A 45,388-nucleotide genomic window follows, 5' to 3' on the forward strand; every position below is an offset into this window, starting at 1 on the left:
GAACGTGAGCGAGGTCATAGAGTGTTGCCCGTCGGCAGGGCCCGTTGTGCGGGCTCAACACATCGATCGCGGAAGCAGGTCACATTTCCATGCGGGTAGTTCGTTCCATTGTCGCCGGTGCATTGATCGCCGGAGCCGCCGCGGTGCTCACCTCGATGGGTGCCGGTTCGGCGGGTGCGGTCGCGGTGACCCCGCTGCCCGGCGGGGTCCAGGTCGACCTGAGCCCGGCCGATACCGCCTGGGTGCACCAGAACAAGTTCGGCCGGACCGTCGCCGGTCTGCCGCATCCGTCGGCGGCCTCGTTCGGTCAGGCGCTCGACGCGGCGGCCGCCGTGTCGTCGTCGGTGCCGGGTGGCCGGGTCACCTTCACCGTGTACGGCCCGTTCGATCAGCTCAACGGCACCATGCTGGCACTGCAGTAGAACTCGCTACGCTGCCAGGATGGAACTCCATCAACGGATCGTCTCGGCGCCGGTCGATTTCGGCGCCGTCCGTTCCGAATTCGGACTGGCCTCGGACTATCCGGCCGAGGCTGTCTCCGAGGCCCGCGACGCGGTCGACGCGTTCGCGGGCACCCGGGTGGATCGCACCGACCTCGAGCTGGTGACCATCGACCCTCCCAGCGCCATGGATCTGGACCAGGCGCTGCACCTCGAACGCACCGCGACCGGTTTCACCCTGCACTACGCCATCGCCGATCTCGGCGCGGTGATCGTGCCCGGCGGTGCCCTTGCCCGCGAATCCGAATCACGCGGCCAGACCTTCTATCTTCCCGACAGCACCGTGCCGCTGCATCCGCCCGTGCTGTCGGAGGGGACCGCGAGCCTGCTGCCCGGTGTCGACCGGCCCGTCGCGCTGTGGACCATCGAACTCGACAACGACGCCGCGCCCCTTCGCTTTTCGGTCGAGCGCGCCCTGGTGCGCTCCCGTGAACGCTTCGACTATCAGCAGGTCCAGGCCGCCGCCGACGCCGGGACGTTGCACCCCTCGCTGGCCGCGCTGCCCGAATTCGGGCGGCTGCGGATCGAGGCAGGTCTCGAGCGTGGCGCGATCTCGCTGCGCCTGCCTGCCCAGGACGTGGTGCGCCACGGCGACAACTGGCGACTCGACCTGGAACCGCGTACCGCCGCCGACGACTGGAACGAGCAGGTCTCCCTGCTCACCGGCATGTGCGCGGCACGAATCCTGCTCGACCACAGGGGAAGCCGGGTCGGTTTGCTGCGCACGATGCCGCCGCCGCCCGACACCGCCGTCGCCTCGCTGCGTCGCACCGCCGCCGCCCTCGACATCGCCTGGCCCGGCGACCTGCCGGTCGGCCGCATGCTGGCAGCACTCGACCCCAACACTCCGGCCGGGCTGGTCCTGATGTCGGAGGCGACCACCTTGCTGCGCGGCGCCGGCTACACCCTGCTCGCCGACCTCGACGACCCCACTCCCGACCAGCTGACGCACAGCGCCATCGGCGCCCCCTACGCCCACGTCACCGCCCCGCTGCGCCGCCTGGCCGACCGCTTCACCACCGAGATCTGCCTGGCGCACTGCGCGGGCACCGAGGTACCGCAGTGGGTGCTCGACGGCCTGGCGCCCGCCGCGGAAACCCTGCGCCGCACCGATTCGCTCGCCAACAAGGTCGACCGCGCGTGCGTCGACCTCACCGAGGCCACCATCCTCGGCCCCCGCGTGGGCACCGACTTCGCCGCCCTGGTCCTGCGCGAGGCCAACGGTTCCCGCGACGCGGAGATCTTCGTCGCCGAACCCCCGATCCTGGCGCGCTGCGCGGGCAAGCCACCGGAAGGCGAACGGGTCTCCGTGCGCCTGCGCACCGCCGATCCCGCGACGAGAACCATCGAATTCGCCTATTCCGCCGATGGGAACGGCGAACCCGCCGGCATCGAGTGAGCCCCAGCGCGCGTCGAGGTCGACGCGCTGCCGGCGTTTTCGAACCCGCTGCGACCGACGGGGCATCGATCCTACACGGCGGCAAAGCCTTTCGGTCGACACTCAGTTCGGCATGCCGTGGCCGGTGTCGTGAGTGACAGCCGGGTTCGCCAGTGGTCAGTCGGTCGAGATGAACGCCGCGGCAGCGGGATAACCCGCGATGGCCCGGCCCGCCGCGGCTTCCTCGGTGTCGGCGAGTAGTTCGTAGACGGTGGCGTCGGTGGAATCGCCTGCGGCGGCGAGGATGGCCTCGCGGGATTCCACGGCGTCGCGGTGGTCGCCCAGGGCCGATTGCAGGCGTTTGGCGCGAGCGCCCAGGTCGGTGGCGTCGGCGCCGAGAACCTCGCCCGCCGCCTCGCAGGAATAGCGTAAACGCTTGGCGCCCTTGCGGATGTCGTGCAGCAGTTCCACCCGGTCGGCGGGGGTGGCGGTCGGCTCGGCGAAGACCAGTTTGCGCAGGCGTTTGCGGTCGCGGCCGAGCACGCGCGCGAACACGTCGTCCGCGTCGTCGCCGGCGAGGGAATCGTCGAGCGGGGGATCGGTGCGCCAGGTGGTGAGCACCTCGCGCAGGGCCGCGTACCGCTTACCGTCGAGAGCGGTGAGGATCTCCTCATGGGCCTGGGCGTAGGCGTCGTCGGCGGCGCCGACGAGGCGGCGGGTGATCTCTGCGGGCACCTCGCCGAACCCGTCGAGCAGCTTCGCGAACCGCTCACCCCGAACCTCCGCGTCGCGGGCGACCCCGAGCAGTTCCGCGAGCCACTTCAGCTCCGTCACCGTCTCGGCGGCGGCGTCGCTGTCGAAAAGCTTGCGGTAGGAACGCAATACGCTGCGCAACCGGCGGGTGGCCACCCGCATCTGGTGCACGGAGTCCTCGGCGTCGGCGCGGACATCGGGTTCGGCGGCGAGCAGCCGGTCGATGTCCTCGCGCAGTGCCGCGACGACGGCGGGTCCGGCTTCGATCGCCATGGGTCAGTCTCGCTTCCCGAACAGGTCGGTCGCCTCGACCAGGTGGTGGGTGATGCCGGGCTCGTGCGCGGTGTGCGCGGCGTCCTCGACGATGTGCAGGGTGGAGCCCGGCCAGGCGTTGTGCAGTTCCCAGGCACTCACCGCGGGGCACACCACGTCGTGGCGGCCCTGCACGATCACTCCGGGGATGTCGGCGATCCGATGGATGTCACGCAGCAACTGTCCCTCGTCGAGGAATCCGCCGTGCCGGAAATAGTGGTTTTCGATGCGGGCGAAGGCGAGAGCGAAGCGTGGCTCACCGGTCTCGGCTACCCGATCCGGGTGCGGCAGTAGCGAACTCGTGGCGCCTTCCCACGTCGACCAGGCGACGGCGGCGCCGAGCGCGATCTCCGGATCCGGCGAATGCAGCAGCCGGTGATACACCTCGACGAGGTCGTCCCCGCGCTCCTCGGGCGGCACCGGTGCCAGGAACTTCGCCCATTCGGCGGGGTAGATGTTGCCCGCCGCGCCGTTGTAGTACCAGTCGATCTCCTTGCGCCGCAACAGGAAGATGCCGCGCAACACCAGCTCGGTGACTCGCTCCGGATGCGCCTGGGCATAGGCGAGACCGAGGGTCGAACCCCACGACCCGCCGAACACCTGCCAGCGTTCGACACCGAGGTGCTCGCGCAGTGCCTCCATGTCGGCGATCAGGTGCGGTGTGGTGTTGAACTCGAGTCTCGCCCCATCGGCGATGTGCGGCAACGACTTTCCGCACCCGCGCTGATCGAACAACACGATCCGGTACACCGCCGGATCGAAGAACCGGCGTTGCAGCGGACCGGTGCCGCCGCCGGGTCCGCCGTGCACGAACACCACCGGCTTGCCGTCGGGGTTGCCGCTGACCTCCCAGTACACCGACTGGCCGTCGCCGACATCGAGAAGACCTTTGTCGAACGGTTCGATCTCGGGGTACAGGGTGCGCATCAGAACGCCAATCCCGCGGCGAGGTTCGGCAGGTCGAGCGCGGTGAGCGTCTCGGTGCGCACATCGGGGCAGGCCTCGGTCGTCACCCGGTCGATCATCGCTTTGTCGGCCAGCACGTGCCCGTTGATGCCGCCGTTGCGCAGCGCCCACTCGTGCACCATCGTGTTCAGTGCGAGCCGGCCGAGCGTCGGGCCCTGCACCCGGAAGTTCGACAGCTCCGGGCGGATCATGTCGCACAACTGGTTCGCCGAGGAGTCGCTGATCTCCAGCGTGGTGCTCGGCGTCGCCGTCTCGGTGGTGGTGGCACCGGCGGTCGTGGTCGTGGCGGACCCACTGGGCGTGACTTCCGCACCGCCACAGGCTGCCAGGGTCACGGCGGCGAGGACACCGGTGACAACGAGCCTGGGACTGGTCTTCCATCGGCGATGCATGCGTAAGGTACCTCTTCGAGTCGGCTGTTTCGACTCCGAGTCTGCCATCTCGCCGTCCGCCGCGCCGCTGCCCGACCCCGTCGGGTGACGGGGCCGATGCGTGCGGATCAGAAGCTGTGTTCGGGTCCCGGGAAGGTGCCCTGACGGACCTCGTCGGCGTAGGCCGCTGCGGCGGAACGCAATTCGTCGCCCACATTGCCGAACCGCTTCACGAACCTGGCGGTCTTGCCGCTGGTGTAGCCCGCCATGTCCTGCCACACCAGTACCTGGGCATCACAATCGGCGCCCGCGCCGATTCCGACGGTCGGGATGGTCAGCTTGCGGGTGACCTGCCCGGCCAGCTCGGCGGGCACCATCTCCATCACCACGGAGAAGGCACCCGCCTCCTGCACGGCGATGGCGTCGGCGACGAGCTGTTCGGCACCGTCGCCGCGGCCCTGCACCCGGAAACCGCCGAGCGTGTTCACGCTCTGCGGGGTGAAACCGATGTGGGCCATCACGGGAATGCCCGCGGCGGTGATGAGCGCGATCTGCTCGGCGACCCGCTCACCGCCCTCCAGCTTCACCGCGTGCGCGCCGCCCTCCTTCATGAAGCGGGTGGCGGTGGCCAGCGCCTGCTGGGGCGAGGACTCGTAGGTGCCGAACGGCAGGTCGGCGACCACCAAGGCGTTCGGCGCACCGCGCACCACGCCACGGACCAGCGGGATCAGCTCGTCCACGGTGATCGGCACGGTGGTGTCGTAGCCGTACACGACGTTGGCGGCGGAATCGCCGACCAGCAGGACAGGGATGCCCGCCTCTTCGAACAGGCGGGCCGAGGAGTAGTCGTAGGCGGTCAGCATCGACCAGCGCTCACCCTCGGCCTTCATCTGCTGCAGATGCTGGACGCGGGTCTTGCGGCGAGGCTTGGGGGTGGTAGCGGGAGCGGCACCGTAGGCAGGGCTCTGCTCATCGGATACGGACATCATCGTCCCTACTTTCGTCTGGTTCCTCGAGGCCCGTAGCGGGTCCCCGGGTTTTTCTGACGCATCCAGTGTGCCACCTCGCCGCGAACCGTTTTAAGGGCGTGGCCGGTGGGATCGGTCACACCCGCGCTTCGGTTACCGTGATGACGAGCCCGTTCGGGTGCGTCGTGTTGCGCCGCCCGGCGCGGAAAGGTTGGCCAACTGTGCAGCGAAGCAGGCTCGTCGTTGTTCTCGGCGCGATCTGCGCGCTGGTCGCCACCGGATGCGGAACCGGCAGCGACAGCGCCACCCCGCCCACTCCGCTGCCGCCGTCGCCCCCCGGGCTGAACAATTTCTACGAACAGCGCATCGATTGGGGTTCCTGTGAGGAGTTCGGCAGCCCGGAGGAACGGTTGCCGCCGAGCACCCAGTGCGCGCGCGTCACCGTGCCGATCGATTACGCCCGGCCCGACGGTCCGACCGCCCAGATCGCGTTGTCGCGAATCCCGGCCAGGGGAGACAAGATCGGGTCGCTGCTGATGAACCCGGGCGGGCCAGGCGTCTCCGGGCTGTCGATGGTCACCGTCGGGCACCGCACCGAGCTGGCCGAACGATTCGATCGGATCGGTTTCGATCCGCGCGGCGTCGGCTCCTCGCTGCCCGCGATCGTCTGCCTGACCCCGCCCGAAGCCGATGCCGAACGCGCCGAACCGCCCACCGACAACACCCCGTCCGGCATCGCCGAGGCCGAGGCCGAGAACCGCGAATACGCGGGCCGTTGCGCCGAGCGGTCGGGCCTCGACCTGCTCGGCCATGTCGGCACCCGTGAGGTCGTCCAGGACATGGACGTGCTGCGCTCCGCCCTCGGTGACGCGAAACTGACCTACCTCGGCTACTCCTACGGCACCCGTCTCGGTGCCGCCTACGCCGAGAAGTACCCGCAGAACGTGCGCGCGATGGTCCTCGACGGCGCCGTCGACTCCTCCCAGGAGCCGGTGCAGGAATCGCTGCGCCAGGCGGCGGGCTTCCAAGGCGTGTTCGACGCCTACGCCGCCGACTGCGCGAACAGCGCCGACTGCCCGCTCGGCACCGACCGGGCAGGCGCCGTCGCCCGCTTCCGGCAACTCGTCGACCCGCTGCAAGCCGCCCCGGCCCGCACCGAGGATCCGCGCGGCCTGAGTTACAACGACGCCATCACCGGCGTCCAGCAGGCCCTCTACAGCGACGAGATGTGGCCCCTGCTCACCCGCGGCCTCACCGAGCTGCAGGGCGGCACGGGGGACACCCTGCTGCAACTGGCCGACCTCTACGACGGCCGCCGGGCCGACGGCACCTACGCCAACACCCAGGATGCGTTCAACGCCATCCGCTGCGTCGACGACCCACGCATCACCGACCCAGCCGTCGTGGCCCGTCAGGACGCCGAATACCGCAGGGCGGCACCATTTCTCGACGACGGCAAGGGTACCGGCGCCGCACCGCTGGAACTGTGCGCGTCCTGGCCGGTGCCGAACACGAGCGAACCGCACCGGATATCGGCGCCCGGCGTAGCCAAGATCGTCGTCGTCTCCACCACCGAGGACCCGGCCACCCCGTATCAGGCCGGTGTCGACCTGGCCGAGCAGCTCGGCGCCGCGCTCGTCACCTTCCGGGGCAACCGGCACACCGCCGCCCTCGTCGCCGGTGACCAATGCCTCGACGACGCCGTCACTGCCTACCTCACCGAACTCGCCACGCCCGCGCCCGGACTCACCTGCGGCGGGTGAGACCGCGCACACCGCCCGGTCACGCCAGGTGAGAAGTGCGGACGATGTGACGTGATAGCAAACGAGTCGGCGTATGTAACACGGATTTAACGCCGGGTGCCTACGCTCGCCGTATGGATCGCCAGAAGGAATTCGTGCTGCGGACGCTCGAAGAGCGGGACATCCGCTTCGTACGTCTCTGGTTCACCGATGTGCTGGGCTACCTCAAGTCCGTCGCCATCGCCCCCGCCGAGCTCGAAGGCGCCTTCGAGGAGGGCATCGGCTTCGACGGCTCGGCCATCGAAGGCTTCGCGCGCGTGTCCGAGGCGGACATGGTCGCCCGGCCCGATCCGTCGACCTTCCAGGTGCTGCCCTGGGCCAGCTCCAAGGGCCACCAGCATTCGGCGCGCATGTTCTGCGACATCACCATGCCCGACGGTTCGCCGTCGTGGGCCGACCCGCGCCACGTGCTGCGCCGTCAGCTGAACAAGGCCGCCGATGTGGGCTTCAGCTGCTACGTGCACCCCGAGATCGAGTTCTTCCTATTGGAGAACCAGCTCAAGGACGGCTACCAGCCGATGCCCGCCGACAACGGCGGCTTCTTCGACCAGGCCGTGCACGACTCGGCCCCCAACTTCCGCCGCCACGCCATCGACGCGCTCGAGTCGATGGGCATCTCGGTGGAGTTCAGCCACCACGAGGGCGCGCCCGGCCAGCAGGAAATCGACCTACGCTACGCCGACGCGCTATCGATGGCCGACAACGTGATGACCTTCCGCTACCTCATCAAGGAGGTGGCGATCGACGAGGGTGTGCGCGCGACGTTCATGCCCAAGCCGTTCTCCCAGTACCCCGGTTCGGCCATGCACACCCACATGAGCCTGTTCGAGGGCGAGTCCAACGCCTTCGCCGACCCGGACGACCCGAACAACCTGTCGAGCACCGCTCGCTCGTTCATCGCGGGCATCCTCGAGCACGCCCCGGAGATCAGTGCGATCACCAACCAGTGGGTCAACTCCTACAAGCGCCTCATCCACGGCGGCGAGGCCCCCACGGCCGCGTCGTGGGGCCGGTCCAACCGCTCGGCGCTGGTCCGCGTGCCGATGTACACACCGAACAAGTCCTCGTCGCGGCGCGTCGAGATCCGCAGCCCAGATTCGGCCTGCAACCCCTATCTCACCTTCGCGGTGCTGCTCGCGGCCGGTCTGCGCGGCATCGAGAAGGGCTACAACCTGCCGCCCGAGGCCGAGGACGACGTGTGGTCGCTGACCGACGCCGAGCGCCGCGCGATGGGCTTCCGCTCGCTGCCGGGCACCCTCGACGAGGCACTGCAGGCGATGGAGCGCTCGGAGTTGGTCGCCGAGACCCTCGGCGAGCACGTCTTCGACTTCTTCCTGCGCAACAAGCGCCGCGAATGGGCCGACTACCGCAGCCAGGTCACCCCCTGGGAGCTCAAGGAATACCTCAGCCTGTGACATGGCGGCTGGCGCCGCGGGTTCTCGGCGATCCGGCGTGACGTCGTTGTAGCCCGGACCATGTAAGTTTTGACGCATGGTTCGGCCACCGACTGCCCGCTCCGCTGTACCCGGCGTAGGTCGGCTCGGGTTACTTGAACCCACCGCGGCGGACTCCCTGCACCAGCTCGGCTGGGACAATGTCGACGGCGTGCCCGTGCTCTGGGCGCTGTCACGTTCGCCCGATGCCGATCTGGCCCTGTCCACGCTGGTGCGGTTGCGTGAGGCGCTCGGAAACGAGTGGGGCGAACTGGATTCGGCGATTCGCTCCGAAACCACGCTGCGCGGCAGGCTGTTCGCGTTGCTCGGTTCCTCGACGGCTTTCGGCGACCACCTCGTCGCCGTACCGCAGCGCTGGAAAGTGCTGCGCGCCGGTCGGCTTCCGGATCGCGACGAACTGATCGCCGACCTGCTCGACGCCGTCGACGCGAAACCCGAGACCGGCCCCAACGCGGGACCCATGCTGTTCCGGGCCGGTATCTCCGGTCCCGAGTCGATCGCGTTGCTGCGTGACCGCTATCGCGATCAGCTCATGCTCCTCGCCGCGATCGATCTGGCCTCCACCGTCGAGAACGAACCGGTGCCGCCGTATCAGGTGGTCGGCAGGCACCTGTCGGACCTGGCCGACGCCGCGCTCACCGCCGCCCTGTCGGTGTCGGTGGCGCGGGTGTGCAAGAACGGCGAGGTTCCCGTGCGGCTCGCGGTCATCGCGATGGGCAAATGCGGTGCGCGCGAACTGAATTACGTCAGCGATGTGGACGTGGTCTTCGTCGCCGAGCCCGCCGACGCCACCGCCACGCGCTTGGCCGCCGAGATGATGAGTGTCGCGAGTTCGGCCTTCTTCGAGGTCGACGCCGCGCTTCGCCCCGAGGGCAAGGCCGGTGCGCTGGTGCGCACCCTCGATTCGCACCTGGCCTACTACAAGCGTTGGGCCCGCACCTGGGAGTTCCAGGCCCTGCTGAAGAACCGCCCGATGACCGGCGATCTGGAACTCGGACAGCAGTACCGCGACGCGCTCATGCCGATGGTGTGGGCCGCCTCCGAACGCCCCGACTTCGTCGCCGACGTGCAGGCCATGCGCCGCCGGGTGGAAGACCTGGTGCCCGCCGACCTGCGCGAACGCGAACTCAAACTCGGCGCGGGCAGCTTGCGAGATGTCGAATTCGCCGTACAGCTACTGCAATTGGTGCACGGGCGGGTCGACGACTCGCTGCACGTCACCAATACCGTCGAGGCGCTCACCGCGCTCGCGGCGGGCGGCTACATCGGCCGCGACGACGCCGCCAACCTCACGGCCTCCTACGAGTTCCTGCGCCTGCTCGAGCACCGCCTGCAGCTGCAGCGGCTGAAACGAACACACACCCTGCCCGCCGCCGACGACGAGGAAGGCATGCGCTGGCTGGCGCGCGCCGCCCACATCCGGCCCGACGGACGCCAGGACGCGGTCGGCGTGCTCGACACCGAGATCCGCCGCAACGCGGTGCGGGTGCGCCGCCTGCACGCCAAGCTGTTCTACCGGCCGCTGCTCGACGCGGTGGCCCGGATGGATTCCGACGCGCTTCGCCTGAGCCCCGACGCCGCCGTGCGCCAGCTCGCCGCCCTCGGCTACGCCGCACCGGAGAACGCGCTCGGTCACCTCAAGGCGCTCACCGGTGGAGTGTCGCGCAAGGGCCGCATCCAGGCGCTGCTGCTGCCGACACTGCTCGAATGGCTCGGTGACACACCGAATCCCGATGCGGGCCTGCTCGCGTACCGCCGGGTGTCGGAGGGGCTCGACGACCAGATCTGGTTCCTGCGCGAACTGCGCGACGAGGGCGCCATCGCCCAGCGGTTGATGATCGTGCTCGGCTCCTCGGAGTACCTGCCCGATCTGCTCATCAACGCCCCCGAGACCATCCGCATGTACGCCGACGGTCCCGGCGGACCCCAGCTGCTCGGACCGCAACCCGAGGACGTGGCGCGCGGAATCCAGACCGCCGCCGCCCGCTACGACGACCCGAAACGCGCTGTGGCGGCGGCTCGTTCGCTGCGCAGACACGAACTGGCCAGGGTCTCCTCGGCCGACCTGCTCGGCATGCTCGACGTGCCGCAGGTGTGCGCGGCGCTGTCGTCGGTGTGGGTCGCGGTGCTCGAGGCGGCGCTCAGCGCGGTCATCCGGGCTTCGGAAGCCGAGCGTGGCGCCCCGGCGCCCGCCGATATCGCGGTGATCGGCATGGGCAGGCTCGGCGGCAAGGAACTCGGCTACGGTTCCGACGCCGATGTCCTGTTCGTGTGCGATCCGCGGCCCGGTGAAGACGAGACGACCGCGGTGAAATGGGCGACCAATGTCGCCGAGAACGTGCAGCGGCTGCTAGGTGCCCCGAGTGTCGACCCGCCGCTGCAGGTCGATGCGGGCCTGCGCCCCGAGGGTCGTCAAGGCGCCCTGGTTCGCACGCTCGCGGCCTATCAGGCCTACTACGCCCAGTGGGCCCAGTCGTGGGAGGTGCAGGCGCTGCTGCGCGCACACCAGGTGGCGGGGGATCAGGACCTGGGCGTGCGGTTCCTGCACGTCATCGACCCGGTGCGCTACCCGGCAGGCGGGGTGTCGCCCGAGGCGGTGCGCGAGATCCGCCGGATCAAGGCGCGCGTGGATTCCGAGCGTCTGCCGCGCGGCGCCAACCCCGCCACCCACACCAAACTCGGTCGCGGTGGCCTGGCCGACATCGAGTGGACGGTGCAACTGCTGCAGTTGCGGCACGCCCACGAGGTGCCCGCCCTGCACAACACCTCGACACTGCAGTCGCTCGACGTGATCGAGGCCGAGGGCATCCTCGAGCCGGAAGACGTTGCGCTGCTGCGGGAATCGTGGCTCACGGCGACGGCGGCCCGCAACGCGCTCGTGCTGGTGAAGGGCAAGCCGACCGATCAGCTGCCCGGTCCCGGTCGGCTGCTGTCGGCGGTGGCCCGCGTGGCCGGCTGGCCCAACGACGACGGCAGCGAATTCCTCGACAACTACCTGCGCATCACGCGCCGGGCCAGGGCCGTCGTCGAGCGGGTCTTCGGGGTGTGAGGACATGAGAAAGGCCCCGCACCAGTGGTGCGGGGCCTTCCTACAGCATCACGCCGAAATCAGATGGCGCGGACGTCCTGAGCCTGGGGGCCCTTCTGGCCCTGACCGACCTCGAACTCCACGCGCTGGCCCTCTTCGAGCGACTTGAAGCCCGAGCCGCCGATGGCCGAGTAATGCACGAAGACGTCGGGGCCGCCTCCGTCTTGGGCGATGAAGCCGAAGCCCTTTTCGCCGTTGAACCACTTAACAGTGCCTTGAGTCATGTTTTTAAAAGTCTTTTCCGTAGGTGAGCCACGGCGATCACTTGCGATCAGCCCAGTCTCAGCGTCCAAGTATGCCACACTCGTCAGCAAACCGCGCATTCGGCTGCATCACACCACCGTGTGGGCGGAGTCTGCGGAAATTCCCGGGCGTGTCGCACGCGGTTTCGGTCATCCTTCGGCCTCGCTCACCCGCCGCCGCGAAGTGTGCCAATCTGGGCACCATGGACATCGACCTCGCCATGCGGGTACTCGACGCACACGTGGCCTTCGAGAAGCGGCGGCTGCGCGATCCCGCGGGTTTTCTCGAACTGATCACCGAGGAGGTGGACGGCGCGCTCGCCGAGGCCGACGTGCTCACCCTGGCCGAGGCCGTCACCCGCGAGCAGATCAAGGCCGTCGCGCACAAGTACGCGGTGCAGTTCCCCGTCGAGGGCGCCATCCCCGAACTCGTCGGTGAGGTGGCCGCGCGGTTGTACAACCATCGCGTCAACGACGAGATGGAAGTCGGCGAGGTGGTCGACACCCGCCACTTCGACGACCTCGTCGACGCGATCGCGGGCATGGAGGTGACGCACCGGCTGCTGCGCATAGTGCTGAACAGTCCTGTCACCGTCGACGCCTGCGTGGAGGCCGTGCAGCGCGCGGTGGTGACCGCGGTCGACGACGGGCGCCACGTGGAAGGCGGCGGGCTGGCCGCCTCGCTGCGCGGCGCGCTGTCGCGACTGGCCGAACCGGCGATGCCCGTGATCGAGACCGGCGTCGGCCGCATCACCCGCACCGGTGCGCGATTCGTGTTGCGCGGCAACAGCAACGACGCCGACGAGGTGCTCATCGACACCGCCCGCGAGACCTGGCGCAAGCACGTCGGCGATTCGGTCGGCACGTTCCGTGAGGTGGTCTCGGCCGACGACGTCGAGGACATCGTCGTGCTCGCCTTCGAGTTCTGGCGCTCCTTCCGCGACACCGACTACTTCCACGCGCTGCTCGACGAGGGCATCGACCACGTCTTCGACAAGTACGGCGACACCGCGCTCACCGAACTCCTGGCCGAGCTCGGCGTGAGCCGCGCCGACATCATGGAGGAGGCACTGCGTTTCGGCCCGTCGGTGCTCGAAAAGCTCGACGAACGCGGCTATCTCGACGCACTGTTGCGACGCAGGCTCGCACCGTTCTACGCCTCGGCGGAGTTCCGTGCCGCGGTGGCCGGGACCGGGTAGCGCGGCACTCGACCCGCCAGTCCTGTTCGGGCGCTGGGATGTCGGAGCCTGTCGGTACGATCCGTGCGACGATGGGGCGGTTCGCCGCTAGGAGGAACGCGATCGAAAGGCTGTCGTGACACGTCTGTCCACCCTGCTCGACCAGATCGATTCCGGGGCCGTGCTGCTGCCGGAGTTCCAGCGCGGGTACGTGTGGAACCGCGATCAGGTGCGTGGGCTCATGCGGTCGCTGTACCTGGGGTACCCGGTCGGTGGCTTGCTGGTGTGGGAGACGGGATCCGACGACATCGCGGTGCGCGGCACGGCCGCCGGCTCGGGCCTGCGGCAGCTGCTGCTCGACGGCCAGCAGCGCATCACCACCCTCTACGGCATCGTGCGCGGGAAGGCGCCGTCGTTCTTCGAGGGCGACGCCGTCGCGTTCACCGGCCTCCATTTCGATGTCGAGCGTGAGCTTTTCGAGTTCCAGGTGCCCGGCCGCGACATCAGTCCGGCGTGGATCGATGTCACCGAACTGTTCGCGCTCGGCCCGATGCACTACATGTCCAGGTTCCCCGACGAGTCTCCGGAAACGCTGGCGCTGTACCTGGACCGGTTGAACAAGCTGCGCGAGATCACCCACCGCGAGTTCAATGTCGAGACCATCACCGGCTCGGACCGCACGGTCGACGAGGTGGTCGACATCTTCAACCGGGTGAACTCCGGCGGCACCAAACTCTCCAAGGGCGACCTGGCGCTGGCCACCCTGTGCGCCCAGTGGCCGCAGGCGCGCGGCAACCTGCGCGATCACCTGATCCGCTGGGACAAGGACGGCTACACCTTCACCCTCGACTGGCTGCTGCGCAACGTTATCGCGGTCGGCAACGGGCGCTCGCATTTCGACGCGCTCGGCGACCTCGAGCCCGCCGAATTCGAGCTGGCGCTGAGCGAGTCGGCGCGCCAGGTCGACACCTTCCTCGACACCGTCGCGGGCAGGCTCGGCCTCGACCACGACCGAGTTCTGATGGGCCGCTACGCGATTCCGGTCATCACCCGGCTGCTGTTCCTCAACGGCGGGCAGTTCGACAACGACCTGCACCGCGACCGGGTGCTGTACTGGTACATCCATTCGGCGCTGTGGGGCCGCTTCAGCGGGTCGACCGAGACTTTCCTGCAGCAGGACTACGACACCCTCGAACGCGGCGGTATCGACGCGCTGATCGCCTCCCTGGAACGCCTGCGCGGCGGCTCGCTCGACCTGTGCGCCGACGACTTCGCCGGCGCCACCCGAGGTTCGCGTTTCTACCCGCTGCTGTACCTGCTCACCCGGGTGGACGGTTCGCGCGATCTCGGCACCGGAACCGAACTCGGCATCGAACAGTTCGGCGACCGCACCCCGGTGCAGGTGCACTACCTGTTCCCCAAAACCCTGCTGCGCGAATACGGCTACGAACGCAACGAGATCAATGCGATCGCCAACTTCTGCTTCCTGAGTCCCGGCTCGGAAGCCGAAGTGGGCGAGCGTGAACCGGCCGACTACTTCGCGGAGATGGAGCGGCGCAACCCGGGCGTCCTCGCCTCACAGTGGATCCCCACCGACCCCAACCTCTGGCGCGTGGAGAACTATCGCGAATTCCTGCGGGCGCGGCGCATGCAGCTCTCGCGGGCGGCCGATACGTTCCTGGAGAAGCTGCGCACGGGCAACCTGCACCGGCCGACGCTGCTGACGGTCGGCGTCGCCGGTGTCACGGTCGGCGACCCGGCCGTCGACCAGGTGAACGCCCTCGTCGAGGACCTCGTCGCCGACGGTTTCGGTTTCCCTTTGCTCGACAGCGAGGTCTCCGACCCCATCACCGGCCGCGAACTCGCGGTGGCGGAGGCGTTCTGGCCCGAGGGCCTGCAGCCCGGTGTCGGGATGCCCGTGGTGCTGCTGCTCGAACCGGCCGATGCCGACCTCACCCGCTTCTCCCAGCTGGGCTACGCGGTGTTCACCTCCGTCGACGCCCTGCGCGGCTACGTGGAGAACCTGCGCGCCGAGGCGTCCGGCGCTCCCGGCTTCGACGGCCCCGCCGCCGATGTGGCCGCGCTGGCCGAACGGCTGCCCGCCACCTGGGTCGGCAATTCCGAACTGGTCTGGTTCACCTACTCGTGGGCGCTGCTCGAGCAGGACCGGGCGAGCGGTCCCGAAGTGGTGGAACTGAGCCCCGAACAGGTCGCGTTGCGCTACATCGCGCTGTGGGCGCTCACGCGCACCTTCTACATCCACGCCTTCGACCAGGGCAATCCCGGTGAATGGCGCTACTACCTCGGCGACGCCATCGGCCCCAACCCGCTGATCCCGCGTGAGTGGCTCGCCGCGCGGGCGGTCGAGTCCGGTGCACTGGCGCCCGGTGCGGTCCCCGGTGACGAGGACATCGCGATCGCCCTGGTGCACGGCGTCATCGATACCGTCGACGAGGTGGCCAACGCGCTCACCCACATCCTGGGCGGGCCGGGCCTGTTCGCTTCGCTCTGGGCCTCGGCGGGCGCGGCCGAACACTACGGGTATCCGCTGTCGACCGATCAGATCAACGACCTCATCAACCAGGTCGTCAACGATCCGGCCTCGCGAAAGATCCAGGCCTACAACTGGATCGAAGCGGGCATGCCGCTCTAGTCCGGTGCGCCGGTCACGCGCTGGAAGGTCGTGACGAACTCGCGCAGGGCATCGGGGTCGGCCGTTTCCACGGTGATCGGAGTGCCCGCGCGGACGTCGAGTTCCGGCCAGCAGACGGGCAGGACCGGCAGCTGAACGGTCCGGGTACCGACGGTCACCGTGATCGCGGGGGTGCGACTCGTCGCGACGGTCATCAGGTCCTCCACCGCCTGCTCGGTGAGCTGTCCGGCGGCACTGAATTGTTCGATGTACACGGCCACCTCCTTCTCGGCGGCCAGTGTAGGCCCCTCAGAGAATCCTCAGAGGCACCACATCCAGGCCTGATGCGTGCCCGCTTAGGCTGCTCGCATGATGCGTGAATGGATGGATCGAGCGCTGCTCGTCCTGGGGTGGGGCGCAGTGATCGCGGCGGTGGCCGGGATCGTGTTGCACGTCGGGAACTGGCAGCAGAGAACGTTGGTCTTGCTTGCTTCGGGGGCGATGTGGTTGATGCTCGGTGCCGTGGTGGGGGTGGTGTTGCTGCTGCTCGCGCGCGGGTGGCGCAGCGCCGCCGTGGGGGCCGCGGTGCTGGTGGGGGCCGGTGCGCTGGTCGTGCCTTCCTATGTGCCTGAGGCGCGTGCCGCCGACGGACCGGAAGTGATTGTGCTGCAGTCGAACATGCTCTTCGGCAAGGCCGACCCGAAGGCGGTGGTGTCGACGGTGCGCGACAACGACGTCGATCTACTCACCGTCGAGGAACTGACCTTCGACGCGATTACGGCGCTGCGCGCGGCCGGACTGGAGGAGCAGCTTCCGCACGTCTACCTCGAAGCGGCCCACGCGGGCGGGGGAGGCACCGGGATCTACAGCCGCTATCCCTTGGGCGACACCAAGAAGTTCGACGGATTCGTGATGAGCAACCTCGGCGCGACCATGGAACACCCGCAGCGCGGCCCGATCTCGGTGTTCGCCTTCCATCCGATGCCGCCGAACCTGGACTTCGTGGCGTGGTCGAACGAGATGCGCCGGGTCGACGAGATCCTCGCCGCCACCAGCGCGCCCGCGATCGTCGGCGCGGATTTCAACGCGACCCAGAATCATTCGGCCTATCGGGCACTGCTCGACGGCCCGTTCGCCTCGGCCGCCGACCAGACCGGCGACGGCATCCTGCTCACCTACCCCGCCGACCGCCGTTGGGGTCCGTTGCTCGGTATCGACTACGTGCTCGTCGCCGGTGGCGTGGCCGAAGACGTTCGCACACTGACCCTTCCGGGCACCGACCATCGCGCTGTGCTCGCCACGCTCCGAATGGACCGCTGACACTTCTGGATTACCATGTGAGCGCTCGACAGCGGAGGCTTCGTGTCCGCGTCATTTCCGGGGAGGACAGCGTATGAGAAGACATCGGTTCGGCGTGGCCGTGGCCGCGGCACTGATGAGTGTGGGGGTGCTGGTCACCGGTTGCTCGACGGCGAACACCGTCACCGGAGACCAGGCGGTACCTACGCAGGACAACCCGTGGGAGGTGGCGGGCGCGACCTCGAGCGAGGGGCCGAGCGGCCCGCGCCCGGGTGTGCCCGACACCGACAAGAAGGCCGAGAACACGGACAACGGTGCCATCGACAAGCTCGCGATGAACGCGATCGCCGACATCGAAGAGTACTGGCAGGGGGAGTATTCCAAGACGTTCCGCGGCGACTTCAAGCCGGCTTCGAAGTACATCTCCTGGTCGGCGCGTGCCTCGGAGGCCGAGTCGGTGGAGTTCTGCTTCGGCAGCACCTACAAGCTGGTCAATGCCGCGTACTGCCCGCTCAACCACACCATCGGTTGGGACCGTGAGGTGCTGTTGCCGCTGCTGGTCGACAAGTACGAAGAGATGTCGGTGGTGATGGTGCTGGCCCACGAGTACGGGCACGCCATCCAGGCGCAGGCCGACCTGCTGCGCGGCTTCCTGATGGACGGCCTGGTGAAGGAGCAGCAGGCCGACTGCCTGGCCGGTGTGTTCCTTCGCCATGTGGCCGAAGGCAATTCGAAGCACTTCACCCTCAACACCACCGACGGCCTCAACGGTGTCCTCGGCGCGACCGTCGCCGTGCGCGACCGTGACCCCAACGACCCCGACGCCATCCACGGTTCGGCGTTCGAGCGGGTCACCGCGGTGCAGATGGGTTACACCGACGGCGCCAAGGCGTGCAAGGCCATCGACAAGGACGAGATCGCCAAGCGCCGCGAGGGGCTGCCGGTCACCTTCGAGGAGGACGAGCGCGACAAGCAGTTGCCGGTGGACCAGGAAACGCTCAGCACGCTCGCCACCCAGCTCGGCAAGTCGATGCCGGTGCAGAACATGCCGAAGTTCGATTACAGCGGCGTCACCCGCAACTGCGCGAAAACGACCACGACCGAACCGGTTTCGTACTGCCCGTCGTCCAACACGATCGGCACCGACGTGCCCGCCATGGCCGAGCGGGCCGGAGAAGGCGCGAGCGGTGAGGAGGAACCGCTGTCGGCGGTCGTCACCGGCGACTACAACGCCGCCGTGGTGTTCGTCTCCCGCTACGCCCTTGCGCTGCAACAGGATCGGAAGGTCTCGCTGACCGGCGCGGCCACCGCCGGCCTTCGCACGGCCTGCCTGTCGGGTGCGCTCACCACGAAACTCAGCGAGCCGGGCAGTGATCCGCGCCTGTCGGCGGGCGACCTCGACGAAGCGGTCTCCGGCCTGCTCGCCGACGGCCTGGCCGCCAGCGATGTCGACGGCAAGGTGGTGCCGAGCGGATACCAGCGCCTCGAGGCTTTCCGCACCGGCGTCCTGCAAGGCGAGCAGGTCTGCTGGACTCAGTTCGAGTAATCAGGAAACCGGCAGCGATCGAAGGGAGCTGAGGGTGTTCGCCACCGCGCGGGCAGCCTCGGCTCCCTTCGTCACGAAGTGGTTGGTGTAGTAGTCCACGTGCTCGCTGTGCTCGTGGAAGTGATGCGGGGTGAGCACCACCGAGAACACCGGCACATCGGTGTCGAGTTGCACGCGCATCAGCCCGTCGATCACCGCCGAGGCGACGAAGTCGTGGCGGTAGATCCCGCCGTCGACGACCAATGCGGCGGCGACGATCGCCTCGTAGCGGCCGGTGGCGGCCAGGCGCTTGGCGTGCAGCGGGATCTCGAAGGCACCCGGCACGTCGAACACCTCGACCACCGCCTGGTCGAAGCCCAGGTCGGCGTACTCGGCGAGGAAGCCCTCGTGTGCTTTGTTGACGATGGAACTGTGCCAGCTGGCGCGAATGAAGGCGACGGCGCCGGAAGTGGTGTTTCCCATGGTCGGAGTCTACTAGGCGGCAAGTTACTTGCCGGTAATATGGTTCGTGAGCCAGTCGACGACGTCGCCGATCACCTCGTCGCGCTCGGGTTCGTTGAAGACCTCGTGGTAGTAGCCCGCATAGCGGTGCACGGTCTTGTCGGCCGAGCCCGCGTCGCGTTCCAGCACGTCGGCGCTCGACGGCGCGGCGATCGCGTCGCCGGTGCCGTGCAGCACGAGCAGCGGTGCGGTGAGCGAACCGAGGCGCTGCTTCACCAGTTCGGTGTGGCGCAGGATTTCCACGGCCGTGCGCGCGGGCAGCTTGCCTCGGAACACCAGCGGATCGTTGTCGTAGGCGCGGACCACCTCGGGATCGCGGCTGATCTCCGACGAATCCAGTTTCAGCACACCGAGATTCGGGGCCAACCGGGTGAGCAGTGGCGCCGCCGCACGCTGCACCGGATTGCCGAGCGGGATGTCGAGCGGCGGTGCCGACACCACGACACCCGTCACGTCGACGGGCGCGCGGGTGGCCAGATGCAGGACGACGAGACTGCCCATCGAATGCCCGAGCAGAAACCGCGGCAGGCCGGGGTTGGCGGCACTGGCGATGTCGAGCAGGGCCGCCACATTGTCGGCGGCGGCATCCATCGAACCGATATTGGCCCGGTGACCTTCCGAGCGCCCGTGCCCGACATGGTCGAGGGCGTACACCGCGAACCCGGCTTCGGCCAGCGCGGCACCGACGTATTCGTACCGGCCGGAATGTTCGGCCACGCCGTGGACCAGTATCACAACGGCACGTGCAGAGTCGGGTTGCCATGCGCGCCAGGCGATCCGCCCGCCGTTGCCCGCGAATTCACCGGTCTCGGTGGTCATTGCTGCGTTCCTGTCGGCTCGGGCGCTGTCCGGCCCGTGGACGCGGCCTGCTCGGGCCGGTCGCTCGGTGCGGCGAGCCGCTGGATCAGGCGCCGGTTGAATTCGATCAGCCGAGCGTAGTTGAGCCGCGAGATCCGTTCGTCGGTTCCGTGTATGCGCTCCAGGTCTTCGGCGTCGAGCACAATCGGCGCGAAATTACAGCGCGTTTCGACCAAATCGCCGTAGTGGCGCGAATCGGTGGCACCCGGCACCAGACCGGTGGTGGTGACGATGCCGGGCACCAGGCCGGTGGCGAGTTCGGCGATCAGTTCGTAGGCGGGCCCGGGGCCGTCGACCCGTGACGGCTCGGAGGTGGGGCCGCATAGTTCGACCGTCACGCCGTCGTCGCCGATCACCCGGCGGCAGTGCGCGAGGACGGCCGCGACCGAATCACCGGGCAGGATACGGAAGTTGACCAGTGCCTCCGCGCTCTGCGGCAGCACATTGGCCTTCACCCCACCCGCGATCACCGTGGGTGCCGTCGTCGTGCGCACCAGCGCTTCGGTGCTGGGAGCCAGTGCCATGATCCGGGTGAGCAGCGGTGCCGCGAGCCGCGACAGCACCTCGGAATCGGTGAGCCCGAGCAGCTTGCGGCGTGGCCCGGGCAGGGCCACGCGCATCCGGGCCAGCATGTCGGCGATCACCGGCGTCAGCCGCAACGGCATCGGCCGGTCCTGCACCCGGGCCACCGCGCGAGCCAGCCTGCCGACGGCGGTCTGCCGCCCGGGCATCGAGGAGTGCCCGCCGGTCTCGGTCACCGAAAGCCGCACCGTCGCGTAGCCCTTCTCGCCGAGCATGATGCTGGCGACCGGCCGGTCGACGCCGTCGGCGACCCCGTCGGTGATGACACCGCCCTCGTCGAGCAGCAGATCGGCCCGTACGCCGAGGTCGCGCAGGTGCCCGGCCATGCGCACCGCGCCGCCGTCGCCGAACACCTCCTCGTCGTGACCGAAGGCCAGATAGACCGTGCGGCTCGGCCGGATTCCGTTCCGCAATGCCCACTCGACGGCCTCGAGGACGGCGAGCACGCGGCTCTTGTCGTCGATCGCGCCCCGGCCCCAGATGAACTCGTCGTCGACCACACCGGCGAACGGCGGATGGGTCCAGCGTTGCGGGTCGTCGGCCGGGACCACGTCCTGATGGGCCAGCAGAATCGCCGACACACCCTCCTCGACGCCCGGCCAGCGGTAGAGCCTGCTGCGGCCGAACACGGTGAGCTCGAGCTCGGCGTGGGTCAGCGGGAACGCGGCCTCGAGGTGCTCGGCGAGGCGGGCGAACTCGGCGTCGGCGCTGCGGGCGGGATCGTCGGCCGAGACCGTCGCGCAGCGCAGGGCCGCGGCCAGCCGTTCGGCCACCTCGTCGTCGGCACCGTCGGTGACGGGGGAGTGGGCACTGGTGTCGGTGATCGGGCGCACCTGCGCCATTCTCGCCGGACACGCGGCGGAAAGTGCGGCGAATCGTCGCGAGTGTCATGCGGTCCGACCGGCGCGCGGCGGTGCATCTAAGCTGAACACCATGGCAGGAGGCAAGGGCGGCAAGCCGTCGAAGGAAGCCAAGGCCGCGGCTAAAGCGGCCCGTAAGCAGGCATCACGCGAACGTCGTCAGCAGTTGTGGCAGGCGTTCAACATGCAGCGCAAGGAAGACAAGGCGCTGCTGCCGCTGATGATCGGCGCACTCGTGGCCACGACGGTGGTGTTCTTCGTCATCGGCCTGATCTTCGACATGCAGTGGTTCCTGCTGCCGCTCGGTCTGCTGCTCGGTGTGCTGTTCGCCTTCATCATCTTCGGGCGGCGCGTGCAGAAGAACGTCTACCGCAAGGCCGAAGGTCAGGCGGGCGCGGCGGCGTGGGTGCTGGAGAACCTGCAGGGCAAGTGGCGGGTCGCCAACGGCGTGGCCGCGACCACCCAGCTCGACGCGGTGCACCGCGTGATCGGTCTGCCGGGCGTCATCTTCGTCGCCGAGGGTTCACCGCAGCGGGTCAAGTCGCTCATCGCGCAGGAGAAGAAGCGCACCGGGCGCCTCATCGGTGACACCCCCATCTACGAGGTGATCGTCGGCAACGAGGAAGGGCAGACCCCGCTCAAGGACCTGCAGAAGTTCCTCACCAAGCTGCCGCGCAATATCGACGTGAAGCGGATCGACCAGATCGAGGGCAGGCTCTCGGCCCTCAGCTCCCGCAGCGGCGGTCCCGCGATGCCGAAGGGCCCGATGCCCCCCGGCGCGAAGATGAAGGGCATGCAGCGCGCCATCCGTCGCCGCTGACCCACAACGTCGCGAGCCCGTCACCGTGCAAGGTGACGGGCTCGCCGCTTTTTCAGGCCTGGGACGTGCGTCCGGTCAGCAGCCACAGCACACGGTCGTAGGCCAGCAGGTGATAGCCGACGAGGACAGCCGCCGAGATCAGCGCCAACCGGGGCAGCGCCGCTGCCCACAGGGCCGCGGCCCCGCCGAACAGCACAGCGAGCTCGACCCCGAGCCGCACCGGACCGGGGACCGGCACCGGCGCGTCACCGCTGCGGCTCGGGTCGTCGGGGACCGCGAGCGTGCCCCACAGCACAGCGGCCGCGACCGGCAGCACCACGACGAGCAGATATCGCCACGGGGAATCGAAGGCACGCCAGCCGAACACCCCGAACGAGGTGATGGCGATCAGTTCGAGCAGAAAACGTACGGCCAACAGGGCCGGATTCAGTGACACGGCCTGATCGTATGGCCGCGTCGCACGCCGCGCGCTCGATCAGCGGGCGTTGACCAGGGCGGTGCCGGTGGCCTGGTCGTGCATGCCGCGGCCGTCGGCATCGGTGAACAGGGCGGGCACCACGAAGAACACCAGCACCTGCCGGGCCAGCGCGCGCACGAACCCGACCGGCACGGGCGCGTCGATCCGCGCCACCCGCATCCGCAGGAAGTACTGGCCGGGGGTGAACCCGAACAGCGTCACCGCGAGGACACCGATCACGAACCACACCAGCAGCGGCACCGACGACGACGCGAAACTGCCGGTGATGACGGCCGCGATGCCCACCGCGATGAACCAGTCGACGAACAGCGCCACCACCCGCCGCCACGTCGGGGCCAGCGAGCCAGCGCCCTCGCGAGGCAACCCGTAGAGCTCGCCGGGGTAACCCGCTGTCTCGTCGTCGCCTTCGGTGGGATTGCCCGAGAGCCATGTGCCGGTGATGCGCGCCATGAGTTCCAGGATAGAGCCGGGTCAGGGGCGGCTACCGACCGCATTGACGGAGGTCACGTGAGCGCGCGCTGGTGAAGATGGCAGGATTGGGCCTGCAGGTCGCGCCCGGATGGCAGACATCACCGTCGCCCGGCATGCGCGTAACACTGGCGAAACACAGCCTTGACTGTAGGGAAACACCGCGTCCATAACGTCAGGTCGCGACGAACCCACGCATCGTGACGGGCTGGGAACCGATCCGTAAGGAGAACAAGTGACGTTCAGCACGGCCGAAGAGGTCATCCAGTACATCAAGGAACAGGACATCGAGTACGTCGATATCCGTTTCTCGGACCTTCCCGGCGTCCAGCAGCACTTCTCGATCCCGGCCAAGGCGTTCACCGCCGACCTGGCCGAAGAGGGTCTCGCGTTCGACGGTTCCTCGGTGCGTGGCTTCCAGTCGATCGACGAGTCGGACATGCTCCTGCTCCCCGACTTCAGCACCGCCCGGATCGACCCGTTCCGTGCCGCGAAGACGCTCAACCTGAACTTCTTCGTGCACGACCCGTTCACCCGTGAGGCCTACTCCCGCGACCCGCGCAACATCGCGCGCAAAGCGGAGGAGTACCTGCGTTCGACCGGTATCGCCGACACCGCGTACTTCGGTGCCGAGGCCGAGTTCTACATCTTCGACGGCATCCGCTACGGCTCGGGCATGAACGGCTCGTTCTACGAGATCGAGTCGATCTCGGGCTCGTGGAACACCGGCAAGGAGTTCAACCCGGACGGCAGCCGCAACCTCGGCTACAAGGTCCGCAACAAGGGCGGTTACTTCCCCGTCGCCCCGTACGACCACTACGTCGACCTGCGCGACAAGATCTCGACCAACCTGCAGAACGCGGGCTTCGAGCTCGAGCGCGGCCACCACGAGGTCGGCACCGCCGGTCAGGCCGAGATCAACTACAAGTTCGGCACCCTGCTGGGCGCTGCGGACGACCTGCAGCTGTTCAAGTACATCGTGAAGAACACCGCGTGGCAGGAAGGCAAGTCTGTCACCTTCATGCCGAAGCCCCTCTTCGGTGACAACGGCTCGGGCATGCACGTGCACCAGTCGCTGTGGAAGGACGGCAAGCCGCTGTTCCACGACGAGGCCGGCTACGGCGGCCTGTCGGATCTGGCGCGTCACTACATCGGCGGCATCCTGCACCACGCCCCGTCGCTGCTGGCGTTCACCAACCCGACCGTCAACTCCTACCACCGTCTGGTGCCGGGCTACGAGGCCCCCATCAACCTGGTGTACTCGCAGCGCAACCGCTCGGCTGCCGTGCGTATCCCGGTGACGGGCAACAACCCGAAGGCCAAGCGCATCGAGTTCCGCGCGCCCGACTCCTCGGGTAACCCGTACCTGGCCTTCGCCGCCATGATGATGGCCGGCCTGGACGGCATCAAGAACAAGATCGAGCCGCTGGCTCCGGTCGACAAGGACCTCTACGAGCTGCCGCCCGAGGAGGCCAAGAACATCCCGCAGGCCCCCACCAGCCTCGCGACGGTCATCGACCGCCTCGAGCAGGATCACGACTACCTCACCGAAGGCAACGTCTTCACCGAGGACCTGATCGAGACCTGGATCCAGCTCAAGCGCGACAACGAAATCGCGCCGGTGAACCTGCGTCCGCACCCGTACGAGTTCGAGCTGTACTACGACGTGTAAATCTCACCTGTGCGAACGGGCCTGATCGGCCCGTTCGGTTCGCAGCTGGTACGCAGTTCGAAAGTCCCCTCCGGCACCGTCGGAGGGGACTTTCGTCTGTGGTGGTCCGCCGCCGGTGACCGGTCGATTGTGCGCCCCCGGATGTCGGGGCTGGACGGGGTGGGCGGTAGCGGTCATAGTGCTCGGGTGCGATGGGGTGTTGTGGTGGCTCGGGCCGTGGTCGGCGTGGCATTGGTGTTCGGTGTCGCGGCGGCGCCGGTGTCGGCGGATGAGCCACCGATCGAGGTCGAGTTCAGCTGGACCCAGGAGTATTTGACCGCTGCCGATGGCACTCGGTTGCATGCGGATGTGTTGCGGCCCGCCGGGTTGGCGGCCGACGCCCGCACCCCTGTTCTGCTGACGGCGAGTCCGTACCGTGCGCACCTGGCGTACCTGAGCGTGCCGCGTCCGGGTGGTGGCCCGTCGACGGAGAATCTGCCGGTCGAGTGGGCGCTGCGCGCGGGGTACACCTACGTGATCGTGGACTTGCGCGGGTTCGGCGGGTCCAACGGCTGTCCGGATTACGGCGGGCCGGGGGAGCGCTCGGATGTGGTCGCGGCGGTCGAGTGGGCGGCGAGCAGGCCGTGGTCGACCGGCCGGGTCGGCATGGTCGGCACCTCCTATGAGGGCTGGACCGGGATGATGGCGCTGGCCGAGAAGCCGAAGGGGCTCGCGGCGGTCGCGGCGTTCGCGCCGGTCGTCGACCCGTATTCATACCTGTACATGCAGGGCACCTCGTGGAAGTTCGGCGGCAAACCGCTGACCGAGGACGGTGTGCGCCCCGCCGACATGGCAGGCGGTGAGCACCTGGCCATCGCGTCGACCCCCGGACACTGGGCCGACAGCGACGAGTACAAAGCCAACGCCGTCCAGATGACCCAGGCCTGCGCAGACAGCTATCTCGGGCTCACCATGAACCACAACGGCTCCGACCCCGGCTGGCGGGAGCGCGACATGGTCGAGGACCTGCGCGGCAACACCACCCCGCTGTTCCTCGGCCAGGGCTTCCTCGACGCCAATACCCGCGCCGACCGGGTCATCGAGGCCTGGGAAGCGCGGGGCCCGGGCGAGCATCGTGCCTGGTTCGGACAGTGGGGTCACTCCGATTGCCGGGAGAAGTGCGGCACACCGCATTTCGCCGCCGAACTGTACGCATTCCTGGACCGGCACGTGGCCGGCGCCGACGTCGAGGTGCCCGGTCCGCCGGTCACCGTCGGCCAGTTCGACGGCGGGTGGCGCAGCGAAGACGTGTGGCCGCCGGTCGACACGCGCCGCACGACGGTCCAGTTGCGCACCGGAACCTATGTCGATCGTGGTCTGCTGCCCGGCGCCGACCGGGAGATCTGGTCCATCTCGGATCCGGTCACCGAGCCGGTGCACCTGGCGGGACGCCCCACCGCGTCCCTGACGCTGTCCGGCCCGCCCGAGGCGACGGTCGCGCTCGAGCTGTACGACATCGCCCCCGACGGCCGCGCCACGGTGATGAGCCGGGGGATCGCCCCGGTTCGCACCGAAACCCAGGTCCGGCTGCTGTGGCAGGACGCGCGGTTGGCTGTCGGGCATCGGTTGGGCGTGCGCATCACCGATGTGGTCGACGACGTGTGGTCGCATACCCCGACCAATGCGCGGGTCACCGTCGAGGCGGCCCGGGTGGAACTGCCGTTGCTCACCGCCGCCCGCGAGCTGAACCTGTCCGGTGGTGTGCCGACCTGGCATGCGCGGTGGCGGGGTGCCGAAACCGTCGAACTCGGGCAGGCGCTGCTGGACGATCCGGCCGTGCGGGTCGAACTGCCTGCCTAAAGGCGCTGGGAGACAGCCTTTTTCGCGCCCTCGAGCACGCGGATGACCTGGTCGGGATGGGTCAGTTGCGGGTAGTGTCCGGCACCGGCGATGGTGGTGACCCGGTGGGCAGTCGGCTGCGTCAGCGGGTCGTCGGCACCGACGAGGATGTCGACCGGAACCCGGACCTCGGCGAGTTTCGCGGCCAGGTCGGCACGGTATCGGTCCTTGCGTACCGACCGCATGATCGCGAACGTACGCTGAGCCACCCCGTTGCGCCGCAGGCCCGCGACCGCCGATTCGATCGCCGTGTCGTTCGCAATGCCCAGGCGCGCGGCCAGTTTCGCGGCCGGAAGTCGCTTCGCGACAGCGGCAGCCAGCGGTGAAGCGGTCATCCACGGCAGCTGAGACTGGAGGAACCACGGTGCGATCAGCACCAGTCGCGAAACCCGATCCGGGTGGCGCAGCGCGTATTCGACGGCGGCGCCGGTCCCGAGGGAGTGCCCGACGAGCACGGGCGTGCTGCGTACCGGCGCGAGCAGGTCATCGATCCACTCGGCTGTCGACATACCCGACGCGGCCGAGCGGCCGAGTCCGGGCATGTCCGCGGCGAGGACCGAACCTTCCAACCCATCGGCGAGATCGGCCCACGAATCGCTGTCGAGCGGAATGCCGTGCAGCAGAACATAATCTGGGTCGGCATGATCGCCACTCAGCCAGGTTCCCGTGCGGAAACCGGCCGCCCGCGTCGTCTCCACGGCACCGTTACGAGTCGCGACGATCCGGTCGGCATAGGACCGCAGGAGATCGCCGACCGGTGGCTGCGTGATACCCAGCCGTGCGGCGACTTCGTCGCTGGCCGAGGTGTCGTATCGGTCGCTGCTGATGAACGACAGCGTCTCGGGATCGGTCTGGGTGAGTGCCCGTGGCAGCCCCCGCAAGATTTCGGCAGGGACGGTGAAGCGCGGCGCGCGGACATGCAAGTGATCGGCGACGAGGCGGATCAGCTCGGGAAGATTCGGGGTTGTGGCGTCGAGGACGGGGTAGGAACGTCCCTCTGTGTCGGGCAGGGTGGGCAGGCCGACGATGAACCGGGTGAGGTAGTCCAGGTCGACGACCGGGATGAACGTGTCGGCCGACCCCGGCAGCACGGGCAACTTTCCGCGCCACAGCAAGTCGATCAGGTCTGCGAGCCCGAAGAACTGACCGGGGCCGACCACACCGGACGGGTTGGCGAAGGTCAGCGGAATCTTCCTGTCGGCAGCCACTTTTCGCAGCAGCGCGTCGGCCTCGACCTTCGAAGCCTCGTAGGCACCGGAACGGTAGTCGGTGTGCCCGGCCTCGGCGCGATATCCGGTGATGTGCACGATTCTGCGTAGATCGGGTTGCCGCGCCGCCCATTCCAGTACGTGCAGAGCGCCGTCGAGATTGACCCGACGCGCCACGTCGGCATCGAGTCCGAACTTCATCAACGCGGCCGCGTTGTACACATCGCGTACCCCTTCGATCGAGTCACCCAGTGCCAGATCTGGTTCGGCGATATCGGTGGTGGTGATCGTGAGACCGGCGGTGTCCACGCCTTGCTCGACCAGCCAGGTGGACAGGCGCTGCTCACTGCCGGCGCGCAAGGCAGCCGTGACGGTGTGCCCCGTGCGCAGCAATTCCGCGACCAGTGAGCGGCCGATGAATCCGGCCGCCCCGAAAACGATCGAATCGGTATGAACCATGGTGTCCTACTTTCAGTAGACCGATTGGCATATTTTGTGGTGATAAAAGAGTCCCGCTGCGGGCGCTGCGGGGTCAGACGAGGAGGTCGATGGTGTCGGCCAGCTGATCGAGAGGTCGACGATCGCGGTGTGCTCTGGCCAGCACCAATCCGCCCTCGATCAGGGCGAGTGCCGCCGTGGCGAGGCGTTCGGGCTCGGGGTGGCCGAACGCGGTCAGTCGCTCCCGGATGGCGTCTTCCCAGAGGCGGTAGGTGGCCGAACAAGTCTGTTGCACAGCATCATTGGTCGACGCGGTATCCAATGCCACTGCCGCCACCGGGCAGCCGATGGTCCAGTCGGAGGCTTCGAGTTGATCGCCGAGCAGCCGCAGCATGGTGTGTGCGAATTCCCGTGCGTCGTTCGCTTCGATGGTGCGGATCAACTGCGCCATCTCGGCGCCGCTGTCGGTGAGTGCCGCCGAGATCAGCTCGTCCTTGCCGCCGGGGAAGTGAAAATACAGCGACCCGCGCGGCGCTCCACTGTCCTCGACGATCTGCTTGAGTCCGGTGCCGAAGTAGCCGCGCGATTCGATCAGCGACCGGGTGGTCCTGATCAGCTTGCACCGGGTTTCGGCTCCTTTTGCACCCACGAGACAAAACTAGACCGGTCAACATATTTTCGCAAGGTCAGCTTGCCGTGAGCAGCTCGGCGGCTTCGGCGCAGAGGCGCGCGATGGTTTCGGCGACCGGTTCCACATGCGTGACCAGCCCGACGCCCTGACCCGCGTCGACCGGCGCGATCCGTGGATCGTCGGCGGCGATGGCCGCGCGCAGGTCATCGACACCGGGCGGGTTCTCGTCACCCTCGGCCCTGGTCCACGGATCGGTGAATTCGTTGCGCAGCACCCGCGCCGGATAGATCGGCGGCCACGGCAGGTCGAGTGCCTCGTCGAATTCGGTGGTCACCACGGTGCTGGTGGAGTCGGCGGCGAGCATGGCCCGCCGCGCGTTCTCACCCAGCAGCGACTCCTCCGCGGCGGCCAGGCAGGTACCGAGCCACGCGCCCGACGCCCCGGCGGCCAGGACCGCGGCCAGTGTCCGTCCGGAACCGATGCCGCCCGCGGCGAGCACCGGCACGCTCGCGATGTCGAGCACCGCGTCGAGCAGCGGCATGAGCGCCAGCCGGTCGGCGCCGTGCCCGCCGCCTTCGCTGCCGCGCGCGACGATCACGTCGATGCCCGCCTCCTGTGCTCGATGCGCGCCGGGTACGTCGTAGACCTGCGTGATCGCGAGAATGCCCGCCGCTCGGACCTCGGGCACCCACGAGAAATCGGTACCGAAACTGATCGACAACGCCCGTGGCCGGGCGGCGAGAGCGGTGTCGAGCAGGTCGGCTTCGCGTGTGCGTACCCAATCGACCAGCCCGATCCCCACCGGGGCGCCGCCTGCCTCGCTGAGTTCGCGGCGCAGTGCCTGCGCCGAACCGGCACTGCCCATCCCGATCATGCCGAGCCCACCCGTCTCGGTCACCGCGGCCGCGAGCCGTCCACCCGCCGCGCCGCCCATCGGCGCGTTCACGATCGGGACCCGCAGATCGAGCGAGCGCGACCATGCGGTGGACAGGACCGGATCTGGGGTCATCGGCGCGGCTCCTCTCGTCCCGGACGGGCGCCGGGCGCGGCAGTTCCCATCATGACAGCCCGAACGAACGCGACCTGTCGGCCAGTGCGCGTATGTTCGACGGCACTGCCGCATCGACACCAACGGGGGTCCGGATGACGATCAGAGATCGACTGGAACAGGCCATCACCGAACCGCCGACAGTCTTCGGCGAACCTACCGACACGGCCGATGGCGCCACCGTCATCACCGTCGCTCGCGGCGGCGGATTCGGCAGGCCCGCACGGCCCGTCGGTATCTTCGTCATTCACGAAGGCCGAGCGCACTGGTCACCGGCGGTCGACGCCAATCGCATTGCCCAACTGGGGGAGTGGATCGGTCTGCTCACCGGCGTGATCCTGGCGCTCGCCCTGTTGCGCCGTCCGCCGTGGCCGGATCTGCGCCGCCACTGATCCCGGTCGCCACCAGCTTCTCGAACTGCTGCCATGCTCGCTCGGCGGGCAGCGGATCGGCCGGGTCGATGATCTCCGCGGTGACGCCGAGCAGTCCCCAGGACACGAAGGCGACGGTGGTCGCGGGCCAATCACCGAACAGTTCGGCGATCAGCTCCGCCAATCCGCGCCGGTAGGCGTGGATCACGGTGGTCGCCGCCTTGGGCCCCACCAGCGGCCGGTACACCTCGGGATACCGGCCCGCGAGCTGGAACAGCACCCGAAGCCGGCCGAGTGGGGAGGCCCCGGCGGCGGTGTTCGCGATTTCGCGGCGCAGGAATTCGGTGCAGCTCACCAGCAGCAGGTCGTCCTTGTCCCGGTAGTGGGCGTAGAACGTGGACCGGCCCACGTCAGCGCGTTCGATGATGTCGCTCACCGTCACCCGCTCGTAGCCACGCTCGATCATCAGCTCGATCAGCGCGCGGTGCAGGGCGTCGCGGGTGCGCCGGACGCGGCGATCGGTGTGCTCGGACATCGTGCCTCCCGGACGGATTTCCCGGATCTGTGCGGAAACGGACAGATCGCCACATCTTGCGCCTGGTCGCGGCCACGACCTCGCCCGACCATAGGTTCATGACAGGAAATCAGCTTCTCACTCCCATGTTCGTCGACGACGGCGACACCGGTCTGCTCATCGCGGGCCTGCGCCGCTACAACTTGTTCACCAGCGTGTTCTTCCTCGGCAGGCATCGCGCGCTACTCACCGAACTCGTCACGGCCGCAGGTGTCCGCCCCGGCGACCATGTGCTCGATATCGGTTGTGGTCCGGGAAAACTCGTCCGCGCTCTCGGTGTCGCGACGGGCTCGACCGGTGCCGCTGTCGGTGTCGACCCGTCGGCGGCCGCCATCGACGACAACCGGCGGCGCGACCGCACTCCTCATCACCGCTACGAGCAGGGGCCCGCGCAGCGATTGCCTTTCGGTGATGCCGAATTCGATGTGGTGACCAGCACTTTCGTCATGCATCACATCCCGGAGCAACACCGTGCTGAGGCGCTGGCGCAGATGTGGCGTGTGCTGCGTCCCGGCGGCAGGTTGCTGCTTGCCGATGCCTCACCGTCACCTCGAATGCGCAGATTGCTCGCACCGATGTTCGGCGGCTTCGACGCTGTCGATATCCGCCGCTACCGTGACCAGCTGGCGGCCATCGGATTCACCGAGCTCGGCTACACCCAGAGCCGTTATCAGACGGGCGTTCTCACCTGTGTGAAACCCGCATCCGGAGCCGCTCAGCGCTGATCGGCTCGACTTGTCGGTGGCCTCGGCTAGGGTCGGGGCAACAGGATCGCAATCGAGCACGGGGGTGTGACATGGAGTTCGATCAGCGCGAAGCGCAGGCACGGGAATTCGCCGTCGCGGCGCACGGTGACCAGTGTTATGGGGAGCGGCCGTACGTCACCCATCTCGCGGCCGTGCGCGGTGTGCTCGACGACTTCGGCTTCGGCGGCGATCTCGCGGTGGCGGCCTGGCTGCACGACGTCATCGAGGACACCCCGGTCACCGCCGAAGAGGTCGAATCCCGTTTCGGGCGTGCGGTTCTCGATCTCGTCTGGGCGGTCACCGGCGTGGGTTCGGACCGCAAGGCCCGGAACCTGGACGCCTACACCAAGATCGCCGCCCACCCCCGCGCCGTGATCCTCAAACTCGCCGACCGCACGGCCAATGCCGAGGCGAGCCCACCCGCCTCCAGCTGGATGGGCATGTACCGCACCGAACACCCCGCCTTCAAAGCGCATCTCGGCGGACTGCTCGCCGACGACCCGACGGTCGCCCGCATGTGGGAACGTCTCGACCGCCGATTAGGCCCCGAGGTGGCCGTGCCGTCCGCGCAATGGGCCGAGATCGACCGGCTCGTCGCGGCGGGCGAACAAACACGGGCGGTGGCCGCCGTGCGCGCAGCCTTCGACTGCGACCCCGGCGAAGCCGAACGCATCCTGGCCGAACGCGCCTGACCTCAGAACGACTGCCACACAGGCTTGTTCGCGAGGGCGTACTTGTAATAGTCGGCCAGCTTCAGCTTGCTCGCGGCGGCTTCATCGATCACCACGGTGACATGCGGATGCCACTGCATCACCGAGGCCGGGCAGAACGCCGACAGCGGTCCCTCGGCGGCCGCCGCGATGGCGTCGGCCTTCCCCGCGCCGAGGGCGATCATCACCAGATGCCGGGCTTCGCGGATGGTGCCGAGCCCTTGGGTGAGCACATGGTGCGGGACGTCGTCGGGGCCGTCGAAGAACCGGGCATTGTCCCGGCGGGTCTGTTCGGTGAGCGTCTTCACCCTGGTCCGTGAGGTCAGCGACGAACCGGGCTCGTTGAAACCGATGTGTCCGTCGGTGCCGATGCCGAGCAGCTGCACGTCCACCCCGCCGGCGGCGGCGATCGCGGCGTCGTAACGCCTGCCTTCGCCCGCGATGTCGCCCGCCTCCCCGTTCGGGCTCAACACACGCGCAGGATCGAGGTTCACATGATCGACGAATTCCGACCGGATCACCGAGAAGTACGACTGCGGATGGCTTTTCGGCAGCCCGACGTACTCGTCGAGCAGAAACCCACTGGCCGTGGTGAAATCCAGTTCGCCGTCACGGTAGCGGCGCGCCAGTTCCCGGTAACTGCCGAGCGGCGACGACCCGGTGGCCAGGCCGAGAATCGCGTTGCCCTGGCGCACATAGCCGCCGACGATATCGGCGACCGTGGTGGCCACTTCGTGTTCGTCCGCGCGGATCACGATTTCCATCAGCTTCCTTCCGTTCCGGCGACGAACACCCGCCGCACCTGCCATTGCCGATCGACCACGAGCACATCGGCCCGCGCACCCGCCCGCAGCGTGCCGCGCTCGGCCCCGAGTCCGAGCACCCGCGCAGGCGTGCGCGTGGCAGCCCTGACCGCATCGACGAGGGGGATACCCGCATGCTCCACCGACCACCGCACCACCTCGAGCAGTGTCGCCGTGCCGCCCGCGATAGCGCCGGGCGAACCGTCTTCGGTGGCGAGCCGGGCGATCCCGTGCCGCACCTGCACATCCAGGGCGCCGAGCCGGTAATCACCGTCGCTCATCCCGGCGGCCGCCATCGCGTCCGATACCAGGGCGATCTGGTCGGCGCCGACGGTGTCGAACACCATCGCGACGGTCTCGGGCGCCAGATGCACACCGTCGGCGATCAGCTCGACAACCATCTCGCCGCGGCCGGCGGCGGCGAGGCAAGCGGCAGCGGGGCCGGGCTTGCGGTGATGCAGCTCAGGCATCCCGTTGAACAGGTGGGTGGCGGTGATCGGTTCGCCACCGACCCGCACTGGCCCGCCGGTTTCGGTTCGGGTCGCTCCGGAGCTGTCGGAGGGCTGCGGAGCCGTACCGGGGCTTCGTCGTGCGGATGCCGGCTCGGTTGTTCCGCGCGGGTGGACCCACTCGGCGATCCGAGCCGACGTCGTCGCCGCGTCCGCATCGGTATGTCCCAGGCTCGGCAGCACACCGTATTCGCGCATCGCGGCGAGCAATTCGCCGAAGTGCGCGGTTTCCGGCGCCAGCGTCATCGAGCGGACGGTCCCGCGCGACGCCCGGTAGATCCGCTCGAACAGCACCGGATCCCCGGCGACGATGGCCGCCGGATCCTGCGCACCACACCGCACCGCATTGATGAACGGCCCCTCGAGATGAACCCCGAGCAGCTCCCCGTCGTCCACCAGATCCGCCAGCGCCGCCGCCTGCTCGACCAACACCTCCGGCGCCGCCGACACCAAGCTACCGAGCAACCCAGTCGTGCCGTGCGCGCGATGGTGCGCCGCCGCAGCCCGCGCCCCCGCCCCGTCAGCATTGGGAAAACCGAACCCGGCCCCACCGTGACAATGCAGGTCGATCAACCCGGGCAGCACAAAGTCATCCGTGGCCTCCGGAAGTTCATGCGGACGTGGATAACTCGCCGCCGCACCAACCCACGTAATCGTCGCCCCATCGAATTCGACCACACCATCGGCGATCTCACCCTCACCCGCCCCGACGACACACCCCCGCAAGGCAGTCACGCCGACCCACCTATCCCTCTCTTGACACCGCCGGATACCGGCCTGCCCGCAACCGCCGCACCCCGCGGGCCGATGATCGACCAGCGCGCCGGCAGCGGCACAACCGTTGGCGGAGTCACTGCCCGGTATGCGCCGGCCACTGGCTTGACCGCTGAAATCGCTGCCGGAAGTTCGGCCGCCACGGCCGCCACCACACTGTCGGTGGCTGAACGTCTCGCCCCGAGCGCCGGAGCGGCGCTCACAGAGCGGACCGGCACCGCCGTCACCACCTCATGCCCGTCCAACGATCGCCGCGACCACCTCACGTGCCGTCTGTGGTCCACGCGCAGCACACGCCGCGTCGGCCGCTTCCTGACAACGCTGAATGTCGGCTCCCGCCAAGGCAGCTCGGACAGCGGGCAAGGCAGGTACCGACATCGACAGGCTCGTCACTCCGAGCCCGACCAGCACCGGGGCGAGCAGGGGATCCGACGCCGCCTCACCGCATACACCGACGGACTTGCCCGATGCCGTTCCCGCCGCGCCGACCATCGCGATCAAGTCGAGTACCGCCGGCTGCCAGGGATCGAGGAGCTGCGCGAGGCTGCCCGCCATCCGGTCCGCCGCACAGGTGTACTGGCTGAGGTCGTTGGTACCGATGCTCACGAAGTCCAGGTGCGCCAGCAGATCGGCCGCCCGCAATGCCGCCGCCGGGATCTCGATCATCGCCCCGACCTTGCGCACCCCGGATTCCCTTGCCAGCGCCGCGAATCCGGCGGCCTCGTCGGCCGTGGCGACCATCGGCGCCATCACCCACAGATCGGCACCGGTCGCCTCACCCGCGCGAGCCAAAGCGGTGAGCTGGGTGGCCAGTGTCTCCGGGAACACCGACCCGATCCGCAATCCGCGCACACCGAGCGCCGGATTCTCCTCGGTCCCGAGATCGAGAAACGGCAGCGGCTTGTCCGAGCCCGCGTCGAGCGTGCGCACCACTACGCGGCGGCCCGCGAACTGTTCGAGAACCGCTGTGTAAGAGGCGGTCTGCTCGTCCAGCGAAGGCTCCGAAGCCTTGCCGAGGTACATGAACTCGGTGCGGAACAGGCCGACACCCTCGCTGTCGACCGGTGCCGCCTTCACCGCGTCGTCGACCGTGCCGATATTGACCAGCAGGTGCACCGGGGTGCCGTCGGCCGTGCGCCCCGGCCCACTGGCCGCCGCGAGCCGCGCCTTGTCGGCGGCCGCCTGCTCGGCCGCCGCCTGCTGACGCTCGGGGCTCGGGTCGATCACCACTTCACCGGTCGAACCGTCGAGCAGCACCGGTGCGCCATCGACGAGCTTGTCGGTCTGCGGGCAGTTCACCACAGCGGGCAGACCGAGCGATTTCGCCAGGATGGCGGTATGACTGGTCGGCCCGCCTTCGCTGGTGAGCAGGCCGACCACATCGCTGCCACCCAGCATCGCCGTGTCGGCCGGCGCCAGATCGCGCGCGACGAGCACGAACGGAAATCCCGGCTCGGGGATGCCCGGCATCGGTTCACCGAGCAGCACCGCGATGGTTCGCCCGCCGATATCGCGCAGATCGGTCGCGCGTTCGGCCATGTACCCGCCCAATGCCTCGAGCTTGGCGCAGAACCCCTCGAATGCCAGGTGCACGGCGTGTGCCGTCGGCATTCCCGCCTTCAATTCCTTCTCGGCGGCGGCGACGATGCCCGGGTCGCGGGCCATCGTCGCCGACATCGAAAGGATCTCCGCCGCAACGCCGTCCACGCGCGACGCCCTGGCGGCCATTTCGTCGGCCACCCCCGCGAGCGCCGCTTTCACCCGGGCCAGTTCCTCGTCGGGTGGCCCGCCGACCGGGTCCTGCGCGGAGGTCTCGAGTTGCGATCCGAATCGCAACCACGGCGCACACACCACCCCGGGACTGACTCCGAGCCCACGGATCACCTGTTCCGGCATCGGGCGTCACTCACCTTCCGGCTTCTTGTCCAGCTTCGTCTCGGTTCCATCGTTTCGAGTATCACCGCTGTCCGCCGCTACGGGTCCGGCTTGCGCCTCGGCCACGCCGGAGACCTCGTCATCGGTCTCCGCCTCGCGGCCCGGCGTACGCAGGTTCCACTTCTTGATCACGAAGCTGAACAGGAGGTAGTACACCAGCGCGTACCCGAGGCCGATCGGGATCAGCAGCCACGCATCGGTCGCCTTGCCGAAGTTCAGCAGGTAGTCGATCGCACCGGCCGAGAAGGTGAAACCGTCGTGGATGCCGAGCGCGTTGACCAAGGCCATCGAAGTACCGGTCAGGATCGCGTGCACCACGTACAGCGGCCACGCCACGAACATGAACGAGAACTCGAGCGGTTCGGTGATACCGGTGACGAACGCGGTGAGCCCGGTGGAGAGCATGATGCCGCCGACCAGCTTCTTCTGCGACGGCCGCGCATTGCGCCAGATGGCGAAGGCGGCGGCGGGCAGCGCGAACATCATGATCGGGAAGAAGCCGGTCATGAAGGTGCCCGCGCTCGGGTCGCCCGCGAAGAAACGGTTCAGATCGCCGCGCACCAGCTGACCGGAAGCATCGGTGTAATCGCCGACGAGGAACCAGACCGTGGAGTTCAGAATGTGGTGCAGACCGGTAGGAATCAGCAACCGGTTGGCCGCGCCGTAGACACCGCCACCGACCACCGAATTGTCCGCGACCGCTTCACCGACCCAGGTGAGCGCCGAGTTGAACGCCGGATACAGGAACGCCATCGCGACACCCACCACCAGGCCGGTGACGGCGGTGAGAATGGGAACCAGCCGCCTGCCGTTGAAGAACCCGAGAAAGTCGGGCAGTTTCGTGCGATAGAACCGCTGCCACAGGATCGCCGAGAGCAGACCCATCACGATGCCGCCGAGCACGCCGTAGTTGATCAGCGCCTGGGCGCCCTTGGGGTCGGTCTTGCCTTCCAGCACGATCGGCGACATCGCCTTGAACACCCCGTCGATCACCATGTAGCCGACCACCGCGGCCAGCGCGGTCGACCCGTCGGCCTTCTTGGCCCACCCGATGGCGATGCCGACGGCGAAGATCAGCGGCAACCAGGTGAACACCGCCTGGCCCGCCGCCGAGATCACCGACGCCGCGCTTTCCAGCGCGGAGAAGCGGCCGAGTAGATCGTCCTGGCCGAGACGCAACAGGATGCCCGCCGCAGGGAGCACGGCGATGGGCAGCATCAGGCTGCGCCCGAGGCGCTGCAATCCCGCGAATGTTTTGGATTCTTGCTTGGGGCTGTCGGTAACGGCAGTCATGTCGACCTTCTTCGTCCAGCGGTTGTGAACCAGTGGCTCTGACGGGTACTGTCCGGTCATAACCAGTTGTCAGTTTGACCAGGTGGCCGACGGATGTCAACCACGAAATATGACGTGGCGCACAACCGAGGCTCCCATACTGGAACCGGCTACCACCGCGGAAAGGGAGAACACATGTCCAAAGCGGAAGCGATCGTCCAGGGCCTGGGCGGCGCGGAGAACATCGTCGAGATCGAGGCGTGCATCACCCGATTGCGCACCGAGGTGCGCGACGGCGCCAAGGTCGACGAGGCCGCGCTCAAGGCGGCGGGCGCCCACGGCGTCCTCAAGTCGGGCACCGTCGTACAGGTCGTCGTCGGTCCCGAAGCCGACACGCTGGCCGAGGACATCGGGGACATCCTGTGAACGTCACCGCCCCCCTCGCCGGCCGCGTCATCCCGCTGTCGGAAGTTCCCGACCAGGTCTTCGCCGATCAACTGGTCGGCTCCGGCGTGGCCGTCGACCCCGACCGCACCCGAGGCCCCCTCACCGTCACCGCCCCCATCAGCGGCAAACTCCTCAAACTCCACCCCCACGCCTTCGTGGTCTTCGGCGGCGGCGTAGGCGTCCTGGTCCACCTCGGCATCGACACGGTGAAACTCAAAGGCGAAGGCTTCACCCTCCACGCCACCGAAGGCGAAACCGTCGAGACCGGCACCCCCATCGTCACCTTCGATCCCACCGAGATCGCCGCCACCGGCTACCCGATCATCTGCCCGATCGTCGTAATGGACTCCCCGAAGAACTCCATCAATCCCGACACGATCGACACAGTCGTGGAACCCGGTGCACCCCTGTTCGATACGCCCTAACGGCGCGTAACACAGCCGAGAATCAGCTGTTCTGGCAGCCGATCCCGTCCCCGTCGGCATCGAGCCCGTATTCGTCGGGGCCGACTACTCGAACCGGGCCCGTGTATGCGGGCCCGTCCCCGCTGCCACCTGCACAGTCGACATCAGGTGCGATCTGAACACACGGATCGTAGGAGGGATGGCACTCGCGCGGCGGTGGCGGTGGACAGAACTGACTCGATCCGCTGTCGCACAGCAGATCGGTGAGGGGATCAGCACTGGCTTGCGCCGGAAGGACGACAGCGAGAGCTATCGCGGCACAAACGGCTGGTCCGAGAAATGAGCTCGGCCTCATGACGACTCCGATCCTGGGAACTCTGCCCAGCCTCTCGCAAACAGGCGGCAATCGACAGCGGTGAGATCGAATCGTTGGGCGCATGGTGAACCGTGACGTTTCCTTGTCCGTTCTCCTGTCAGCAGGCTGTTCTAGCCCGCATCGAATCGGGAGGACCCAAGTGAGCGCAGTGGAGCAGACCAGTGAGCAGTTCGCGCAGCGATTGTTCGAAGCGGCGCTCGGCACGGTCGACATCCTGGCCATCCATCTGGGCGACCGGCTCGGCTGGTACTCGGCGCTGGCCGCCGGCCCCGCCGACGCGGCCGAGCTCACCACCCGCGTCGGCGGCGACCGCCGATACGCGCAGGAATGGCTCGAACAGCAAGCCGCGACCGGCATCCTCGCGGTGACGCCGGACGGCCGCTTCGCCCTCCCAGCGGGCGCGGCCGAGGTGCTCACCGACACGAACAGCCTGGACTACCTCGCCCCGCTCGCGCGGATGCTGGCCGGTGCGGCGGTCCAGCTCCCCGCCCTGGTGCGCGCCTATCGCGACGGCGGCGGTGTCGGTTGGTCCGAATACGGCGCCGACGTGCGCGAATCCCAAGCCGACATGAACCGTCCCTGGTTCGAACACCGCCTGGCCGCCGATCTCGCCACCGTCCCCGACGTCCATGCCCTGCTGTCGGCTCCCGGCGCCCGAGTCGCCGATATCGGCTCCGGCGGCGGCTGGTCCTCGATCGCCCTGGCCCGCGCCTACCCCGACCTGCGGGTCGACGGTTACGACATCGACCCGCCGTCGATCACCATGGCCACCGCCAACGCCGCCGACCTCGCCCACCGCGTCCACTTCCACCACGCCGACGTCACGACCGACCTCCCGGAATCGACCTACGACGCCGTCTTCGCCTTCGAATGCGTGCACGACATGCCGTACCCGGTCGAGGTGCTGTCGGCCGCACGACGTGCGCTGCGTCCCGGCGGAGTGGTGATCGTGATGGACGAGGCCGTCGACCCGGAATTCGCTTCTCCCGCAAGCGATGTCGACCGCCTCATGTACGGCTTCAGCCTGCTCGTCTGCCTGCCGGACGGCATGGCGCACCACGGTTCGGCGGGTACCGGAACCGTGATGCGCGCCGAGCAACTGGGCGAGTACGCCCACAAGGCGGGCTTCACCACCGTCGACATCCTGCCGATCGAGAACTTCGGCTTCTGGCGGTTCTACCGGTTGACGGTCTGAGCGACCAGCTGATCGGACTCGGCGGGCCAATGCCGGGCGAGCACGTCGAAATACCGCTGGCTGCTCCACAATCGGCAGTTGCCGATCACGTACACCCGCCGCCGCGCCCGCGACACCGCCGCGTTCAGCACGTTCGGGTTGGCCGCGGCCCAGCGTCGCGAACCGCCCGCGGCGGGTGAGGTGCCGAGTACCAGCACGACCACCTCGGCCGAATTGCCACGCATGCCATGGATCGTGCCCACCTGGGCGGCGGCGAACTCGTCTCCGAGCACCTCGCGGGCGACGCGCCGCGCACCGTCGGCGACATCGCGGAAGGGGCTGACCACCCGGATGTCGTCGGCCGCGACCCCGTCCTCGCGCAACTCCGTCAGCAAGGCGCCGAGCGCCTCACCTTCACCGGGGATCCAGTTCCCCTCGGCGCGTGCGGATCTCACATCGATCCACCGATCGTGCCCCGGGAAGTCGGGCCGCTCGGGCGTGCCGAAGACGAGCAGGTCGTCGTCGTAGGCGATCCGGTGGGTCAGTTCGAAGATCGGCAGATCGCTGCGCCGATGCACCCGCAACGGTGTTCCCACCCACACCGGCCGGTCGTAATCAGCGGGTGTCAGCCAGGTCCCGAACCGCACGCCACGATCTGCCGCCTGCCGCGCCGAGGCCAGATCCGGCATCCACTCCGCATCGAGCCCGTACTGGCGAACCAGCGCTTCCTGCGCCGAAGTCGGCAGCGTCACAACGGGTCCCAGCTGACGATGATCTCCGACGATCACCGCCCGGCGCGCGCGCCACAGTCCACCTGCCACCGCCTGCGGCGCGGCCTGGCCCGCGTCGTCGACGAACAACCAACCGAGCGCCTCACGCCCCAGCCCGGCGAACAACTTGGGCAGCGCGGCGAATGTCGTCGTGAGCATCGGCACCGCGAGGAACAGTGTCTGCCAGGCGGCCGCGATGGTTTCCGGCTTCGGCGCCACCGCGAGCTCGTCGCGGATCAGCGCGATCGCCACGATCAAGTTGTCGCGCACCCGGGGCGCGGCGTTCAGCAGCAGCGCCCGATGCAGCCGCAGCGCCGAGAGGAAGAGCTCACGCCGAGCTGTCGAGTACTGCTCGTCGGCCCACGGATTGCACAGTTGGAACTGCTCGTCGTCCGCGGCGACATCACCGAAAGGAATTGTCTCCGACCAGTTCTCGCGCGCCGCTTCGATGATGTCGAGTGCTCGTGCCCGCCGGTCGGTCAAAGCGACGTGGTCACGGATGAGGGTGCGCCCGTGCTCGGCTGCCTGCGCCCACTGTTCACGCGCATGGTCGACCTCGCCCTGTCTGCGCCGCATCTCCGCTTCGGCGTCGTGGCGTTCACGCAACAACTCGTTGGAGCGCGCACTCCATCGCCGGCCGGCGCGGAATCCGGTGGACAACGACTCCGCGAACCCTGGTTTACGCCCGCCGTGCTCGGTGAGCAACGTGCTGACCCGATGATGCGTGGCCTGCGCCGCACGCAGCTGTTCGGTTGCCTGCTGATGCTGTGCGCGCCAGTGTGCGTGTGCCGCATCGGCATTGGCGATCTCCGCCGACAGCGACAGCAGGTCGTCGTTCATCGCGGGCAGCTCGGCGACCGCGTCGGCCACATCCTGACGCTGCTGTGCGAGCGTTCGAACGTGCTCGCGCCTGCTCTCGAAGTCGCGCACGGCGGTCTGCCAGTCGGGCACCGAATCCGGGTCCGCCTCGGCCTGTTTGAGCAGATCGAGCATTCCCGCCGAACCGGCCTGCGCCTTGCGCTCGGTGGCGAACCGGTCGCCGAACCAGAACTGCTCCCCGAAGGTTCGTCTCGCCCCGCCGAGCGCCGCGGCGATCAACCCCCACGCGGGTTCGCCGCTGACGAATTCGGCCAGCTCGCCGAAGTGGTTGATCCGCACGTCGGAGTCGATCGCGTCGCGGTGCTGGATCTCGGCCACCACATCGGCGGCGCTCCGGTCGCTACCGGTGGCGAGCACCACCTCGAACCCGGTCGTCTCGGGGGCGAGCCGGTGCGCGCCGACGGTGTAGTTCTTGGCGACCTGCACCTGCTCGGTGACACCGGTGAACACATCCATCGGGTCGTCGAAAGCGGCCAGCCGCTCCGCTCTTTCGACCACGATCGCCGCGAGCAGGTCCCGCAGCATCGTCGTCGTTCCGGTGCCCGGCGCGCCGTGCACGGCGAAAATCCCCGCGCTGCCGCGCAGTTCGGTCATCGCCTGATCTACCGCGAACTGCTGGCCCGCGACGAGCGGATCACCCGGCCACCGCCCGTCCGGCACGCGCTGGGGCAGCAGCCCTTCGACCATCACGTCCTGCCGTTGACGAACATCGATCCGCTGATCAATGGGCAAGGTTTCACTCGCCGCGAGGTAGTCCCGCAGCGCTGCCCCGACGTCCCCACGCTCCACCGCCGCGGCGAGCGCACGCAACTCCACGCCCAGTCCGCTGTTGAGCCGGTCCTCGGCCGCCGTGCTGTCGGCATCCCTGACCGCCACCTGCACGCACGCCACCCGCACCCCGCCGGCCCGTAGTTCGGACCGGATCGAGAGAGCCCCACACAGATCCCCCGCGAACGTCTGCAATGCCCGCCCGGTCACCAGCGGCGTACCGAATTCCTCGTTCGCCATGACGCCGCGCACGAACGCGGTGGCCGACATCCCCGCCAGCCCCGGCGAAACGACACCGTCCGCGCCCGCCGCGATCAGCGACGCGCCGACGCCACGACCGACCACATCCAGGGCACGCCAACGCGGGCCGGGATCGTCGGCTTCCGGGTCGACGCTCGGTACCTCGGTGGTCAGCAGGTCGAACGCGGCGGTGAATGCCGAGGAGTCGTGCTCGAACCCGTCGGCCCACCCCGGGTCGGCGGGGCCGGGGGAGCGCAACCGGTTGATCGCCCACGCCAGCCCCGACAGCGTCGCCGATCCCTCGACGACCATGCCGTCGTCGCTCAATGTCACCGCGAAAGTGGCTGTGGTTCCGGACTGACGCGCGTCCGCCTCGAGCTCGTCCCGCCCGAAGGCGCGCATCAGCGATTCACGCGCACGCCCCACTTCGAACAACCCGCCGAACACCACGAACTGCCATACCCGGCCCGGTTGCAGCGCGGGGAGCGAGGTGAGGTCTTCCCACGGTGCCGGTTCGTCCGCGCCGAGTTCCACCACCAGCGCACCGGTTTCGCGGCAGACGCCGACCTCCGGTACCAGTTGCGGACCGAGCAGTTCGACGGTCCGCCAGAAACGCACGAGCCGCGCGGCATGCTCGGACCCGTTCACGATGCACCCCATTCCGTCGGCCAGCATGCTGACAACTCGCACCACGGTACGTGATGGCGCGTGCCCGGGCACGGTAGGCCGATGGTCCCGTCGCCGTCGACGAGACCATCGGCGCTGGTCCTACAGGCGAGGCAGGCACCCGGCGGCCCGAAGCCGCGCCGCCAGCGACGAATTCACCATCGCACTCGACCCGCCGCCGCCGGTGAGCGCCACCAGCACGTCACCACCGAGTCCGGCGCCGATCGAGCACCCGAGCACATTGACGTCGATGTAGATGTTCTCCTTGGACTCCGGTTCCGCGACAGCCGAACCGGCCCCCACCGCCGTGGCGGCCACAACGGCCAGCATGATCCCAACAGCTTTGACGATGCGCACTAGCTCTCCTCGAATTGCGGTGATCGGAATCGGTCCATCCGGTCGCGGACCGACGAGAGGGTTGACCGAACCCCCTCCGCAGAAACCTCGAGTCCAGTCCATATTTGCGTTGACGGCCGAACCCCCGGAACCGCACGCTGACCCGATGGACGAGTTGAACCGCGCCGCAGACCTGTTCGCCGTCGGCGAGCTGGACGAGTCACATCTGACGATGATCGGCGCAGAGGCTTTGGCCCGAGGGGTCGATTCCCCGGCGCTGGTCGAACTCGCCTGCCTGCACCGAACCGATTGCCGCGACGCCCCGGAACTGTTCCGCACTGCGCTCGCCGAACTCGAGATCGTTCACCTCGGGGGTTGGCGCGAACGGGAGGTAGCTGTCCGGCTCAGGCGCGCGAATCGCAATGCCGCCGCCCTGCTGGCCGACGAAGGAGACTCCGACGAGTGCCTGCGCCTGATCTTCACTGATCTGTTCGAGCTGACGATGCGTCCCGAGCCCGAACCACCGGAGTTGGAGGAACTGGCCTGGGACTTCTACACCATGCAAATCAGCCTGGAGGACGGCCTGGATACCGCCATCATCTGGGACGAGATCCGCACAGGATGCCGAAACCTGCTGGCCGGCCCTCCCTATGCGCCTGTGTACCCGCGGGTCGGCCGGGTGAATGAAACCCCGCCCGAGCCGCACATCCCTGCGGAAACACCCGACCGTCCGAGGCTGCTGGATCGACTTCGCGCCGGGCTCGCAGCAATCCTGCGCCGATAACCCTTTGGCAGATCAGCGCAGGACCATCTCGACGACCGCCTTGGGCGCCGCCAACCATTCCCGGATGTTGTTGCGCACCTCGGTGGCTCGCCTGCACTCGCAATATGCGACAACCCCGTCGGCGTCGATATCCGCCGCCCGGCACAACGCGACCGCCCGCGGCAGATGCTGGTATTGGCTGACAATGATCGCGCGGTCGACCCCGAACATCGACCGCGCCCGCTCACACGTCTCCCGCGTGGACAGCCCCTCCCCATCCTCCCGCACGATGTCCGGGTCGACCCCGCGCTCGAGGAGGTAACGCCGCATGGACGCGATCTCGTCGCCGGAAGTCCCGCCGGCATCCCCGGACAGCAGAATCTCACGCGCCTTCCCCGCCGCGACCAATTCGATCGCCACATCCAGGCGACCCCGCAGATACGCCATCGGCGTCCCGTCCGGCGCGACCCGCGCACCGGGAACAATGACAACCGGAACAGTGGGCGCTCCGGCCACATCACTGCGATGCCCCGACGACAACATCCACATGGCCGCATTGGCACACACCGTCACCAACACCACGCCACTCGCCAACACCACGCCGGCCTTCACAACGCGACGTAACCGCCGCCGCCTTCCACTACGTTCCTCGCTCAACGCGCGACCCTCCCATTGTTGTGGTTCGAAACCCGGCCTGACTAGGGAATTTGACATCGGAATTCCAGCCACGTAACTTTATTCCAGTCAGAGCGACACGGACACCGACCCGGTGCCGAAGAGCTGGTCCGACAGGGCCGCTACGGTACAGGGAAACGAGGTAGGACGATGAGCGCCTGACCGATCATGTGTTCAGGGTTCTTCCGGATTTGCGTCCGGTCGACGCTCTGAGCTACAGTACGAACCCTTGCCTCACCGAAACCCTTCACCGGGTGGATGTTTG

At 68.3% G+C, this 45,388-nt stretch carries 41 protein-coding genes; 19 read left to right on the top strand and 22 right to left on the bottom strand.

Annotated elements, in window-relative coordinates; all coding sequences use genetic code 11:
• The first annotated feature begins 89 nt into the window (after positions 1 to 89).
• Both NI2_RS06300 and NI2_RS06305 read left to right on the top strand, forming a co-directional pair.
• Complete coding sequence (locus tag NI2_RS06300; RefSeq protein ID WP_067487308.1) at positions 90 to 422, top strand: hypothetical protein; 333 nt, start codon at positions 90 to 92, stop codon at positions 420 to 422.
• A gap of 19 nt (positions 423 to 441) precedes the next feature.
• A complete protein-coding gene (locus NI2_RS06305) occupies positions 442 to 1,899 on the top strand; it encodes an RNB domain-containing ribonuclease (protein ID WP_067487311.1) in 1,458 nt (485 codons plus the stop codon).
• A gap of 156 nt (positions 1,900 to 2,055) precedes the next feature.
• Here NI2_RS06305 and NI2_RS06310 read toward each other — a convergent pair whose 3' ends face one another.
• From NI2_RS06310 to panB, 4 genes are all read right to left on the bottom strand, one after another.
• Entirely contained in the window at positions 2,056 to 2,904 is an 849-nt protein-coding gene (locus NI2_RS06310) for a CHAD domain-containing protein (RefSeq protein WP_067487318.1), read from the bottom strand.
• Positions 2,905 to 2,907: 3 nt separating this feature from the next.
• Positions 2,908 to 3,870 carry a prolyl aminopeptidase gene (gene pip / locus NI2_RS06315; RefSeq protein ID WP_067487320.1) on the bottom strand — a complete coding sequence of 321 codons (963 nt, stop codon included), beginning with the start codon at positions 3,868 to 3,870 and terminating at the stop codon, positions 2,908 to 2,910.
• On the bottom strand, positions 3,870 to 4,301 hold the full coding sequence (locus tag NI2_RS06320) for a hypothetical protein (protein ID WP_067487322.1): 432 nt from the start codon (positions 4,299 to 4,301) through the stop codon (positions 3,870 to 3,872). Before NI2_RS06320 ends, pip begins: the two co-directional genes overlap by 1 nt.
• Positions 4,302 to 4,408: 107 nt before the next feature.
• A complete protein-coding gene (panB, locus tag NI2_RS06325) occupies positions 4,409 to 5,266 on the bottom strand; it encodes a 3-methyl-2-oxobutanoate hydroxymethyltransferase (RefSeq protein ID WP_067487431.1) in 858 nt (285 codons plus the stop codon).
• 203 nt (positions 5,267 to 5,469) lie between these two features.
• Here panB and NI2_RS06330 point away from each other — a divergent pair, with 203 nt between their 5' ends.
• The 3 genes from NI2_RS06330 (at position 5,470) to NI2_RS06340 (ending at position 11,553) form a co-directional block, all read left to right on the top strand.
• Positions 5,470 to 7,011 (top strand): alpha/beta hydrolase, encoded by a 1,542-nt coding sequence (locus NI2_RS06330; protein WP_067487433.1) that lies wholly within the window; start codon positions 5,470 to 5,472, stop codon positions 7,009 to 7,011.
• A 113-nt stretch (positions 7,012 to 7,124) separates the two neighbouring features.
• Entirely contained in the window at positions 7,125 to 8,465 is a 1,341-nt protein-coding gene (glnA, locus tag NI2_RS06335) for a type I glutamate--ammonia ligase (RefSeq protein WP_067487327.1), read from the top strand.
• A gap of 76 nt (positions 8,466 to 8,541) precedes the next feature.
• On the top strand, positions 8,542 to 11,553 hold the full coding sequence (locus tag NI2_RS06340) for a bifunctional [glutamine synthetase] adenylyltransferase/[glutamine synthetase]-adenylyl-L-tyrosine phosphorylase (RefSeq protein WP_067487330.1): 3,012 nt from the start codon (positions 8,542 to 8,544) through the stop codon (positions 11,551 to 11,553).
• Between the two features lie 59 nt (positions 11,554 to 11,612).
• Here NI2_RS06340 and NI2_RS06345 read toward each other — a convergent pair whose 3' ends face one another.
• The gene (locus tag NI2_RS06345; protein WP_056821080.1) at positions 11,613 to 11,816 is read right to left on the bottom strand and encodes a cold-shock protein; all 204 of its coding nucleotides are present in this window, start codon (positions 11,814 to 11,816) and stop codon (positions 11,613 to 11,615) included.
• A gap of 221 nt (positions 11,817 to 12,037) precedes the next feature.
• Between NI2_RS06345 and NI2_RS06350 the strand changes: the two genes are divergently transcribed.
• Complete coding sequence (locus NI2_RS06350; RefSeq protein ID WP_067487437.1) at positions 12,038 to 13,033, top strand: hypothetical protein; 996 nt, start codon at positions 12,038 to 12,040, stop codon at positions 13,031 to 13,033.
• Between the two features lie 115 nt (positions 13,034 to 13,148).
• The gene (locus NI2_RS06355; RefSeq protein ID WP_067487334.1) at positions 13,149 to 15,665 is read left to right on the top strand and encodes a GmrSD restriction endonuclease domain-containing protein; all 2,517 of its coding nucleotides are present in this window, start codon (positions 13,149 to 13,151) and stop codon (positions 15,663 to 15,665) included.
• Here the strand turns inward: NI2_RS06355 and NI2_RS06360 are convergent.
• Positions 15,662 to 15,919 carry a hypothetical protein gene (locus NI2_RS06360; RefSeq protein ID WP_133734049.1) on the bottom strand — a complete coding sequence of 86 codons (258 nt, stop codon included), beginning with the start codon at positions 15,917 to 15,919 and terminating at the stop codon, positions 15,662 to 15,664. The two genes, NI2_RS06355 and NI2_RS06360, sit on opposite strands and share 4 nt — an antisense overlap.
• Positions 15,920 to 16,013: 94 nt before the next feature.
• Here NI2_RS06360 and NI2_RS06365 point away from each other — a divergent pair, with 94 nt between their 5' ends.
• Together NI2_RS06365 and NI2_RS06370 are read left to right on the top strand one after the other, a co-directional pair.
• Entirely contained in the window at positions 16,014 to 16,964 is a 951-nt protein-coding gene (locus NI2_RS06365; protein ID WP_084476015.1) for an endonuclease/exonuclease/phosphatase family protein, read from the top strand.
• Positions 16,965 to 17,037: 73 nt separating this feature from the next.
• Entirely contained in the window at positions 17,038 to 18,489 is a 1,452-nt protein-coding gene (locus NI2_RS06370; RefSeq protein WP_067487342.1) for a neutral zinc metallopeptidase, read from the top strand.
• On the opposite strand, the gene NI2_RS06375 is transcribed toward NI2_RS06370, so the two are convergent.
• From NI2_RS06375 to NI2_RS06385, 3 genes are read right to left on the bottom strand one after another with little or no spacing between them, the layout of a single operon-like run.
• Positions 18,490 to 18,951, bottom strand: coding sequence for a 6,7-dimethyl-8-ribityllumazine synthase (locus NI2_RS06375; protein ID WP_067487344.1), 462 nt, complete (start codon positions 18,949 to 18,951; stop codon positions 18,490 to 18,492).
• Between the two features lie 24 nt (positions 18,952 to 18,975).
• On the bottom strand, positions 18,976 to 19,809 hold the full coding sequence (locus NI2_RS06380) for an alpha/beta hydrolase (RefSeq protein WP_067487346.1): 834 nt from the start codon (positions 19,807 to 19,809) through the stop codon (positions 18,976 to 18,978).
• Positions 19,806 to 21,263 carry a M20/M25/M40 family metallo-hydrolase gene (locus NI2_RS06385; protein WP_243749925.1) on the bottom strand — a complete coding sequence of 486 codons (1,458 nt, stop codon included), beginning with the start codon at positions 21,261 to 21,263 and terminating at the stop codon, positions 19,806 to 19,808. Before NI2_RS06385 ends, NI2_RS06380 begins: the two co-directional genes overlap by 4 nt.
• Before the next feature lie 100 nt (positions 21,264 to 21,363).
• Between NI2_RS06385 and NI2_RS06390 the strand changes: the two genes are divergently transcribed.
• The gene (locus tag NI2_RS06390; RefSeq protein ID WP_067487348.1) at positions 21,364 to 22,110 is read left to right on the top strand and encodes a DUF4191 domain-containing protein; all 747 of its coding nucleotides are present in this window, start codon (positions 21,364 to 21,366) and stop codon (positions 22,108 to 22,110) included.
• A gap of 52 nt (positions 22,111 to 22,162) precedes the next feature.
• On the opposite strand, the gene NI2_RS06395 is transcribed toward NI2_RS06390, so the two are convergent.
• Positions 22,163 to 22,546 carry a YrdB family protein gene (locus NI2_RS06395; protein WP_067487351.1) on the bottom strand — a complete coding sequence of 128 codons (384 nt, stop codon included), beginning with the start codon at positions 22,544 to 22,546 and terminating at the stop codon, positions 22,163 to 22,165.
• A 39-nt stretch (positions 22,547 to 22,585) separates the two neighbouring features.
• On the bottom strand, positions 22,586 to 23,038 hold the full coding sequence (locus NI2_RS06400) for an RDD family protein (protein WP_067487354.1): 453 nt from the start codon (positions 23,036 to 23,038) through the stop codon (positions 22,586 to 22,588).
• Positions 23,039 to 23,291: 253 nt separating this feature from the next.
• Here NI2_RS06400 and glnA (NI2_RS06405) point away from each other — a divergent pair, with 253 nt between their 5' ends.
• Positions 23,292 to 24,728, top strand: coding sequence for a type I glutamate--ammonia ligase (glnA, locus tag NI2_RS06405; RefSeq protein ID WP_067487357.1), 1,437 nt, complete (start codon positions 23,292 to 23,294; stop codon positions 24,726 to 24,728).
• 186 nt (positions 24,729 to 24,914) lie between these two features.
• Positions 24,915 to 26,567: a CocE/NonD family hydrolase gene (locus tag NI2_RS06410; RefSeq protein WP_243749926.1), complete on the top strand. Its 1,653-nt coding sequence runs from the start codon at positions 24,915 to 24,917 to the stop codon at positions 26,565 to 26,567.
• Here the strand turns inward: NI2_RS06410 and NI2_RS06415 are convergent.
• The 3 genes from NI2_RS06415 to NI2_RS06425 form a co-directional block, all read right to left on the bottom strand.
• Positions 26,564 to 28,273 (bottom strand): alpha/beta fold hydrolase, encoded by a 1,710-nt coding sequence (locus NI2_RS06415; protein WP_067487358.1) that lies wholly within the window; start codon positions 28,271 to 28,273, stop codon positions 26,564 to 26,566. The two genes, NI2_RS06410 and NI2_RS06415, sit on opposite strands and share 4 nt — an antisense overlap.
• Positions 28,274 to 28,346: 73 nt before the next feature.
• The gene (locus NI2_RS06420; RefSeq protein ID WP_067487360.1) at positions 28,347 to 28,901 is read right to left on the bottom strand and encodes a TetR/AcrR family transcriptional regulator; all 555 of its coding nucleotides are present in this window, start codon (positions 28,899 to 28,901) and stop codon (positions 28,347 to 28,349) included.
• A gap of 37 nt (positions 28,902 to 28,938) precedes the next feature.
• Positions 28,939 to 29,892, bottom strand: a complete 954-nt coding sequence (locus tag NI2_RS06425; RefSeq protein WP_067487362.1) for an NAD(P)H-dependent flavin oxidoreductase — start codon at positions 29,890 to 29,892, stop codon at positions 28,939 to 28,941.
• 134 nt (positions 29,893 to 30,026) lie between these two features.
• Between NI2_RS06425 and NI2_RS06430 the strand changes: the two genes are divergently transcribed.
• Positions 30,027 to 30,323, top strand: coding sequence for a hypothetical protein (locus NI2_RS06430; protein ID WP_067487369.1), 297 nt, complete (start codon positions 30,027 to 30,029; stop codon positions 30,321 to 30,323).
• Here the strand turns inward: NI2_RS06430 and NI2_RS06435 are convergent.
• Complete coding sequence (locus tag NI2_RS06435; protein WP_067487372.1) at positions 30,256 to 30,837, bottom strand: TetR/AcrR family transcriptional regulator; 582 nt, start codon at positions 30,835 to 30,837, stop codon at positions 30,256 to 30,258. The genes NI2_RS06430 and NI2_RS06435 overlap by 68 nt on opposite strands.
• Before the next feature lie 98 nt (positions 30,838 to 30,935).
• Between NI2_RS06435 and NI2_RS06440 the strand changes: the two genes are divergently transcribed.
• On the top strand, positions 30,936 to 31,601 hold the full coding sequence (locus NI2_RS06440; RefSeq protein WP_243749928.1) for a class I SAM-dependent methyltransferase: 666 nt from the start codon (positions 30,936 to 30,938) through the stop codon (positions 31,599 to 31,601).
• A 71-nt stretch (positions 31,602 to 31,672) separates the two neighbouring features.
• Positions 31,673 to 32,314: an HD domain-containing protein gene (locus tag NI2_RS06445; RefSeq protein WP_067487377.1), complete on the top strand. Its 642-nt coding sequence runs from the start codon at positions 31,673 to 31,675 to the stop codon at positions 32,312 to 32,314.
• Positions 32,315 to 32,316: 2 nt separating this feature from the next.
• Here NI2_RS06445 and nagB read toward each other — a convergent pair whose 3' ends face one another.
• The 4 genes from nagB to NI2_RS06465 all read right to left on the bottom strand — a co-directional run bounded on the left by nagB (position 32,317) and on the right by NI2_RS06465 (position 37,646).
• Positions 32,317 to 33,096, bottom strand: coding sequence for a glucosamine-6-phosphate deaminase (gene nagB, locus NI2_RS06450; RefSeq protein ID WP_067487382.1), 780 nt, complete (start codon positions 33,094 to 33,096; stop codon positions 32,317 to 32,319).
• Positions 33,096 to 34,379, bottom strand: coding sequence for an N-acetylglucosamine-6-phosphate deacetylase (locus tag NI2_RS06455; RefSeq protein ID WP_067487385.1), 1,284 nt, complete (start codon positions 34,377 to 34,379; stop codon positions 33,096 to 33,098). The genes nagB and NI2_RS06455 overlap by 1 nt, the downstream gene beginning before the upstream one ends.
• Before the next feature lie 270 nt (positions 34,380 to 34,649).
• Complete coding sequence (gene ptsP / locus NI2_RS06460; protein ID WP_067487388.1) at positions 34,650 to 36,314, bottom strand: phosphoenolpyruvate--protein phosphotransferase; 1,665 nt, start codon at positions 36,312 to 36,314, stop codon at positions 34,650 to 34,652.
• A 6-nt stretch (positions 36,315 to 36,320) separates the two neighbouring features.
• Positions 36,321 to 37,646 (bottom strand): PTS transporter subunit EIIC, encoded by a 1,326-nt coding sequence (locus NI2_RS06465; RefSeq protein WP_067487448.1) that lies wholly within the window; start codon positions 37,644 to 37,646, stop codon positions 36,321 to 36,323.
• A gap of 174 nt (positions 37,647 to 37,820) precedes the next feature.
• On the opposite strand from NI2_RS06465, the gene NI2_RS06470 reads away from it, so the two are divergent.
• From NI2_RS06470 to NI2_RS06480, 3 genes are all read left to right on the top strand, one after another.
• Complete coding sequence (locus tag NI2_RS06470) at positions 37,821 to 38,051, top strand: PTS sugar transporter subunit IIB (protein WP_067487390.1); 231 nt, start codon at positions 37,821 to 37,823, stop codon at positions 38,049 to 38,051.
• Positions 38,048 to 38,497 (top strand): PTS sugar transporter subunit IIA, encoded by a 450-nt coding sequence (locus NI2_RS06475; RefSeq protein ID WP_067487392.1) that lies wholly within the window; start codon positions 38,048 to 38,050, stop codon positions 38,495 to 38,497. The genes NI2_RS06470 and NI2_RS06475 overlap by 4 nt, the downstream gene beginning before the upstream one ends.
• 494 nt (positions 38,498 to 38,991) lie before the next feature.
• Positions 38,992 to 40,047 (top strand): class I SAM-dependent methyltransferase, encoded by a 1,056-nt coding sequence (locus NI2_RS06480; protein WP_067487399.1) that lies wholly within the window; start codon positions 38,992 to 38,994, stop codon positions 40,045 to 40,047.
• Here NI2_RS06480 and NI2_RS06485 read toward each other — a convergent pair.
• Positions 40,029 to 43,373 (bottom strand): DEAD/DEAH box helicase, encoded by a 3,345-nt coding sequence (locus tag NI2_RS06485; protein ID WP_133734051.1) that lies wholly within the window; start codon positions 43,371 to 43,373, stop codon positions 40,029 to 40,031. The two genes, NI2_RS06480 and NI2_RS06485, sit on opposite strands and share 19 nt — an antisense overlap.
• Before the next feature lie 78 nt (positions 43,374 to 43,451).
• Entirely contained in the window at positions 43,452 to 43,706 is a 255-nt protein-coding gene (locus NI2_RS06490; protein ID WP_067487404.1) for a hypothetical protein, read from the bottom strand.
• Between the two features lie 211 nt (positions 43,707 to 43,917).
• Here NI2_RS06490 and NI2_RS06495 point away from each other — a divergent pair, with 211 nt between their 5' ends.
• Entirely contained in the window at positions 43,918 to 44,469 is a 552-nt protein-coding gene (locus NI2_RS06495; RefSeq protein WP_157104650.1) for a hypothetical protein, read from the top strand.
• A gap of 12 nt (positions 44,470 to 44,481) precedes the next feature.
• On the opposite strand, the gene NI2_RS06500 is transcribed toward NI2_RS06495, so the two are convergent.
• A complete protein-coding gene (locus tag NI2_RS06500; RefSeq protein ID WP_243749929.1) occupies positions 44,482 to 45,048 on the bottom strand; it encodes a SanA/YdcF family protein in 567 nt (188 codons plus the stop codon).
• Positions 45,049 to 45,388 lie beyond the last annotated feature (340 nt).

The sequence above is a fragment of the Nocardia ignorata NBRC 108230 genome (assembly GCF_001612905.1).
GTDB lineage: Bacteria > Actinomycetota > Actinomycetes > Mycobacteriales > Mycobacteriaceae > Nocardia > Nocardia ignorata.

Coding starts and splice junctions, on each gene's coding strand:
- nagB (WP_067487382.1), bottom strand. CDS start 33,096: ATGGAAATCGTGATCCGCGCGGACGAACACGAAGTGGCCACCACGGTC.
- NI2_RS06370 (WP_067487342.1), top strand. CDS start 17,038: ATGAGAAGACATCGGTTCGGCGTGGCCGTGGCCGCGGCACTGATGAGT.
- NI2_RS06465 (WP_067487448.1), bottom strand. CDS start 37,646: ATGACTGCCGTTACCGACAGCCCCAAGCAAGAATCCAAAACATTCGCG.
- NI2_RS06380 (WP_067487346.1), bottom strand. CDS start 19,809: ATGACCACCGAGACCGGTGAATTCGCGGGCAACGGCGGGCGGATCGCC.
- pip (WP_067487320.1), bottom strand. CDS start 3,870: ATGCGCACCCTGTACCCCGAGATCGAACCGTTCGACAAAGGTCTTCTC.
- NI2_RS06445 (WP_067487377.1), top strand. CDS start 31,673: ATGGAGTTCGATCAGCGCGAAGCGCAGGCACGGGAATTCGCCGTCGCG.
- NI2_RS06375 (WP_067487344.1), bottom strand. CDS start 18,951: ATGGGAAACACCACTTCCGGCGCCGTCGCCTTCATTCGCGCCAGCTGG.
- NI2_RS06435 (WP_067487372.1), bottom strand. CDS start 30,837: ATGTCCGAGCACACCGATCGCCGCGTCCGGCGCACCCGCGACGCCCTG.
- NI2_RS06400 (WP_067487354.1), bottom strand. CDS start 23,038: ATGGCGCGCATCACCGGCACATGGCTCTCGGGCAATCCCACCGAAGGC.
- NI2_RS06310 (WP_067487318.1), bottom strand. CDS start 2,904: ATGGCGATCGAAGCCGGACCCGCCGTCGTCGCGGCACTGCGCGAGGAC.
- NI2_RS06305 (WP_067487311.1), top strand. CDS start 442: ATGGAACTCCATCAACGGATCGTCTCGGCGCCGGTCGATTTCGGCGCC.
- NI2_RS06300 (WP_067487308.1), top strand. CDS start 90: ATGCGGGTAGTTCGTTCCATTGTCGCCGGTGCATTGATCGCCGGAGCC.
- NI2_RS06470 (WP_067487390.1), top strand. CDS start 37,821: ATGTCCAAAGCGGAAGCGATCGTCCAGGGCCTGGGCGGCGCGGAGAAC.
- NI2_RS06320 (WP_067487322.1), bottom strand. CDS start 4,301: ATGCATCGCCGATGGAAGACCAGTCCCAGGCTCGTTGTCACCGGTGTC.
- NI2_RS06430 (WP_067487369.1), top strand. CDS start 30,027: ATGACGATCAGAGATCGACTGGAACAGGCCATCACCGAACCGCCGACA.
- NI2_RS06365 (WP_084476015.1), top strand. CDS start 16,014: ATGATGCGTGAATGGATGGATCGAGCGCTGCTCGTCCTGGGGTGGGGC.
- NI2_RS06350 (WP_067487437.1), top strand. CDS start 12,038: ATGGACATCGACCTCGCCATGCGGGTACTCGACGCACACGTGGCCTTC.
- glnA (WP_067487327.1), top strand. CDS start 7,125: ATGGATCGCCAGAAGGAATTCGTGCTGCGGACGCTCGAAGAGCGGGAC.
- NI2_RS06440 (WP_243749928.1), top strand. CDS start 30,936: ATGACAGGAAATCAGCTTCTCACTCCCATGTTCGTCGACGACGGCGAC.
- NI2_RS06345 (WP_056821080.1), bottom strand. CDS start 11,816: ATGACTCAAGGCACTGTTAAGTGGTTCAACGGCGAAAAGGGCTTCGGC.
- ptsP (WP_067487388.1), bottom strand. CDS start 36,314: ATGCCGGAACAGGTGATCCGTGGGCTCGGAGTCAGTCCCGGGGTGGTG.
- panB (WP_067487431.1), bottom strand. CDS start 5,266: ATGTCCGTATCCGATGAGCAGAGCCCTGCCTACGGTGCCGCTCCCGCT.
- NI2_RS06415 (WP_067487358.1), bottom strand. CDS start 28,273: ATGGTTCATACCGATTCGATCGTTTTCGGGGCGGCCGGATTCATCGGC.
- NI2_RS06425 (WP_067487362.1), bottom strand. CDS start 29,892: ATGACCCCAGATCCGGTCCTGTCCACCGCATGGTCGCGCTCGCTCGAT.
- NI2_RS06340 (WP_067487330.1), top strand. CDS start 8,542: ATGGTTCGGCCACCGACTGCCCGCTCCGCTGTACCCGGCGTAGGTCGG.
- NI2_RS06390 (WP_067487348.1), top strand. CDS start 21,364: ATGGCAGGAGGCAAGGGCGGCAAGCCGTCGAAGGAAGCCAAGGCCGCG.
- NI2_RS06495 (WP_157104650.1), top strand. CDS start 43,918: ATGATCGGCGCAGAGGCTTTGGCCCGAGGGGTCGATTCCCCGGCGCTG.